The organism is Kitasatospora sp. cg17-2, assembly GCF_054031055.1.
The window spans coordinates 7,251,562-7,309,232 of the sequence record NZ_CM132923.1; the positions used below are offsets into that span (position 1 = coordinate 7,251,562).

40 protein-coding genes and 1 pseudogene are annotated in these 57,671 nt (G+C 74.5%); 25 read left to right on the forward strand and 16 right to left on the reverse strand.

Annotation, left to right across the window (positions count from 1 at the left end):
• Positions 1-61 precede the first annotated feature (61 nt).
• The 6 genes and pseudogenes from ACW14Y_RS30485 (at position 62) to ACW14Y_RS30510 (ending at position 10,301) form a co-directional block, all read left to right on the forward strand.
• Positions 62-1,642 carry an APC family permease gene (locus ACW14Y_RS30485; protein ID WP_456984076.1) on the forward strand — a complete coding sequence of 527 codons (1,581 nt, stop codon included), beginning with the start codon at positions 62-64 and terminating at the stop codon, positions 1,640-1,642.
• A gap of 322 nt (positions 1,643-1,964) precedes the next feature.
• Positions 1,965-3,116: pseudogene (locus ACW14Y_RS30490) on the forward strand (family 2 encapsulin nanocompartment cargo protein terpene cyclase); the annotation flags it as partial.
• Between the two features lie 15 nt (positions 3,117-3,131).
• A complete protein-coding gene (locus ACW14Y_RS30495; protein WP_380301655.1) occupies positions 3,132-4,013 on the forward strand; it encodes a geranyl diphosphate 2-C-methyltransferase in 882 nt (293 codons plus the stop codon).
• 369 nt (positions 4,014-4,382) lie between these two features.
• Positions 4,383-5,297 carry a hypothetical protein gene (locus tag ACW14Y_RS30500; protein ID WP_380301657.1) on the forward strand — a complete coding sequence of 305 codons (915 nt, stop codon included), beginning with the start codon at positions 4,383-4,385 and terminating at the stop codon, positions 5,295-5,297.
• 85 nt (positions 5,298-5,382) lie between these two features.
• Positions 5,383-7,311: an HSP90 family protein gene (locus ACW14Y_RS30505; RefSeq protein WP_266313707.1), complete on the forward strand. Its 1,929-nt coding sequence runs from the start codon at positions 5,383-5,385 to the stop codon at positions 7,309-7,311.
• Positions 7,311-10,301 carry a hypothetical protein gene (locus ACW14Y_RS30510; protein WP_456984078.1) on the forward strand — a complete coding sequence of 997 codons (2,991 nt, stop codon included), beginning with the start codon at positions 7,311-7,313 and terminating at the stop codon, positions 10,299-10,301. The genes ACW14Y_RS30505 and ACW14Y_RS30510 overlap by 1 nt, the downstream gene beginning before the upstream one ends.
• Positions 10,302-10,356: 55 nt before the next feature.
• Here the strand turns inward: ACW14Y_RS30510 and ACW14Y_RS30515 are convergent, their stop codons facing one another.
• Both ACW14Y_RS30515 and ACW14Y_RS30520 read right to left on the reverse strand, forming a co-directional pair.
• Positions 10,357-11,574: a carbohydrate-binding protein gene (locus ACW14Y_RS30515; protein ID WP_456988294.1), complete on the reverse strand. Its 1,218-nt coding sequence runs from the start codon at positions 11,572-11,574 to the stop codon at positions 10,357-10,359.
• Positions 11,575-11,927: 353 nt separating this feature from the next.
• Positions 11,928-12,821 carry a LysR family transcriptional regulator gene (locus ACW14Y_RS30520; RefSeq protein ID WP_456984080.1) on the reverse strand — a complete coding sequence of 298 codons (894 nt, stop codon included), beginning with the start codon at positions 12,819-12,821 and terminating at the stop codon, positions 11,928-11,930.
• A 128-nt stretch (positions 12,822-12,949) separates the two neighbouring features.
• Here ACW14Y_RS30520 and ACW14Y_RS30525 point away from each other — a divergent pair, with 128 nt between their 5' ends.
• The 3 genes from ACW14Y_RS30525 to ACW14Y_RS30535 are packed head-to-tail and all read left to right on the forward strand — an operon-like array spanning position 12,950 to position 16,071.
• The gene (locus tag ACW14Y_RS30525) at positions 12,950-13,957 is read left to right on the forward strand and encodes a DMT family transporter (protein ID WP_456984082.1); all 1,008 of its coding nucleotides are present in this window, start codon (positions 12,950-12,952) and stop codon (positions 13,955-13,957) included.
• Positions 13,958-13,966: 9 nt separating this feature from the next.
• Complete coding sequence (locus tag ACW14Y_RS30530) at positions 13,967-15,418, forward strand: sensor histidine kinase (protein ID WP_456984084.1); 1,452 nt, start codon at positions 13,967-13,969, stop codon at positions 15,416-15,418.
• Positions 15,406-16,071, forward strand: a complete 666-nt coding sequence (locus ACW14Y_RS30535) for a response regulator (protein WP_380301669.1) — start codon at positions 15,406-15,408, stop codon at positions 16,069-16,071. Before ACW14Y_RS30530 ends, ACW14Y_RS30535 begins: the two co-directional genes overlap by 13 nt.
• A gap of 26 nt (positions 16,072-16,097) precedes the next feature.
• Here ACW14Y_RS30535 and ACW14Y_RS30540 read toward each other — a convergent pair whose 3' ends face one another.
• The 3 genes from ACW14Y_RS30540 to ACW14Y_RS30550 all read right to left on the reverse strand — a co-directional run bounded on the left by ACW14Y_RS30540 (position 16,098) and on the right by ACW14Y_RS30550 (position 19,904).
• Positions 16,098-17,120, reverse strand: a complete 1,023-nt coding sequence (locus ACW14Y_RS30540) for an ArsR/SmtB family transcription factor (protein WP_456984085.1) — start codon at positions 17,118-17,120, stop codon at positions 16,098-16,100.
• A 241-nt stretch (positions 17,121-17,361) separates the two neighbouring features.
• Positions 17,362-18,597, reverse strand: coding sequence for a glycosyltransferase family 4 protein (locus tag ACW14Y_RS30545; protein ID WP_456984086.1), 1,236 nt, complete (start codon positions 18,595-18,597; stop codon positions 17,362-17,364).
• On the reverse strand, positions 18,594-19,904 hold the full coding sequence (locus ACW14Y_RS30550; protein WP_456984088.1) for a glycosyltransferase 87 family protein: 1,311 nt from the start codon (positions 19,902-19,904) through the stop codon (positions 18,594-18,596). The genes ACW14Y_RS30545 and ACW14Y_RS30550 overlap by 4 nt, the downstream gene beginning before the upstream one ends.
• A 517-nt stretch (positions 19,905-20,421) precedes the next feature.
• Here ACW14Y_RS30550 and ACW14Y_RS30555 point away from each other — a divergent pair.
• From ACW14Y_RS30555 to ACW14Y_RS30590, 8 genes are all read left to right on the forward strand, one after another.
• Positions 20,422-21,471 (forward strand): GNAT family N-acetyltransferase, encoded by a 1,050-nt coding sequence (locus ACW14Y_RS30555; protein WP_456984090.1) that lies wholly within the window; start codon positions 20,422-20,424, stop codon positions 21,469-21,471.
• Positions 21,472-21,551: 80 nt separating this feature from the next.
• Positions 21,552-22,343 (forward strand): aminotransferase class IV, encoded by a 792-nt coding sequence (locus ACW14Y_RS30560; protein ID WP_456984091.1) that lies wholly within the window; start codon positions 21,552-21,554, stop codon positions 22,341-22,343.
• Between the two features lie 212 nt (positions 22,344-22,555).
• Complete coding sequence (locus tag ACW14Y_RS30565; RefSeq protein ID WP_380301681.1) at positions 22,556-23,371, forward strand: ABC transporter ATP-binding protein; 816 nt, start codon at positions 22,556-22,558, stop codon at positions 23,369-23,371.
• On the forward strand, positions 23,368-25,932 hold the full coding sequence (locus tag ACW14Y_RS30570; RefSeq protein ID WP_456984092.1) for an FtsX-like permease family protein: 2,565 nt from the start codon (positions 23,368-23,370) through the stop codon (positions 25,930-25,932). Before ACW14Y_RS30565 ends, ACW14Y_RS30570 begins: the two co-directional genes overlap by 4 nt.
• Before the next feature lie 668 nt (positions 25,933-26,600).
• A complete protein-coding gene (locus ACW14Y_RS30575) occupies positions 26,601-27,155 on the forward strand; it encodes a hypothetical protein (protein WP_456984093.1) in 555 nt (184 codons plus the stop codon).
• Complete coding sequence (locus tag ACW14Y_RS30580; protein WP_456984095.1) at positions 27,152-28,774, forward strand: multicopper oxidase family protein; 1,623 nt, start codon at positions 27,152-27,154, stop codon at positions 28,772-28,774. The genes ACW14Y_RS30575 and ACW14Y_RS30580 overlap by 4 nt, the downstream gene beginning before the upstream one ends.
• Before the next feature lie 284 nt (positions 28,775-29,058).
• Positions 29,059-30,420 (forward strand): DUF2252 domain-containing protein, encoded by a 1,362-nt coding sequence (locus ACW14Y_RS30585; protein WP_380301689.1) that lies wholly within the window; start codon positions 29,059-29,061, stop codon positions 30,418-30,420.
• A gap of 277 nt (positions 30,421-30,697) precedes the next feature.
• On the forward strand, positions 30,698-31,477 hold the full coding sequence (locus tag ACW14Y_RS30590; RefSeq protein WP_380301691.1) for a helix-turn-helix domain-containing protein: 780 nt from the start codon (positions 30,698-30,700) through the stop codon (positions 31,475-31,477).
• Here ACW14Y_RS30590 and ACW14Y_RS30595 read toward each other — a convergent pair.
• Positions 31,456-31,932: a hypothetical protein gene (locus ACW14Y_RS30595; RefSeq protein ID WP_456984096.1), complete on the reverse strand. Its 477-nt coding sequence runs from the start codon at positions 31,930-31,932 to the stop codon at positions 31,456-31,458. The two genes, ACW14Y_RS30590 and ACW14Y_RS30595, sit on opposite strands and share 22 nt — an antisense overlap.
• Before the next feature lie 417 nt (positions 31,933-32,349).
• Between ACW14Y_RS30595 and ACW14Y_RS30600 the strand changes: the two genes are divergently transcribed.
• Positions 32,350-33,996 carry a hypothetical protein gene (locus tag ACW14Y_RS30600; RefSeq protein WP_456984098.1) on the forward strand — a complete coding sequence of 549 codons (1,647 nt, stop codon included), beginning with the start codon at positions 32,350-32,352 and terminating at the stop codon, positions 33,994-33,996.
• Positions 33,997-34,214: 218 nt separating this feature from the next.
• Entirely contained in the window at positions 34,215-34,550 is a 336-nt protein-coding gene (locus ACW14Y_RS30605; RefSeq protein ID WP_380301697.1) for a hypothetical protein, read from the forward strand.
• Positions 34,551-34,581: 31 nt separating this feature from the next.
• Here the strand turns inward: ACW14Y_RS30605 and ACW14Y_RS30610 are convergent, their stop codons facing one another.
• From ACW14Y_RS30610 to ACW14Y_RS30640, 7 genes are all read right to left on the reverse strand, one after another.
• On the reverse strand, positions 34,582-35,358 hold the full coding sequence (locus tag ACW14Y_RS30610) for a MerR family transcriptional regulator (RefSeq protein WP_456984100.1): 777 nt from the start codon (positions 35,356-35,358) through the stop codon (positions 34,582-34,584).
• The gene (locus ACW14Y_RS30615) at positions 35,355-36,452 is read right to left on the reverse strand and encodes a serine hydrolase domain-containing protein (RefSeq protein WP_380301701.1); all 1,098 of its coding nucleotides are present in this window, start codon (positions 36,450-36,452) and stop codon (positions 35,355-35,357) included. Before ACW14Y_RS30615 ends, ACW14Y_RS30610 begins: the two co-directional genes overlap by 4 nt.
• 146 nt (positions 36,453-36,598) lie before the next feature.
• Complete coding sequence (locus ACW14Y_RS30620; RefSeq protein WP_456984102.1) at positions 36,599-37,957, reverse strand: Clp protease N-terminal domain-containing protein; 1,359 nt, start codon at positions 37,955-37,957, stop codon at positions 36,599-36,601.
• Complete coding sequence (locus tag ACW14Y_RS30625) at positions 37,947-39,269, reverse strand: caspase, EACC1-associated type (protein WP_456984103.1); 1,323 nt, start codon at positions 39,267-39,269, stop codon at positions 37,947-37,949. The genes ACW14Y_RS30620 and ACW14Y_RS30625 overlap by 11 nt, the downstream gene beginning before the upstream one ends.
• Position 39,270: 1 nt before the next feature.
• Positions 39,271-39,711, reverse strand: a complete 441-nt coding sequence (locus ACW14Y_RS30630; protein ID WP_456984105.1) for an effector-associated constant component EACC1 — start codon at positions 39,709-39,711, stop codon at positions 39,271-39,273.
• Between the two features lie 89 nt (positions 39,712-39,800).
• A complete protein-coding gene (locus ACW14Y_RS30635; protein WP_456984107.1) occupies positions 39,801-40,730 on the reverse strand; it encodes a diacylglycerol kinase in 930 nt (309 codons plus the stop codon).
• The gene (locus tag ACW14Y_RS30640) at positions 40,727-42,295 is read right to left on the reverse strand and encodes an FAD-binding oxidoreductase (RefSeq protein ID WP_456988296.1); all 1,569 of its coding nucleotides are present in this window, start codon (positions 42,293-42,295) and stop codon (positions 40,727-40,729) included. Before ACW14Y_RS30640 ends, ACW14Y_RS30635 begins: the two co-directional genes overlap by 4 nt.
• A gap of 86 nt (positions 42,296-42,381) precedes the next feature.
• Between ACW14Y_RS30640 and ACW14Y_RS30645 the strand changes: the two genes are divergently transcribed.
• Together ACW14Y_RS30645 and ACW14Y_RS30650 are read left to right on the forward strand one after the other, a co-directional pair.
• The gene (locus ACW14Y_RS30645; protein ID WP_456984109.1) at positions 42,382-43,050 is read left to right on the forward strand and encodes a TetR/AcrR family transcriptional regulator; all 669 of its coding nucleotides are present in this window, start codon (positions 42,382-42,384) and stop codon (positions 43,048-43,050) included.
• Positions 43,051-43,128: 78 nt separating this feature from the next.
• Positions 43,129-44,703 (forward strand): glycerol-3-phosphate dehydrogenase/oxidase, encoded by a 1,575-nt coding sequence (locus ACW14Y_RS30650; protein ID WP_402721953.1) that lies wholly within the window; start codon positions 43,129-43,131, stop codon positions 44,701-44,703.
• Between the two features lie 6 nt (positions 44,704-44,709).
• Here ACW14Y_RS30650 and ACW14Y_RS30655 read toward each other — a convergent pair whose 3' ends face one another.
• The gene (locus ACW14Y_RS30655; RefSeq protein WP_456984110.1) at positions 44,710-45,003 is read right to left on the reverse strand and encodes a hypothetical protein; all 294 of its coding nucleotides are present in this window, start codon (positions 45,001-45,003) and stop codon (positions 44,710-44,712) included.
• A gap of 373 nt (positions 45,004-45,376) precedes the next feature.
• Here ACW14Y_RS30655 and ACW14Y_RS30660 point away from each other — a divergent pair, with 373 nt between their 5' ends.
• Together ACW14Y_RS30660 and ACW14Y_RS30665 are read left to right on the forward strand one after the other, a co-directional pair.
• Entirely contained in the window at positions 45,377-53,167 is a 7,791-nt protein-coding gene (locus ACW14Y_RS30660; RefSeq protein WP_456984112.1) for a ricin-type beta-trefoil lectin domain protein, read from the forward strand.
• On the forward strand, positions 53,164-53,691 hold the full coding sequence (locus tag ACW14Y_RS30665) for a hypothetical protein (RefSeq protein WP_456984114.1): 528 nt from the start codon (positions 53,164-53,166) through the stop codon (positions 53,689-53,691). The genes ACW14Y_RS30660 and ACW14Y_RS30665 overlap by 4 nt, the downstream gene beginning before the upstream one ends.
• Positions 53,692-53,782: 91 nt before the next feature.
• On the opposite strand, the gene ACW14Y_RS30670 is transcribed toward ACW14Y_RS30665, so the two are convergent.
• Entirely contained in the window at positions 53,783-54,523 is a 741-nt protein-coding gene (locus ACW14Y_RS30670; RefSeq protein ID WP_380309721.1) for an SDR family oxidoreductase, read from the reverse strand.
• Positions 54,524-54,594: 71 nt separating this feature from the next.
• Between ACW14Y_RS30670 and ACW14Y_RS30675 the strand changes: the two genes are divergently transcribed.
• Together ACW14Y_RS30675 and ACW14Y_RS30680 are read left to right on the forward strand one after the other, a co-directional pair.
• Positions 54,595-55,578 carry a LysR substrate-binding domain-containing protein gene (locus ACW14Y_RS30675; protein WP_456984116.1) on the forward strand — a complete coding sequence of 328 codons (984 nt, stop codon included), beginning with the start codon at positions 54,595-54,597 and terminating at the stop codon, positions 55,576-55,578.
• A 54-nt stretch (positions 55,579-55,632) separates the two neighbouring features.
• Positions 55,633-56,208: a TerD family protein gene (locus ACW14Y_RS30680; RefSeq protein WP_030391715.1), complete on the forward strand. Its 576-nt coding sequence runs from the start codon at positions 55,633-55,635 to the stop codon at positions 56,206-56,208.
• A gap of 146 nt (positions 56,209-56,354) precedes the next feature.
• Here ACW14Y_RS30680 and ACW14Y_RS30685 read toward each other — a convergent pair whose 3' ends face one another.
• The gene (locus ACW14Y_RS30685; RefSeq protein WP_456984117.1) at positions 56,355-57,620 is read right to left on the reverse strand and encodes an FAD binding domain-containing protein; all 1,266 of its coding nucleotides are present in this window, start codon (positions 57,618-57,620) and stop codon (positions 56,355-56,357) included.
• Between the last annotated feature and the right edge of the window lie 51 nt (positions 57,621-57,671).

The following is a 57,671-nucleotide window of genomic DNA, read 5'->3' on the forward strand; positions in this document are numbered from 1 at the left end:
CGTACGCTGATCTCATCGACCCCGTCAGTACCTCTGCGTGCAGGATCAGGGGGTGGGAAACGTGCCGGAACCCCACGGCGGACACACTCCGCCGCCGCCCGCCGCACCCACTGTTGTCAGCTCCCGTGCCGGTGAGAAGGGCCTGAAGACCGGCGCCCTCGGCCTGGTCTCCTCGGTGGCCATCGGCCTGGCGAGCACCGCCCCGGCGTACAGCCTGGCCGCGACGCTCGGCATCATCGTGGTCGGGGTCGGCCTGCAGGCGCCGATCATCACCATCCTGGCCTTCATTCCGATGCTGCTGATCGCGTACGCCTACAAGGAGCTCAACGCCTCCGACCCGGACTGCGGCACCACGTTCACCTGGGGCGCGCGGGCCTTCGGGCCGCGCACGGGGTGGATGGGCGGCTGGGGCATCGTGATCGCGGACATCATCGTGATGGCGAACCTCGCCCAGATCGCCGGCGTCTACGGCTTCCAGCTGTTCGGCTTCGACGGCCTGGCCGAGAGCACCGTCTGGACCACGGTCGCCGGGGTGGTCTGGATCATCGTGATGACGGCGATCTGCTACATCGGCATCGAGATCTCGGCCGCCCTGCAGCGCTGGCTGCTGTGCATCGAGGTCGTGATGCTGGTGCTGCTCTCCGTCACGGCCCTGGTCAAGGTCTACGGGGACCACCCCCCGGACACGGCGGTCCACATCAGCGGATCGTGGTTCAACCCGTTCGAGGTGACCTCCACGACGGCCTTCACCGCGGGCATCCTGGCCGCCGTCTTCATCTACTGGGGCTGGGACACCGCCGTGTCCGTGAACGAGGAGACCGAGGACGCGGCGCGCACCCCGGGGCGGGCCGCCGTCATCTCCACCGTCCTGCTGCTGCTCATCTACGCCCTGGTCTCCACCTCGGCGCAGGCCTTCGCCGGCATCGGGACGGAGGGCATCGGGTTGGGCAACGAGGACAACGCCGGGGACGTGCTGTCCTCGCTCGGCGGCGCGGTGTTCGGCAGTGCGGGCCTCGGCTGGTTCCTGACCAAACTCCTGATCTTCATGGTGCTGACCTCCTCCGCGGCCTCGACCCAGACCACCATCCTGCCGACGGCCCGGACCACCTTCTCGATGGCCGCGCACCGGGCCGTCCCCCGCCAGTTCGCCCGGGTGCACCCGCGCCACCGCACCCCGACCTGGTCCACGGTCGCCATGGGCCTGGCGTCGATCGCGTTCTACGTGCTGCTCACCGCGATCAGCGGGAACGTGCTCGCCGACTCGATCGCCTCGGTCGGCCTGGCCATCGCCTTCTACTACGGCCTGACCGGCTTCGCCTGTGTCTGGTACTACCGCAGGGTGCTCACCCGGAGTGTGCGGGACTTCGTCTTCAAGGGCCTGATGCCGCTGCTCGGCGGACTGCTGCTGCTGTACTTCTTCTGCTACGGGGCCTTCGACGTCTACGCCGACCCGGACTACGGTTCGACCTCGATCGACCTGCCGCTGTTCGGGGAGACCGGCGGGGTGACCGTGATCGGCATCGGGGCGCTGCTGCTCGGCGTGGTGCTGATGCTGGTCCAGTGGGCGGTCGACGGCTCCTGGTTCCGGCACCCGGACGTCCCGGTGGAGGCGGCGGACCCGGCCGACGCCCCGCGGGGCTGAGGCCCCGACCGGCCCCGCTCCGGGGGGCTCTCCGGGGGTCTCTCCGGAGACCTCGACGGAGGGGCCGGTCCGAACCGATCATCTGATGCGCGGTTTCAAACGCAACACATGCACACGTTCACCCTTTCGAGTGCACAGGATCATGCGAAGCGGCTCAGATCGTTCCGCCGCGCCTACGGTTGGGCAGCAAGCGAGACGGGGTCCGCCGCATGTGGAGATCCCTTTCTTCGGACGAGGCGACGGCCCGTCATGACGTGTCCCCCTTCACAGAGGAAGGTTCTCCCATGCCCGTGGCCACGAGCAGCGAGACACCGCAGACGTCGCACCACCCGCACCCCGGCCGCAGGGCGGCGGTGCGGTCATGAGCGGCACGGCGCTGGAGCAGATCCTCCGCGGACCGAGCGGGCTGGGCACCGCCGGACTCAGTCTGACGCCTCGTCAGGAACCTTCCGCCGGGCCGGAGTCGGCGACCCCGGCGGCCTCGGGCAAGCCGGGTGTCGGCGACCCGATCCCCGGGCTGTACTTCCACCCGATCGCCGAGCCGGACCCGGTGCGGGTCGAGGAGGTGAACCGGCGGATCAAGCTGTGGGCCGAGGAGGTGGAGCTCTATCCGCCGGACTGGGAGGAGGAGTTCGACGGCTTCTCGGTGAGCCGCTACATGGTCGCCTGCCATCCCGACGCGCCCAGCGTCGACCACGTCATGATCGCCACCCGGCTGATGGTCGCCGAGAACGCCGTCGACGACTGCTACTGCGAGGACCACGGCGGTTCGCCGATCGGCCTCGGCAGCCGGCTGCTGCTCGCCCACACCGCCCTCGACCCGGTGCACACCACCGCCGAGTACCAGGGCGCCTGGCGGGAGTCGCTGGCGTCGGACGCGCCCCGGCGCGCCTACCGATCGGCGATGGAGCACTTCGACCGGGCCGCCACCGCCTCGCAGTCGGACCGGTTCCGGCACGACATGGCGCGGCTGCACCTCGGGTACCTCGCGGAGGGCTCCTGGGCCCAGGAGGAGTACGTCCCGGAGGTGTGGGAGTACCTGGCGATGCGTCAGTTCAACAACTTCCGCCCCTGCCCGACCATCACGGACACCGTCGGCGGCTACGAGCTGCCCGCCGACCTGCACGCCCGGCCCGCCGTGCAGCGGGTCATCGCGCTCGCCTCGAACGCCACCACCATCGTCAACGACCTGTACTCGTACACCAAGGAGCTGCGCTCGCCGGGCGTCCACCTGAACCTGCCCGTGGTGATCTCCGAGCGGGAGGGCGTCGGCCACCGCGAGGGCTACCTCAAGGCCGTCGAGGTGCACAACGAGCTCATGCACGCCTTCGAGGCGGAGGCGGCCGCACTCGCCGCCACCTGCCCCGTCCCGGTTGTGGTGCGCTTCCTGCGCGGCGTCGCCGCGTGGGTCGACGGCAACCACAACTGGCATCAGACCAACACGTTCCGTTACAGCCTGCCCGACTTCTGGTAACCAAGGAGCTGAACCGTGTCCGTCACCGACACCACCCCCGTGAACCGCACCGCCGTCCCTGGTCCGGCCACCCCGTACCAGGGCGACATCGCCCGTTACTGGGACCACGAGGCCCGGCCGGTGAACCTGCGCCTCGGCGACGTCGACGGCCTCTACCACCACCACTACGGCATCGGCGAGGTCGACCACGCCGCGCTGGGCGCGCCGGACGACAGCGAGCGCGAGAAGAAGCTCGTCGCCGAGCTGCACCGGCTGGAGTCCGCGCAGACCGACGTCCTGCTGGACAACCTCGGTGACATCCGCCCCGAGCACACCCTGGTCGACGCGGGCTGCGGCCGCGGCGGCTCCATGGTGATGGCCCACCAGCGCTTCGGCTGCAAGGTCGAGGGCGTCACGCTGTCCGCCAAGCAGGCCGAGTTCGGCAACCGGCGGGCCAAGGAGCTCGGCATCGACGGCTCGGTGCGCGCCCAGGTCCGCAACATGCTGGACATGCCGTTCGAGGCCGGCAGCGTCCGGGCGTCCTGGAACAACGAGTCCAGCATGTACGTCGACCTGGAGGACCTGCTCGGCGAGCACTCCCGGATCCTGTCGGTCGGCGGCCGCTACGTCACCATCACCGGCTGCTGGAACCCGACCTACGGCCAGCCCTCGAAGTGGGTCTCCCAGATCAACGCCCACTTCGAGTGCAACATCCACTCCCGCCGCGAGTACTTCAAGGCGATGGCCGACAACCGCCTGGTGCCGAACGCGGTCATCGACCTCACCGCGGCCACCCTGCCGTACTGGGAGCTGCGCGCCACCGTGCCGTCGCTGGTGACCGGCATCGAGGAGGCGTTCATCAACTCCTACAAGGACGGCTCCTTCCAGTACCTGCTGATCGCCGCCGACCGGGTCTGACCCCGCGTCGCCGCACGGCGAGGACCCGGCCCGGCCGCACGGCGGCGGGCCGGGTCCCGTGCGTCCGGGGGGCGTCCGGGGGGCGTTCGGGGCCGCCCGGGGAAGTCCCGGAGGGCGTGCGGGGAACGTTCGGGGGCGTCCGGGAACAGGGCTGGTCGACGGGACGTCGGAGGCGCGTGATATGCAGTGCATCCGAGTGGCCACTGCGAGGCCATACGAACGAAACCGCTGACCGTCCCGGTCGACGAGGTCTCAGGGGGCCGCACCATGTCCTTTTTCCGACGCCGATCAGCCGATGACGCCCCGGCGGGTCCGGCCGGCCGTCGGAGCCGCGGCCTCGGGCGGAAGGCGCCGCGCGGCCTCACCCCGGTGCTCGACCTCTCGCACGGCGACGAGGAGCTGCGCCGGCTGCGCGCCCTCGCCGACGCGGGCGACTGGAACGCGGTCGGCTCCGTCCTCACCGAGATCGAGGACGCCGCCGAGCTGACCTGGCTGCTCCACCGGCTCTCCTCCGTCGAGGGTACCGAGCGCTGGCTGGCCACCGCCGTCGCCGAACGCCCCGAGGACACCCTGCTGCTGCTGTTCTCCGGCGCCCGGCACATCGCCTGGGGCTGGGAGGCCCGCACCGGACAGCGCGCCCAGCAGGTCACCGAGGAGCAGTGGCGGCTCTTCCGCGAGCGGCTCGGCACCGCCGAGGAACAGCTGCTGGAGGTGGCCGAGCGCGAACCGTCCTGGCTCGCCCCCTGGTTCTTCCTGCAGATCGGCGCCCGCGGCGCCTCGCTCGGCCCGGGCATCGCCACCGCCCGCTTCGACGCCGCGCTGCGCCGCGACCCCGAGCACCTCGCCTCCCACCAGCAGCGGCTGCAGCAGCTCTGCGCCAAGTGGGGCGGCTCGCACGAGGAGATGCACGCCTTCGCCCGCCGGTCGATGCTCGACGCCCCCGAGGGCAGCCCGCTCGGCGAGATCGTCGCCCTCGCGCACCTGGAGCACTGGCTCGACCTGCCCGACGGCGAGGACCACGCCTACCTGACCGGCCCGACCGTCCGCGCCGCGCTGCGCGAGGCGGCGCAACGCTCCGTGCTGCACCCCGCCTACCGGCGCCGGCGCGACTGGCGGGCCACCCACAACGTGTTCGCGATGGTCCTGTCGCTCGCCGACGAGCGCGAGCTCGCCCGCGCGGTGTTCGCCACCCTCGACGACGTGGTCACCGACTGGCCCTGGTACTACCTGGGCGGCGACGAGGCCGAGAACTTCCGCACCCACCGCGACCGCTGCGCACCCTAGGGGCCCGGGCCTCCCGGTCCCGCGACGCCCGGCCCCGCGACCCCCGCTGGGGCCGCCGCCGGGAGCCGTCGCGCCGCCCCTCCCCATGCCCGAACCGCCCTTGCGATCGAAAGAGCCACCGGTGTCCCCATCCGAGAACCCGACGAGCGCGCACACCTTCCAGGTCGACCTGCGCGGCCTGGTCGACCTGCTCTCCCACCACCTCTACTCCAGCCCCCGCGTCTACCTGCGCGAACTCCTGCAGAACGCGGTCGACGCCATCTCCGCCCGGCAGGCCCTCGACCCGTCGGCGCCCGCCGCGATCACCGTCCGCACCGACCACGGGCTGACCGTCACGGACACCGGCATCGGCCTGACCGAGCAGGACGTCCACACCTTCCTCGCCACCATCGGCCGCAGCTCCAAGCGCGACGCCGACGGCCGCCTCGACGGTGACGGACTCGCCCGCGCCCGGGGCGACTTCATCGGCCAGTTCGGCATCGGCCTGCTGGCCTGCTTCGTCGTCGCCGACGAGATCACCGTCGTCACCCGCTCCGCCGCCACCCCCGACGCCCCCGTCATCGAGTGGCGCGGCGGCTCGGACGGCCGCTACACCATCCGCACCCTGCCGGCCGAGGCCAAGCCCGAGCCGGGCACCACCGTCCGGCTCGCCCCGCGCGCCGACGCCGCCGAGTGGACCCGCACCGACCGGGTGATCTCGCTGGCCCGGGACTTCGGCAGCCTGCTGCGCCACGAGGTCACCGTGGTCGACGGCCGGGGCGAGACCACCCGGGTCAACCACACCCCGCCGTGGGCCGAGCGGCACGGCTCCCCGCTGGCCCGTCGCGAGGCGCTGGCCGCGTACTGCCGCTCGACCTTCGACTTCACCCCGCTCGACACCATCGAGCTGGACCTTCCGCTGGTCGGTCTGCGCGGTGTCGCCTACGTCCTGCCCGACGCCGTCCCGCCGTCCCGCCGGGCCGGTCACCGGGTCCACCTCAAGGGCATGCTGCTCTCCGACCACGCCGACGAACTCCTGCCCGACTGGGCGTTCTTCGTCCGCTGCGTGGTCGACACCGACGGCCTGCGGCCCACCGCCTCCCGCGAGGGCCTGTACGCCGACGAGATGCTCGCCGCCGTCCGCGACGCGCTCGGCACCCGGATCCGCGACTGGCTCACCGGCCTGTCCGCCAGCGACCCGGCGCTGCTGCACCGCTTCATCTCGGTGCACCACCTGGCCGTCAAGGAACTCGCCCGCTACGACGACGAGTTGCTGCGGATGCTGCTGCCCTGGCTGCCGTTCGAGACCACCGACGGCAATGTCACCCTGGACGAGTTCGCCCGCACCCACCCGGTCGTGCTGGTCACCCGCACCGTCGAGGAGTTCCGCCAGGTCGCCCCGATCGCCGGCGCCGCCGGGCTCGGCGTCGTCAACGGCGGCTACACCTACGACCGCGACCTCGTGCACCGGCTGCCCGAGATCCGGCCCGGCACCTCTGTCGCCGACCTCGACCCCAGCACCGTCACCGCGCACCTGGACACCGTCGACCCGGCCGCCGAACTCGCCGCCTCGGCCTTCCTCGCGGTGGCCCGCGAGGTGGTCGGCCGGTTCGACTGCGACGTCGCCCTGCGCAGCTTCCACCCGACCAGCGCGCCCGCCCTGCTGCTCGACAACCGGGAGGCCAGGCACGAGCGCGGCCGCGCCCAACTCGCCGAGGAGGCCGACGGGTTGTGGGCCGACATCCTCGGCTCGCTGCGCGCCGAGGTGCCCCGGGCGCAGCTGGTCCTCAACCACCTCAACCCGCTGGTGCGCCGGGCCGCCTCGATCGTGGACCGCGAACTCGCCGTCACCGCCGTCGAGACGCTCTACGGGCAGGCCGTGCTGCTCACCCGCCGGCCGCTCACCTCCAGCGAGAGTGCCCTGCTCAACCGCTCGTTCATCAGCCTGCTGGACCACGCGATGCTCGGCCACGAGGCCGCCGGCCGGTCCGGCGGCGGCGCGCAGGGTCCGCAGGACCCGCAGAAGGAGGCGTGATGCTGGACACCATCGACGCGGTGATGGCCGCGCTGCGCGACAACGACGCCCGCCCCTACGGCCGGCCCCGGACCGTCACCGCCGAGGAACTCGTCGACGCCGCCGACCGGTTCGACGACACCGGGCTGCGCGCCATGGCCCTCCTGGAACTCATGGAGGCCTACGAGTACGACGGCGAGCGGAGCAAGGCCCCGGTGGTCTTCGCCCGCGTGCTCAAGCTCTGGGACGCCGACCGGGGCAGCTTCGGCGAGTGGGCGACCCAGCAGGTGTTCTGGCGCTTCAAGTGGGTCGCCACCTCGCTGCTCGGCACCCCCGACGTGCCGCTCGCCTCGGTCCGCCGCTGGCACGGCGAGATGCGCGACCGCTACCGTGCCGCCGGGCACGGCCTCCAGCCCTACTACGCCCAGCGCTTCCACCTCGCCGCCCACATCGGCGAGGACGTCCAGGACGCCTACGAGCTGTGGGCCGCCCGGCCGCGCACCGAGCTGAGCGACTGCCACGCCTGCGAGGTCCGCGCCGCGGCCTCCCACCTGGTGCGCCAGGGCGACGACGCGGCCGCGCTGGACGCCTGGCGGCCGGTGCTCAGCGGTGAGAGCACCTGTGCCGAGGAGCCCCATGTCAGCCACGCCCAGGCGCTGCTCCCGCTGCTGCGCCAGGGCCGGCTGGACGAGGCCCGCTCCAGCCACCTGGTCGGCTACCGCTTCGCCCGCGGCAAGAGCGGGCTGGTCCGCTCGGTCGGCCAGCACATCGAGTTCTGCGCGCTGTCCGGCAACGAGCCGCGCGGGCTGGAGATCCTGGCCGAGAACCGCGACCTGTTCGGCGTCACCGGCGACCCGGCCGGCCGGCTGGACTTCCTCACCGGCGTCGAGGTGCTGATCGCCGGCCTGGCCCGGGCCGGCCACGGCGCGCTCACCGTCAGCGGCCCGCCCGGCCGGAGCTGGACCGTCGACACCCTGCTCGCCCATCTGCGCACCGAGGCCGACGCCCTGGCCGCCCGCTTCGACGCCCGCAACGGCACCCCGGCGGTGGGCTCCCGCCGCCGCGACCGGCTCGCCCGCCGGCCGCTGCTCGCCGAGCCGCTGGCGCTCGGCGTGCGGGCCCCGGCCGCGCCGGAACTGGCCGCCGTCCCGGTCGTGCCGGCGGTGCCGGTCCGGGAGGTCGAGCCGGAGCCGGAGGACTTCGCCGCGCTGGTGCTCCGCGCCCGCGAGCTGCAACTGCTCGGGCACCCCGACGCGGACCGGCTCTGGCGGCGGATCGGCGAGCGGTTCACCGCGGGGGGCGAGGACGAGGTCACGGGTGCGGCCGACCCGGACCGGTTGGGTACGGTCGGGCAGCTGCGCGCCGAACTCGCCGAGCGGCGGGCGCACGCGGCGCTCGACCGGGAGGACTGGGAGGAGGGCGCCGCCGAACTGCGGGGCGCCGGTGACCTCTTCGAGCGGGAGGGGCTGGCCGGGCGGGCCCTCGCGGCCCGGACCCGGGCGCTGGTCGCCGTCCTCGTCGGGAACGACTCGGGGGACGACTCCGAGGGTGGTTCGGACGGCGACGCGGCCGGGCCGGCCCGGGCCGTCGACTGGGCGGCCCTGGACGCCGCGCTGGCCCTCGCCGACGAGCTGGCCGCCGCCCCCGGCGGCCCCGCGCTCGCCGACGACGACTACCTGGTCGTGCTCCAGTGCCGCGCCTACGCCGCGCACCACGAACTCGTCCTGGCGCTGCCCGAGCCGCCCGAGGAGCCGCCCGCCGAGCAGGCCGGGCGCTTCGCGCTCGCCGTCACCGCCTACCGCGAGGCGGCCGCCGCCCGGGGCTCCGTGCGCCGGCTGACGGTGGCCCGCCAGTACGCCGCCGACGTCGCCGCCCGGCAGGGCCGGATCGCCGAGGCGGCCGAGGAACTGCGCACCGTCATAGCCGAGTTGGAGCAGGCCGGGCAGCCCTGGCACACGCCCCGCGCGTACGGGCTGCTGGGGCAGGCGCTGCTGCAGAACGGCGAGCAGGCCGAGGCCGTGGAGGTGCTGCACCGGGCCCTGGCCGCCGCCGCCCGCTGGGCCGACGAGTCCTACCCGTTCGCCGCCACCTATCTGATGGCCGGGCACGCCAGCGCCCACCTCGGGGACACCGGTGCCGCGATCCGGGCGCTCTCCGAGGCCGCCGGACGCTTCGACCGCAAGGGCCCGGCGGGTGCCGGGGACGCGGCCAGGACCAGGCTGCAGCTCGCCGACCTGCTGAGCACCGCGGACCGGCCCGCCGACGCGGTGGCCGTCCTGGAGTCGGTGCTGGCCGACGCGGCCGCCGCCGGCCCGGAGGACCGGCTGTTCGCCCAGGCCAGGCTGGACCTCGCGCGCGGCCTGTTCACGCTGGACGAGTACCGGGACTCCGCCGAGGAGTACCTGCGGCTGGCGACCGCCCTGGAGGGCTGGACCGAGGACCTGCACCTGCGCACCATGGTCGCCGCGGAGGCGGCCGTCGCGCTCGCCCTCGCCGACCGCTGGGAGGCGGCGCACGCCGCCAGGTCCCGGGCGCTCGCCGCGCAGGAGCAGTGGCCGCAGACCGGTCCGGTCTCCGCGATGCTGCGGCAGTTCGCCCGGCTGGTCGTGCAGCAGGAGGGCGCGGAGGGGCTGGAGCAGGCACTGGCCCGGCTGGCCGAGGCGGACGCCGTGCGCGAGCGGGCCGAGCGGGCGGAGCCCGACACCGACGCCTGGTACCTGCGGGCCTCCGTCCACTACGAGCGGGCCCGCGCCTACGCGGTGGCGGACCGCTACGAGGAGGCGCTGACCGAGGCGGACCTCGCGATCACCGCCTACGAGGCGGGCGGCGAGCGGGCCGAGACCCCGCGCGCCGAGGCCGTCCGGCTGGCCGCGCTGATCGAGGGCACCGACCTCGGCCGGACGTCGGCGGCCCGGGCGCGGCTCGCCGCCGCCGTCGAGCGCTGCCGCGAGTACGGGCTGGAGGAGGCCGCGGAGATCCTGGCGGACCTGCGCGAGCGGCTCGCGGACTGACGCGTCGCCGGGGACGGTGGGGCGGGCCGGTGCGGTCCGCCCCACCGTCACGGGCTCAGCAGGGGCCGTCGTCCCCCCAGACGCCCCACTGGCCGCTCGCGGTCGGCACCTCGTTCAGCGTCCACCACTTGGCGTGGTACTTGTGGCCCTGGTAGGAGACCTTGGCGCCGCCGGTGTACACGGTGGCGCTGTCCCAGGGCTGGTCGAGGCAGCTGCCGGGGCTGGTGGGCGGGGTGGTCGGCGGCGTGCTGGGCGGGGTCGTGGGCGGCGTGGTCGGTGGGGTGGTGGGCGGGGTCGCCCCGGCGAAGCGGACCGTGAACTTGGTGAAGTCCCAGTCGTTCTGCGCCACGCTGGAGCAGGAGCCGGACAGCCCCGGGTCGACCGGCCCCGGGCACTGCCGGTCCCGGTTGACCGACCAGTAGGTGTAGCGGGCCAGCTTGTGCGCGAGCGCGAAGTCCAGCACCGCCTGGAAGTCCGCCTGCCGGAAGTACTCGGCGGCGTCGGTGCGGCCGTTCATCAGCGAGACGCCCTCGTGCGCGTAGGCGTCCGCCTCCGACCAGCCGAAGGTGGTGCGCAGCAGCTGGTTGAACTTCACCAGCGCGTCGGTCTGCGCGGCCGCGCCGCTGAAGCCGCCGTCGAACGGCATGATCGAGTAGTTGTCCGGGGTGAAGCCCTGGGCCTTGGCCTCGTTCAGCATCTGCTGGCCGAACCAGCCGGTGCCTGCCGCCGTGGTGCCGGCCGTGGTGATCGAGATGTACAGCCCCGGGTTGTTGCGCTGCAGGATGCGGGCCGCGCCGATCTCGTTGTGGATCGCGGCCGTGTTCTCGTACTCCGGTTCCTCCAGGTCGAAGTCGATCGCCTTCAACTGGTACTTGTCGACGACCTTCTGGTACCCGGCGGCGGTCGCCTCCGGTGTCCCGCAGGTCTGGCCGAGCTTGGTGCCGCCGTAGCCGCCGATCGAGACGGAGACGTCGCCGCCCTTGGCCCGCACGGTCCGGATCACGGCGGGCATGGTGGTGTCGGTGTCGATCGGGGACGTCCCGCCCCAGGACGGGACGCAGCCGCCCTTGTCCAGGATGAACGCGAGCTGGAAGGCCTTCTGGCCGGTGGCGTCCATCACCGTGGAGACGTCCGGCGGGCTGTTGTCCTCGGGCATCAGATAGGGCGCGGAGGCGTACCAGTTGCTGCCGATGCCGCCCGCGGTGACGGCGTCCGCGGTCCCGGTGCCGGCGGTGGCGACCAGGCCGCCGGTGGCCAGCGCGCCGGCCACCAGGCCGAGCACCCCGGCGGCGGCGAGGAGGCCGCGGGGGGAGCGCAGGCGGGGCCTCCGGTCGGACGGGTGCGGGAGCTGGGGCGGGTTCGGCTTTCGGTCCGGCTGTGGGGGAAGTGCACGTTCCATCGGGATCTGCCTCTCCAGGAAACGGCGGACTGCGGCCCACCCGCGCCAACAGTGGGGGCGGCGCGCCGGGCCGACGGCGCCCCGCGTCGGGGTCGGGCCGCCGCGAGGCCCTCACTGGTATAGACCTGTCCTGAGGGGGCGTCAACCGCCCCGGCCGCTGCTCCGCGTGCGACCGGGTCGCGCCGACGGAAGGGCGGCAGGTGGCCGCCGTCGGGGCGGTGGGCCGGTCAGGACGCGGCGACGGGCTTCCCGGGGCCGGGGTGCACCGCCGCCAGCAGGCCCGTCACCGCCGGGGACCACGGCCGCCCGGCCGGGCCGGTGAGGGTCAGGGTGCGGTGCGTGGCCGGCCGGATCGGCACCAGGACGCAGTCCGGCGGCAGCATCGGCTGCGCCAGCGCCGGCATCACCGAGACGCCCACCCCCGCGTGCACCATGCCGATCAGCGTGTTGAGGTCACGGATCCGGTGCCGGGGCGAGAAGCGGACGCCGGCCCGGCGGTAGGCGTCCCGGACGTGCCGTTCGCAGCCGCCCTCCGAGAGCAGGAAGTCGTCGTCCTCCAGGTCCGCCACGTCGACGCCCGCCTCGCCCGCGAGCGGGTGGTCGCGGCGCAGCAGCGCGTGCATCGAGTCGGCGCCGAGCGGCACCGCCCCCGGCAGCGGCCGGTCGACGTCCACCAGGACCGCCGCGTCCACCGTGCCGGTCTCCAGCCAGACGGCCAGCTCGTGGTCCTCGCCCTCGAAGACCCGCACCGTCAGCCGGGGGTGCTCGGCCCGCCAGTCGCGCAGCAGGGCCGGCAGCAGCCCCTGGCAGACGGTGGTCGGCGCGGCCAGCCGGACGGTGCCGGTCAGCCCGCCGCCGTGGTGCTCGGCGATCGACCGGACCGCCGTGGCGGAGGCGACCGCCGTCCGGGCGTGCGGCAGGATCCGCTCGCCCAGCGGGGTCGGCCGGGCGGGGGTGCCCCGGTGCAGCACGGGCGCGCCCAGCACCCGTTCCAGGGCGGCCACGGCGTGCGAGACCGCCGACTGGCTCACGCCGAGCTCGGCCGCCGCCGACCCGAAGCCGCCCGCGTCCGCCACCGCGACCAGCGCCCTGAGCTGGGCGAGGTTCACCTCCTGGGCCATGAGACTTCCTCATCCACGCCGCGCCGTCACTTGTTGGACTCATGATCGGCCCACCGGCGACCCTCTGTCCATCGAGTACGAGCGGGGGTCGGGCCGGGCCGGTCCGGACCTGCGGCAGGGAAAGGCGGGTGGTCGGAGTGCGAGGGCGCTGGTGGCCGGGGTTCGTGGTGCTGTCGGCGATCTGGGGTGCGAGCTTCGCCCTGATCAAGGTGGCGGTGGAGGCGGGGGTGCCCCCGGTCTGGGTGGCGGCCTGGCGCTGCCTGCTCGGCGCGGGCGCGCTGTGGGTGATCCTCGCCGTCCGCCGCGAGGCCGTCCCGCGCGACCCCGCCGTCTGGGGCCACAGCGCCGTCGCCGCCGTGCTGCTGAACGCGGTGCCGTTCGTCCTCTTCTCCTACGGGGAGACCCGGGTCAGCTCGGTGCTGGCCGGGGTGCTGAACGCGGCCACCCCGCTGTTCACCATGCTCTTCGCGCTCGCCGTGGTCCCGGGGGAGGCCCGGCCCGGTCCGCGCCGGCTCGCCGGACTCGTCCTCGGCTTCGTCGGGGTGCTGACCGTGCTGGGCGTGTGGCACGGCTTCGGCGACGCCTCCACCGGGGGGCCGGCCGGGGGAGCGGCCGGGGCGGCGGGACCGTCCGGCGGTGGAGCGGGCGCGGTGGCCGGCGGACTGGCCTGCCTGGCCGCGACCTGCTGCTACGGCGCCGGCTTCGCCTACCTGCGCCGCCACCTCGCGAGCCGTCCGCAGTCGGCGACCGCCCTGTCCGCCGTCCAGATCACCTGCGGCGGTGCCCAGCTCGCCGTGGCCGCCCCGCTGGCGGCGGGCGTCCCGCACTGGCCCGGGGTGGGCGCCGCGGCCGCCCTGCTGGTGCTCGGCGCGCTCGGCACCGGCGTCGGCTACATCCTCAACCTCGACCTGGTCCGCACCGCCGGGACGGCCGTGGCCGCCGCCGTCACCTACGCGACCCCGCTCTGGGCGACGGCGATCGGCGCGCTGCTGCTCGCCGAACCGGTCGGCTGGAACACCCTGGTCGGCGGCCTCGCGGTGATCGCCGCGGTCGCGCTCACCCGGCCGCCGGCCGTCGGGGGAGGGGGAGGACCGGCCGTCCGGTGGGGCCGAAGGGCGCGTCAGCCGGTCGGTTAGGGTGGGGTGATGGGCACGGGGCGGGCGACGGCCGAGGACACCGGGGCGGGCGCGACCGGGGCGGTCGGCGCCGCTTCCTCGTTCCTCTCCGCCACCACCGCCGCCGTTGAGGCCGCCGAGGCCGCGCAGGCGGCCGGGGCCGCCGACCGGTCGGCCGAGGTGGCCGTACTGGCCGCCCTGCGGGCCCGGCCGCTGCGCTTCCCGCTCACCCGCGACTCCCTGCGCTGCTGGGCCTACCTGGCCGGCGGCGCCGTCCTGGGGCTGGTGACGGTGGTGCTGCTGCTCGCCCTGACCGCGCTCGGGCTCGGACTCTCGGTGGTCGGCGTCGGCCTTCCGCTGCTCCTCGCCGTCGCCCTCTCCGGCCTGCCGGCCGGGGCCCTGGAACGCCGCCTGCTCAGGCTCGTCGAACCGGCGCCGGTGCCCGACCCGCACCGGGCACTCCCCGGGGCCGGGCGCCCGGCCCGGCTGCGCACCCGGCTGCGCGAGCGCGCGACCTGGCGCGAACTCGCCCACACCCTGCTCGTCGCCCCGCCGCTCACCGCCGCCGGCCTCGGTCTGACCGCCCTGCTGCTGTTCTCCGCGATGCTGGTCGTCAGTCCGGTGGTGGTCCAGGTGCTCGCCCCCGAGACCGTGATGCTGATCCCCGGCCACGCCGTGCCCGGACCGCTGCACGCGCTCCCGTTCACCGCCGTCGGCCTGGCCGGGCTCTACCTCGGCGGCCACGCCGGGGCGCTGCTCACCACCGCCCACGTCCGGCTGGCCCGGCTGCTGCTCGGGCCCCGGGAGGAGGACCCCGGTGGCCGGGTCCTCGAACTGACTCGGTCCCGGGCCCGGTTGGCCGACGCCTTCGAGGCCGAGCGCCGCCGCATCGAACGCGATCTGCACGACGGCGCCCAGCAGCAGCTGGTCGCCCTCACCATGACGCTCGGCCTGGCCGCGCACGAGCTGCGCGAAAGCGCGGGCGCGGGCGCGGGGGACGGGGACGCGGGCGCCGGGGCGCTCGCCCTGGTCGACCGGGCCCGGGGCGAGGCCCGGCAGGCGCTGGAGCAACTGCGCGGCCTGGTCCGGGGGATCCACCCGCAGGTGCTCACCGACCACGGCCTGGCCGCCGCCGTCGCCGAGGTCGCGCTGCGCCACCCGGTCCCCGTCGAGGTCGACCTCGACCTGCCGGGCCGGCTGCCGGGCCCCGTCGAGAGCACCGCCTACTTCACCGTCACCGAGGCCCTCACCAACGCCGCCAAGCACAGCGGCGCCACCACCGTCACCGTCCACGGACGGGTCACGGACGGCCGGCTGGTGCTCCAGGTGACCGACGACGGCCGCGGCGGGGCCGACCCGGCCGCCGGGACCGGACTGCAGGGGCTGGCCGACCGGGTGGCGATCCTGAGAGGACGACTGATGGTGACGAGTCCGACCGGCGGGCCGACCGGGCTCCGGCTGGAGGTGCCGTGCTCCGGATAGTCCTCGCCGAGGACGCCGTGCTGCTCCGGGCCGGCCTGGTCGAACTGCTCACCCGGGGCGGCCACCTGGTGACCGCCGCCGTCGGCGACGCGGACGCCCTGGCCGCCGCCGTGGACGCCGACCGGCCCGACATCGTCGTCACCGACGTCCGGATGCCGCCCGGCTTCCGGGACGAGGGGCTGCGCGCCGCGCTCGACCTCCGCTCCCGCCACGCCGACCTGCCCGTCCTGGTGCTCTCCCAGTACGTGGCCACCCCCTACGCGACCCGGCTGCTCGGGGCGGCGGGCGCGCAGCGGGCCGGGCTCGGCTACCTGCTCAAGGACCGGGTCGGCGAGGTGTCCGAGTTCCTGGACGCGCTGCGCCGGGTGGCGGCGGGCGAGACGGTGATCGACCCGGACGTGGTGCGGGTGCTGCTCCGGCAGCAGTCCGCGGACCGTCCGATCGCCCGGCTGACCCCGCGTGAGCGCGAGGTGCTGGGACTGATGGCGGAGGGCCTCAACAACCAGACCGTCGGCGCCCGGCTGAACATCACCGAGGCCTCCGTGGTCAAGCACTGCGGCAACATCTTCATGAAGCTCGACCTCGACCCGGTGGAGGGCAACCGCCGTGTCCTCGCCGTCCTGGCCCACCTCGCGGACCTGCACGGCGAGTAGCGCCGCCGCCCGTGACCGGCCGGGGCTCAGGCCTCGGACGGTGGCGGCGGGTTGTCGCGGAGCAGGTCGTGGCCGACGTCGGTCAGGGTGTGGCGGACCTGCCTGCCCTCGCGGCGGGTGGCGATCAGACCGGCCGTGCGCAGGGCGGCGGCATGGGCGGAGGCGGAGGGCGGGGTGACGCCGAGCCGCTGGGCGAGCTCGGTGGTGGAGCAGTCGCCGCCGGCGACGGCGCGCAGGACGCGGGCCCGGGCGGCGCCGAGCACGGCGGCGAGGCCGTCGGCGGCCGGTGTCCGGGCCGAGGGCCCGGCGGCGTTGGTGGCGATCGGGGCGGCGGCCGGGGCGGCGATCGGGTGCAGCAGCAGGCTCTGACGGTCGGGCCCGGCCAGCAGGCTGATGCTCCGTTGGACGAAGTAGTTGGGCCGGAGCTCCAGGCCCCGGCCGCCGAGCTCGAAGGAGCCCTCCAGGTCGCCGAGGGTGCACTCCAGCACCCCTTCGTCCCGCCAGACGGCCTTGGGGTGGAGCGAGTCGAGCATCTCGCCGATCCCCGAGCGGGCGGCGGTGCGGGCCCGGACGGCGATGTCGGCCTCCAGGGCGCGGCGGATGTCGGGCCAGTCCGGGGCGAGGCAGGCCCGGAACAGCGCCCAGGCACCGTCGCTGACCTCGCGCAGGCCCCGGCTGCCGTCCTCGCGCAACCGGGCCAGGGCGGCCGGGACCTCCGGGCCGCTGCCGAACATCGCGACCCCCTCCTCCACGGCCTGCTGCGGGACGGAGAGCAGCGCGTCGAGCTCGTCCGTCAGCTGCCGGCGGACGGCGTCGAGGTCCGCCACCATGAAGTCGGGGACGCCGACCGGGCTCGCGTTGACCACCTCCAGGAAGCGCACGGCCCGGTGCGGCACGTGGCGGCGGACGTCCCGCCACCAGCGCTCGCTGCGCGACCCGCTGCCCTGGTGCACGCCCAACCGGGCCGAGCCGGCCATCAGATGGTCGAACGGGGATATGACGAAGCGGGTCCTCGCGAGGTCCGCGACCCCGAACCGCAGTGCGATCACGAACCTACCCCCGACCCCCGCAGCCTTTCTGACCTGCCGCGTTGTTGACTATTAGGCCCAGAGGCTAATGCATGGCCGTCCGGCGGTTCCCGTTGGCATGCTCTCTCTCGTCGGCGCGGCGGAGGCCCGCTCCGGCCCCCACCACGAGGGGAGTGGGGGCCGGAGCACGTTCCTCGACCGGGCGTTCGTGGATCCGGACGCCCGGTGCCGCCCGGCGGATCGTGCGCTGTCCGACAGGGCCTCATGTGGCGTCTGCCGTGCGCGGGTCGAGCGGGTCGAGCGGGTCGGGCCGGCCGGGGCGGTCGTGCGCGTCGGGCCGGCCGGGGCGGTCGTGCGCGTCGGGGTGGCCGGGGTGGTTCTGCGGTGGGGTGAGGAGCGCGACCAGGCGTTCGGCGGTGGTGTCCCAGGACCACTGGTCGCGGACCCACCGGCGGCCGGCGGCGCCCATCCGGTCGCGCTCGGCGGCGGGGGCGCGGAGGATGCCGGTGATCGCCGCCGCGACGGCGGCCGGGTCGCGGCCGTCCACCACGGTGCCGTTGACGCCGTCCAGGACGGCGTCCGGCGCGCCGCCCGAGCGGCCCACGACCACCGGCAGTCCGGCGGCCGCCGCTTCCAGGAAGACGATGCCCAGGCCCTCGGCCTCCAGCCCGGCCCGGCGGGTGCGGCACGGCATCGCGAACACGTCGGCCGAGGCGTAGTCGGCGGGCGTCTGCGCGTGCTCGCGGCCGCCGGCGAAGACGACCGAGCCCGGTTCGGTGTGCCGCCGGGCGAGTTCGCGCAGCCGGCGTTCGGCCGGGCCCCGGCCGACCAGGACCAGGACCGCGTCGGGCACGCTGCGCCGGACCAGCGGGAGCGCCCGGACGAGGGTGTCCTGCCCCTTGCGCGGGACGAGCCGCGCCACGCAGAGGATCACGGGTGCGCGCGGGTCGGCGGCCTCCTCGCGCGTCCCGGGGCGGAACAGTTCGGTGTCGACGCCCGGGACCAGCCGTTCCAGCCGGGGTGCCGGGCCGAGCGCGGGGGCGATCCGCTCACGGGTGTGGGCGCCGAGGAAGGTGACGACGTCGACGCTGTCGCCGATCCGCCGCAGCAGTCGCCGGGCGACGGGGGTGCGGGCCCACCAGATCTCGTGGCCGTGGGTGGTGGCGACGGTCCGCCGTATGCCGGGTGCCTGCCGCCGCAGCTCCGGGGTCATCGCGGCGAGCGGGGCGGCGGCACCGAACCAGACCCGGTCGCACCCGTACGCCCGGGCGAGCTCGGCGGCCCGCCGGGTCACCCGGGGGGTGGGCAGCAGCATCCGGGACCGGTCGCGGACCACCGGGAACGGCAGCGCGGCGTCGTGCCGCTCGGCACCCGGTTCGGCCGAGGTGTAGACGACGACCTCCCCGGCGGGCAGCCGGGTGGCCATGGCGTGGACGAAGGTCTCGATGCCGCCCTGACGGGGCGGGAAGTCATTGGTGACGACGAGGGTGCCGGTCATGGGGCGGGAACCACCTGGGGTGCGTGCGGACGGGGCGTTCGCGGACGGGGTGCGTGCGGACGGGGTGCGTGTGCGCGAGGGAGGAGCGGGAGCCGGCGGGGCCGGGAGAGGAGCGGGAGGTGGGGGAGGTGGGCGAGCCGGGGGAGGAGCAACAGGAGGGCGGGCAGCGCGAGGTAGCCGAACCGGCCCGCGGGGGCGAGCAGGAACGCCAGGGCGAGGCCCAGGGCGAGCCGGTCGGCGGCGGCGCGGGTGTCCCGTGGCGGGCGGCTCACGAGGGACCGGGCGACGGCGGCCCCGGCGAGCAGCAGCAGCGCGACGGCCGCGTACCAGCCGACCGGGCCGAGGTCGGCGAGCAGCCGTCCGGGCAGCGGGCTGCCGGCCGGGGTGGGCAGGTCGCCGCGCCCGGTGGGGAAGGCGAACACCTGCTGCAGCAGCGGTCCCGGGGAGCGCAGCGCGGAGGGCAGCACCAGGGCGGCCGTGCCGGCGACGGCGGTGACGGCGGCCCGCAGCGCGGCGCGCCGTCCGGTGGTGGCGGCGAGCAGGGCGACCACCACCGCGACCGCCGGCCAGGCCGTCCACTTGAGCGCGCAGGCCAGGGCGAGCGCCCACCCGGCGGCGACCGGCCGGGCCCGGCCGGCCAGGGCCAGGGCGAGGACGCAGAGGCCGGTCAGCGGCAGGTCGACCCCGCTGACGCACAGCGGCAGCGCGACCACCGGCGAGGCGACGAGCGCCGCCACCGGGAGCGCGGCGGGGAGCCCGCCCGTGACCGATGCCGTGACCGTTGCCCTGAGCGCCGCCGAGGCGCTGTGACGTCCGGGTCGCCCGGGTCGCCCGGGCCGTCCGGGTCGGCGCCGGGTCGGCGGGGCGGCGGCGGCCAGGCAGCCGAGGAACGCGGCGGCGCACCAGAGCCTGGCGTCCCCGGCCACCCTGGCCGGCCAGCCGTCCGTACCGAACAGGGCGCGGGGCAGCCCGAACAGTGCCATCCCGGGGAGGTAGGGCGTGTACTCCGCGACCGTGCGCGGCTCGGCCAGGTACGGCGTCCCGTGCCGGAGCAGCAGCTCGCCCGAGCGCTCGATGACGGCGACCTCGCTCTGCCCCTGCCCGCCGACCAGCAGCACGAGCAGCGGCACGAGGACGGCGCCGAGCAGCGCGACCGCCACCGAGCCCGCCCGCGCCCACCGTCGGGGCAGCACGAGCACGGCGACCGCCGCCGCCAGGTACCCCGCCGCCGCGCACAGCCCCCAACTCCGGTGCGGACCCAGGCCGGACACGAGCGGGAACGCCCCCGCCCACCCGGCGGCGAGCACCCACCCGCCGCACCACAGCGCCCGCCGCCCGCCGGGAGGACGGGGGACGCGGTGGACCCGACGCGAGCCGGCGGCGGTTCGGGAACCGGGGCGGTAACCGGTCCGGGAGCCGGTCCGGGAGCCAGGGCGAGGATCCGGGCGGGGACCGGTGTCGGTGTCGGTGTCGGGGTGACGGGTGGAGCGACGGGCAGGGTGAACGGTGGGGCGAACGACGGGGCCGGGAACGGGAGGACGCGGGGTACGGACGCGGTGAATCAGCACCACTTCATTGCAGCGGCGCAGGTCAGCGAGGTCATGGCGGTCAGGTCGAGTCCTTAGGTCGGGTTTCCCCTACCACCGGGCGGGCGCGCCGGGCGGCCCCCGGGCTCCGGGGCGGGTGCGGGCGGAACGGACGACGGGCACGGCGTGGGGCTCCTTCGCGACAGCGGACTTTCCGAACAAGGGAATTCGTATCCGACCTGACGTTCGGTGTCCACCGAATTACGCACCGTGCCGATCGCTCGCTATCGTGGGCGGTGTGGTGAACTCCTGGGACATGGCGGTCGAGCGGGTGCAGGAACGATTGGCCGCGGCGCCCGCCCTGCGGGCGGTGGCCGACGAGGAGGGGCGCGAGTTCGCGCTCTGGGATCTCGCGGCCTGTGCCGAGGGGGAGTTGGGCGAGTCGGTCGACCCGGCGGCGATCGGCCCGGCCGAGGAGGCCCGGCTGCGCGCCCGGCTCGGCGAGTCCGGCCGCGAATGGCCGGGCGGCGAGCTCTACCGGCGCCGCTACTGGCTGCTGGGCGATGGCCGCCCGGGCGCCCCCACCGGTCGCGTCGTCCCGGTCGGAACCGTCGCGGTCGACAACTGGACCAAGGGCGCGGGCCAGTTGGCCGTCTCCTCGCTCCATCTGCGCCCCGACGCGCGCGGCCGGGGCCTGGCCGCCGCGGCCCTCGACCGGATCTACCGCGCCGCCACCGCCGAAGGCCTGTCCGGTTACCGGCTGGAGGCGGACTGGGCCTGGCCCCGGGCCGTCCGCTACTACCTGCGCCGGGGCCTCTGGGTGCGGTCCTGGAGACACGCCATCGGTCTCACCCGGATGCCCCAACTCCCGCCCTACCAGGTCCGGGAGGAGCAGGACCGGCTGGTGCTGCTGGTCGCCGACCGGCCGTCGGGCGCCCCCTCCGGGGAGGTCTGGACGCCGCTGCTCGCCGCCGGCCGCGAAGGCCGCTGGCTGCGGTTGGACGAGACCGCCGCCTACCGGCAGGCGGACGGCTGGGTGCACGACTACGCCCGCTCGACCCTCGCGCTGCACCTGGCGCTCGCCGGCCGTCCGCTGGTCCGGGGCCCGCAGTGGTGGGCGGAGGCCTGGCGCTGGTCCGACGGCGGGGAGCCGGAGGGACTGGCCCAGCGGATCGAGCAGTTCGAGCGGTTCGGGCGACGGCGCGGCGCGGAGGACCGGGCGTCGGCCCCGCCCGGTGCAGCTCTGCCCGGTGCAGCTCTGCCGGGTGCGGCCCTCCCGGACGGCGCCCTGCCCGCTCCCGCTCCCGCCCCCGCTCCCGCCCACCGCCCCGGCGCAGTGGCACCGTAGGACCACCGCCCGGGACCGGGGCCGCCTCCTGGGCCGGGCCCCCGCCCCGAACCGGCCCCACCCCTGGAAGACTCGACACCATGGCAGAGATCGAGATCGACGGCGGCCCCGCCGACCCCGCCCGGCTGGCGGCCCTGGGCCTGATCAACTACGGCCACTTCACCACCCTGCGCGCCGAGTCCGGCCGCGCCCGAGGCCTCGCACTCCACCTGGACCGCCTGGTCCGCGACTGCCGCACGGTCTTCGGCACCGAGCTGGACCCCGCGGAGGTCCGGGCCCGGATCCGCCGGGTGCTCCCCGCCGACGGCGCGCCGGTGATCGTCCGGGTGACCGTGTTCGACCCGGCGCTCGGCCTGGAGCGCCCGGCCGCCCCCGCCACGCCCCACCTGCTGGTCACCACCCGCCCCGCGCCGACGGCCGTGCCCGGCCCGCTGCGGGTCCGCACCACCGCGTACCGGCGCGAGCTGCCGGAGGTGAAGCACGTGGGCCTGTTCGCCCTGGTCCACCAGCGCCGGAACGCCCAACTCGACGGCTACGACGACGCCCTGCTGCTGGACCGCGCCGGCCGCCTCGTCGAGGGCACCACCTGGAACCTCGCCCTGTACGACGGCCGCACGCTGGTCCGACCGGAGACCGACGCCGCGCTGCCCGGTGTCACCACCGCCCTGCTCGCCCGCGCCCACCCGGGACCGCAGCGGCACGAGGTCCTCTCCCCGGACGACCTGGGGCGCTTCGTCGCCGCCGTCGCCGTCAACGCGGGCGTGGGCGTCCGCCCGATCGCGGCGATCGACGGCACCTCCTTCGACCCCGCCCACCCGGTCGTCGCGGAGCTGCGCGCCGCCTACGAGAGCGTGCCGGGGGACGAGATCTGACCCGCCGCCAGGGCCCGGGCGGCGGCGCGCCGGCCCGGCCCCGGCCGTTCCGGCGGCCCGGGACCCGGCTCCACCCCCGGGCCCTCCGGGGGACAACCCGGGGGGATAACCCCACCCCACGTCCGCCAGCGGACTCCATGGTCCGCCGCACCCCGCCTTCCTAGCCTGGAACACGTCGACCACCGGCGACGATCCACGAAGGAAGGCCCACCATGTCACCCCGCCGTTCCCGCCCCCGGCCCGAGCCGACCGGCCACCCCGCCGCGTCGTTCGGAACCGCCCCGCACGCCGCGATCGAGCTGCGCGGCGTCCGGCGCAGCTACGGCCGGGGCGCCGAGGCCGTGCACGCGCTGCGCGGCATCGACCTGGCGCTCGGCCGGGGCACGTTCACCGCCGTGATGGGACCCTCCGGCTCCGGGAAGAGCACCTTCCTGCAGTGCGCGGCCGGCCTGGACCGCCCGACCGCCGGCGAGGTCCACCTGGGCGGCGAGGAGATCACCCGGCTGAGCGAGGACCGGCTGACCAAGCTGCGCCGCGGCCGGATCGGGTTCGTCTTCCAGTCCTTCAACCTGCTGCCCTCGCTGACCGTGCTGCAGAACGTGCTGCTCCCGCTGCGTCTCGCCGGTGAGCGCCAGGACCGCTCCCGGGCCCGCGAGCTGCTCGCCCGGGTCGGCCTCGGGGAGCACGCCGGGCGCCGGCCGGGGCAGCTGTCCGGCGGCCAGCAGCAGCGGGTGGCGATCGCCCGGGCGCTGATCACCGACCCGGACGTGGTGTTCGCGGACGAGCCGACCGGCGCGCTGGACACCCGCACCGCGCACGAGGTGCTCGGCCTGCTGCGGAACGCCGTCGACACCATGGGCGCCACCGTCGTCATGGTGACCCACGACCCGGTGGCGGCCTCCTTCGCCGACCGGGTGGTGTTCCTGGCCGACGGCGCCCTCGCCGACGAGCTGTACCGGCCGGACCCGAAGACCGTCGCCGACCGGATGGTGTCGCTGACCGCCCGCCCGCTGGAGGCGGCGGCATGAGCAACGGACTCGCCCGCGCCTCGGTGCGCTTCCGCCCCGCCTCCTTCGTCGGGACCTTCGTCGCGCTGTTCTTCGCCGCCGCCGTGATCACGGCCTGCGGCACCCTGCTGCAGACCGGCATCACGGCCTCGGTGCCGGCCGCCCGGTACGCGGACACCCCGGTCGTGGTCGCCGCCGACCCGACCGTCGGCATCACCTTCCGGGAGGGCGAGGACACCGACACCGAGGAACAGCCCGTCCCCGACCGGGCGCGGGTGGACGCGGCGCTGACGGCCCGGATCGCCGCGCAGCCCGGCGTGGCGGCCGCCCGCCCGGACAGCGCGTTCCCGGTGCAGGGCGGGCCGGGCGGCCCGCTCACCGGCCGGGGCTTCGCCGCGCTCGGCATCGCCGGCCCGCAGGACCGCCTGGTCGAGGGTCGGGCCCCCGGCGCCGGCGAGCTCGTGCTGGACGCCGACACCGCGCGCGCCGCGCACCTGGCCCCCGGCGGCACCGTGGCGCTCACCGCGCCCGGCGGCGGCGGGAACTACCGGGTCTCCGGCCTCGCCGCCCCGCAGTCGGCCGGGCCCACGGCCTGGTTCGCCGACCAGCAGGCCGACCGGCTCTCCGGCCACCCCGGCCGGGTGGACGCGATCGCCGTCCAGCCCCGCGAGGGAGTGACCGCCAAGGCCCTCGCCACCCAGGTCGGGACGGCCGTGGGCGACGCCGCCGAGGTGCGGACCGGCCGGGACCGGGGCGCCGTCGAGCAGCCGGCGCTCGCCGGGGCCCGCGAGGCGCTGGCCGGGATCGGCGGCTCCTTCGGCGGCATCGCCACCATGACCGCCGTGTTCGTGGTGGTCTCCACCGTCGCGCTCGCCACCGGCCAGCGCGCCCGCGAGTTCGCGCTGCTGCGCGCCGTCGGCGCCACGCCCCGGCAGATCCGCCGCACCATCGCCACCGAGGCGATGCTGGTCGCGCCGCTCGCCGCCGCGAGCGGCATCTTGCCCGGCGTCGGTCTGGCCCGCTGGTGGTTCGGCGGGATGGTGGAGCGCGGGGCCGTCCCCGAGGCCGTCGAACTGTCCGTCGGACCGCTGCCGCTGGTCGCCGCGGTGGCGCTGTGCACGCTCGCGGCGCTCGCGGCCGGCTTCTTCGCGGCCCGCCGCCCGGCCCGGATGCGGGCCAGTCAGGCGCTGGGCGCGGCCGCCGTCGAACCGTCCCGGCCGGGGTGGATCCGCACCGGCCTGGGCCTGCTCTTCACCGTCGGCGGCATCGTGCTCGCCGGGGTCGCCACCGGGCTGAACGGCACCGACGCCGCCAACACCGCGCTGGGCGTGGTGATGTGCTTCCTGACGGCGGTCGCCCTGCTCGGCCCCTGGGTGGCCCGGGTCGCGGCCGGACTGCTCGGGGCACCGCTGCGGGCCGGTGGCGCGCCCGGCTCGCTGGCGGCCGACAACACCCGCGCCAACGCCCGTCGGCTGGCCTCGGCGATCACGCCGATCGCCATGGTCACCGCCTTCTGCGGCACCCTGCTGTTCATGCAGAGCACCGTCCGGCACGAGAGCGGCGAGCAGGTGCGGGCCGGTCTCACCGCCGACCACGTGCTCGGCTCCACCGGCCCCGGACTGCCGGCCGCCGTGCCGGGGGCCGCCGGCGCCGCCGGGACCCCCGGGGTGGTCGAGCGGGCGGCCGGGCTGCCCGGTGTGGAGGCGGCCGTCGGCGTGCTGCGCACCGGCGTCGTCTACCGCGACGGCCACAACCTGGACTCGGCCGCCGCACTGGGCATCACCGGCGACCCGTCCCGGCTGCCGCGGGTGCTCGACCTCGACGTCCGCACCGGCTCACTCGCCGACCTGGGCCGGTCCCCGGACACCGTGGCGCTGGACGCGACCCTGGCCTCCGCCCTGGGCGCCGAGGTGGGCGAGCGGGTGCCGCTCTGGCTCGGCGACGGGACGGAGAGCAAGCCGCTGGTGGTCGCCACCTACGGGCGCGGGCTGGGCTTCGGCCAGGTGCTGCTGCCGAGGGCGGCGGTCGCGGAACACGTCACCGCGGCCTTCGACCAGCAGGTGCTGGTCGCGGACGCGCCCGGCGCCGACCGGGCGGCGGTCGCCCGGGGGCTGGCGGGGCTCGGCGTCCCGGGAATGACCGTCAGCGACCGGGCGGGCTTCGCGGCGCAGGCGGACAAGGACCAGGAGATGGGCGCCTGGGCGAACGCGGTGATGGCCGGGGTGCTCGGCGGGTTCGCCGCGGTCACGGCCGCCAACACGCTGGTGATGACGGTGCTGGACCGGCGGCGCGAGGTGGCGCTGCTCCGGCTGGCCGGGACCACCCGGGGGCAGGTGCGCCACATGATGCGCTGGGAGGCGCTGCTGGTGGCCGCGACCGGTCTCGGCGTCGGCGCGGTGATCGCCTGGGTCACCCTGGTGCCGGTCACCCGGGGCCTCACCGGCGCCACCCCGTACGTGCCGCCGGGGACGGCGCTGCCGCTGGCCGCCGGGGCGGTGGCGCTCTGCCTGGCCGCGACGGCCCTGCCGGCGAGGGCGCTGCTGCGGGCCAGTCCGATCGCGATGAGCGGCGGCAAGCAGTAACGGTTCGGGGGAGGAAGGGCGCGGAGGGGGAGGGGAGCGGCGCGGGGAGGGGCGGCCTTCGGGTCCGGCCCCGGTCCACCGAGGGCGACGGGGGTGTCGTCGGTGGACCGGGGCCCTTCGCGTGCCCGGGGCCGCGCGGGCGGGGACGTCCGTGGGGACGTCCGCGAGTACGCGGGACGTACGCGAGTGCGCGGCGACGTCCGCGCGCGTTGGCGTGCACCGGGCCCGCGTGCGTGTGCCCGCGCGGGCGGCCCCGCCCGCGCGTGGGCAGGCAGGGGCGCGACAGGGGCTCGCGGCGGATGTCCGCGCGGGGGCGTCCCACCGGCCGTTCGGGTGACAAAGCCGCGCCGAAACGCCGCGCGAGAGTGGTCGTCGGTCGTAAAGCCCTTGAGCCACACCGATAGTGATGTGTGATCAGTTACGCTCACGGCCGCGTCCGTCCAGGTGGCGCGCGCCCGTAGTGCCCACGTCACACCCACCCACCCCCGCGCCGAGCACGTCCGGCATGCCGTCGTCCGGCCTGCCCGCTCCGCCGCGGTGCCCGGCAGAGAGAAGGCCGACCGTTGAGCAGTCCCCCCGTGGCCCGCACGCCCCGCCTGCCCCGCCTTCCTCGGCTCGCCCCGGCGAGCCCGTCGGCCCCGGCCCGGGCCGTCCCCCGAGGGGTCCGTGTGCCGCGGCTGCTGCTGCGGGTCACCGCGACCGCGTCGGCCGTGCTGGGGCTGGCCCAGACGGTACTGGCCGGCAGCTTCCTGAACGGCCACTACGAGGCGCTGCGGGCGCACGAGCTGGCCGCGATGGCCCTGGGCGGTCTGCTGATCGCCCAGCTGCCGGTGGCCGCGTTGGTCCGCCGGGGCGGGGGAGCGGGCGGCGCGCGCGGGCCGTGGTGGCCGCTCGGCGCCACCGTGCTGCTGCTGGCCGCGCTGGGGGCGCAGATGGGGACCGGCTACGAACGGGCGGTCGGTGTGCACGTCACCCTGGGCGTGCTGCTGGTCAGCGGGCTGCTGTTCGGCCTGGTCGGCGCCTGGCGGCCGGTCGCGGCGCCCTGGGTGACGTCGGTCGCCGAACCGGTCGCCGGACCGGCGACCGCTCCGAGTACGGGGTCGGACGCCGGTTCCGGGCCCGGGTCCGACTCCGGTAGCGGCTCCGGTACCGGCGACGGCGGCTCCGGCCGGCTGCCCCGGCCCACCGGCGCGGGGGCCGACGCGGTGGAGGTGGCGCCGTGAACCGCCGCCGGTTCCTCGGCGCCGGCGCGGCCGTGCTCGGCGCGGGTGCCGTCGGCGCCCTCGCCGGCCCCGCGACCGCCCGGCTGCTGGCCGAGGCCCGACCGGGCCGACTGCTGAGCAGCGAGGTCCCGCTGCCGGCGGCGTTCCAGGTCCCGCTTCCCGTCCCGGCGGTTCTCGCCCCCGTCAGCTCCGACGCCACCGCGGACCACTACGAGATCACCCAGCAGGTCGCCCGGCTGGAGATCCTGCCCGGTCTGCGCACCGAGGCCTGGACGTACGGCGGGACCTTCCCCGGCCCGACCCTGGTGGCCCGCTCCGGCCGGGAGATGGTGGTGCGGCACCGCAACGAGCTGGCGGTGCCCACGGTGGTCCACCTCCACGGCGGTCACACCCCGGCCGACAGCGACGGCTACCCGGTGGACCTGCTGCTCCCGGTCGGCTCCTCCGCCGACCGTTCCACCTGGGCCGCCCACGCCGACCACGCGGACCACGCGATGGCGGGCATGGCGGGCATGGTGGGTATGGCCGGAATGGCGGGCGCCGCGGACCGCTCCCGGACCGTCACCGGTGAGCGCACCTACGCCTACCCGTGCCGCCAGCGCGCCGCCACCCTCTGGTACCACGACCACCGGATGGGCTTCACCGGCCCCGCCGTCTGGCGCGGCCTGGCCGGATTCCACCTGGTCCGCGACGAGGAGGAGGACGCCCTGCCGCTGCCGCGCGGCGAGCGCGAACTCCCGCTGATGCTCGCCGACCGGTCCTTCGCCGCCGACGGCTCCTTCGCCTACCCCGCCGCCGACGCGACCCTCGCCGTCCCCGGCGTCACCGAGGACTACATGAACGGGGTGCTCGGCGACGTCGTCCTGGTCAACGGCGCCCCCTGGCCGCGCGCCGCGGTCGACCGGGCCCGCTACCGGCTGCGCGTGCTCAACGCCTCCAACGCGCGCCTCTACCGGCTCGAACTCGACCCCCAGCCGTCCGGCGGCGGCGCCCTGGTCCAGATCGGCGGCGACGGCGGCCTGCTGGAGCAGCCGATCGCGCACGACGCGGTCGAGATCGCGCCCGCCGAGCGCTTCGACCTGGTGGTCGACTTCTCCCGCTACCCGGCCGGCACCCAGGTCCGGCTGATGAACCGGTTCGGCAGTGGGCGGACGGAGGAGGTCATGCTCTTCGACGTCTCCTCGCGGCCCGTGCGCGACGACTCGACGGTCCCCGAACGGCTCTGCACCCTGGAGCGGCTCGACCCGGCCGCGGCCGTCACCACCCGGACCTTCGGCTTCCGGCGCAGCCGCAACGCGGGCTGGACGATCAACAACCAGCCCTACGAGCCGGGCCGCTCGCTCGCCCGGCCGGCGCTCGGCTCCACCGAGATCTGGCGGTTCTTCTCGGACGTCCACCACCCCGTCCATGTGCACCTGAACTCCTTCCAGGTGCTGTCCCGCAACGGCAAGGACCCGGGGCCCTACGACGCGGGCTGGAAGGACACCGTGGACCTGCGGCCGGCCGAGGCGGTGCAGGTGCTGGTGCGGTTCACCGACTACGCGGGGACGTACATGCTGCACTGCCACAACCTGGAGCACGAGGACATGGCGATGATGGCGGACTTCGTCGTGGAGTGACCGGCGTTCCCCCGCCCGTTCCCCCGCCCGTTCCCTTACCCGTTCGGCGGAGCGCGGGCGGGGCGACCGGATGGCCCGCCCCGCCCGCCCGTCCGCCCCGCTCCGCCTCCGGCGCGGGCCGTCCGGTGGTCCGGTCCCGACATGCCGCGCCGCCGGGCGTGATCTAGCGTCGCGGGGAGGCCCGCAGGACGACGGGGCCCGCAGCAGGACGGACCCGCACCACGGGACCCGCAGGACGGACCCGCACCGCGGACCCGCAGGACGGACGCACGGAGGAGTCGCGCATGACCAGTCCGACCGAACGCCGGCGGCGCGGCCGGGCCGCCCGCGACCGCGTACCGCGTTCCGCCCACGGCCCCTGGATCCCGGCCGCCGACCGGCCCGACCCGCTGGCCGTCCTGGCCCGGCAGGCCGAGGACCGGCTCGCCGACCTCGGGCCGATCCGCTACGGGCGGATGGCCGAATCGCCGTTCGCCTTCCTGCGCGGCTCCGCCGCCGTCATGGCCGCCGACCTGGCGGCCGTCCCCGACACCGGTATCACCGTCCAACTCTGCGGTGACGCCCACCTGTTGAACTTCGGCGTGTACGCCTCGCCGGAGCGGGCGCTGCTCTTCGACGTCAACGACTTCGACGAGACCTACCCCGGACCGTTCGAGTGGGACGTCAAGCGCCTCGCCGCCAGCGTGGCCGTCGCCGCCCGCGACAACGGCCACAGCGAGGAACAGGTCCGCCGGGCCGCGCTCACCGCCGGGCAGGGCTACGCCACCGCCGTGCGCCGTCTCGCCGGGATGGGCGAACTCGACGTCTGGTACGCCCGGATCGACACCGAGGACATCCTGCCGCTGGTCGGCAAGGCCAGCCGCCGCAAGCGCGTCGAGGCCAACCTGGACAAGGCCCGCCGCCGCACCAGCCTCCAGGTCTTCGGCAAGCTCACCGAGAAGGGCGAGGACGGGCGGCGCCGGATCGTCGACGACCCGCCGCTGATCGAGCGGCTGCCGGAGGACGAGCTGCGCCTGGTCGGCAAGATCTACGGCGACTACCGGGCCACCCTCGCCGAGGACCGCCGCGTCCTGCTCGACCGGTTCCAACTGGTGGACGTCGCGCGCAAGGTGGTCGGCGTCGGCAGCGTCGGCACCCGCTGCTTCATCCTGCTGCTGTCCGGGCGGGACGAGAGCGATCCGTTGTTCCTGCAGATCAAGGAGGCCGGGCGGTCCGTGCTGGAGGAACACCTGCCCGTCTCCCGACCGTCCGCCGAGGCGCCGGTGGTCCACGGCGGCCGTCGGGTCGTCACCGGTCAGCACCTCATGCAGGCGGCCAGCGACATCTTCCTCGGCTGGACCACCGGCCCGGCCGGGCGGCACTTCTACGGCCGCCAGCTGCGCGACATGAAGGGCTCGGCGGACATCGCCCGGATGACGCCCGCCGATCTGAGGCAGTACGCCGACCTCTGCGGCCGCACCCTCGCCCGCGCGCACGCCCGCTCCGGCGACCGGTTCGCCGTGGCCGGCTACCTGGGCCGCTCGGACGCCTTCGCCGAGGCCATCGCCGACTTCTCGGTCCGGTACGCCGACCGGACCGCCGCCGACCACGCCGAGCTGCTGGCGGCGATCGACGACGGCACGGTGACGGCGCAGCGGGGCGTCTGAGGGGCTGGGCGTCCGGCCAATAGGGCATCGATGTTATTGGTTGGTCGACCAATAAGGTGCCCGAAGGGTTGGTCGCCTGGCCAATAGTGCGCCCGAGGAGCTGGATGCCCGAGGAGCTGGATGCCCGAGGGGTTGGGTGCGCGACCAATATGGCGCCGGGGCAATTGGTCGCCCGGCCAATAGTGTGTCGGGCCGGATCGGTCCCGTCCGAGAGTTCACCGGGCCATTCCCTCCGGGGAATGGCCCGGTGGCCCCGTTCCGGCTACAACTGGCTGTCGTGGACTTTCCCAGCACGCTCCGCGAGCGCCGCACCGGCCGCCGCCTCAGCCAACTCGAACTCGCCGGCCGGGCGGGCACCACCCAGCGCCACCTCAGCTTCATGGAGTCGGGCCGGTCGGCGCCCGGGCGCGGCATGGTCGTCCGGCTCGCGGAGTCGCTCGACCTGTCGCTGCGCGAGCGCAACGAACTCCTGCTGTCGGCCGGTTACGCCCCCGTGTACGCGGAGTGCCCGCTCGACGGGCCCGAACTGGCGCCCGTCCGGTCCGCGCTCGGCCACATCCTGGAGGGCCATCTCCCCTATCCCGCCGTGGTGGTGGACGGCCGGGGCGGCATCGTCGCGGCCAACGCCGCGCTCGGACTGCTGACCGAGGGAGCAGCCGCGGAGCTGCTCGGCCGGGGTGCGAACGCCTACCGGCTCGCGCTGCACCCGGCCGGGCTCGCCCCGAGGATCCTCAACTTCGCGGCGTGGTCCCGGCATGTGCTGGCGGCGACCTCCCACCTGACCGAACTCCACGACGAACTCGCCGACTACGTACCGCCCTTGGAGGACGCACCGGCGGCCCGGGACCACCTGGGCTTCGCCGTCCCGCTGCATCTGCGCAGCCCGTACGGCGAGTTGCACCTGATGACCACGGTGACCACCTTCGCCACCGCCGTCGACGTCACGCTCGCCGAACTGCGCCTGGAGGCCTTCCTGCCGGTCGACGAGCCGACGGCCGCCGCCCTGCGCGCCTACGCGGAGCAGGAGCCGGGGGATCAGAGCCCGGGGAACTGGTAGTCGGTCGCGATCCGGTCGTCCTCGTCCAGTACCAGCACCTCCACCCCGCCGCCGAGCACCTCGTCCTCGCCCGGGCGCACCATCACCCAGCTGAGCTTGACGGCGTCGCCGACCCGGATCGCCTCGCCCTGCTGGCGGAAGACGTAGTCGCCGTTGGCCACGAACTCCTCGTGCGCCCGGGCCACCCGGCGCTCCAGGGCGTCGTGGCCGCGCGCCTCCAGTACGGTGTCCGCGAAGCCGAGTTCGGCCGCACGCTCGCGCATGTCCTCGGGCGGCTGGAGCAGGTGGACGCCGCCCGCCGCCCACAGCTCCTCGATCGCGCGGCGCCGCCGCTCCGGGGCGGGCTCGTTCCAGAGCGCGACATAGCGGTCGGCGATCCGCTGCGCGGTGCCGGTCCCGGTGCCGACGCCAGTGCTGGTGCTGGTGCCGGTGCTGCTGCTGGTCTTCGTGCTCATGGTGACTTCCTCGTTCCCCTCGTGGTCGTCCTTCGCGCCACCCATCCTGGGCGGTGGAGGGAGGCCCGACAATTCCCGGCGGGGAATGCCGACGGCCCGCCCGGGGGCCCGTCCGTCGGCGGGGGATAGCCCCCGCCGAGTGGTGGATTGCGAACCGCCGGGCCCCCGCCGAACGGGGGTGACCGCACCCGGGACGTGCACCAACCACCCTTGCCGGCGGGGCCTCTGAGGCGCAATCGGGGCGCTGTTCACTTGTCGGACATGTCTTCGACAACCTGATTTCTCGTCAGTAACATGACGATCCGCGCGGCCGTGCGGGCCGCGCTCCCCCTTGCCGCCACCCACCCTCGTTCCCGGGCGGGCGCGCACCGTCCGTGCGCCGCCGCCCGTGCGGAACACCCCGCTGAAAGAGCCCCGGTGAAGAGTCCTCTCGTCCCGGCCGTCCGGCCTGCCCTCGCCTCCCTGCTCCTGCTCGGCGTCGCCGCCTGCGGGCCCGCCTCCGGCGACGGACGGGCCGCTTCGGTCGCCGTCGACGTGCCGCCCGCCGTTCCCGTCGCCGCCACCGGCGCGGCGAACCCGGCGGGCCCGGCGTCCGGCGGATCCCCGACCGCGCACGCCTCGACCGCCGCCCGACCGGCCGGAAAGGCCGCCGCCCCGGCCCCCGGCGGATCCTCCGTCGCCGCGGCCCCGGCCTCCTCGGCCCCGGCGGCTCCCGCCGTCCCGCCGCCGACGGGCGCCGCCCCGCTGCCGCTGCCGGTCGCGGCCGCACAGCCCGGCGCGCAGACCGTGGCCGTCGGCACCCCGTCCGCCGACGGCTCCGCCGCCACCCCGGTGGCGGCCACCGACCTCCGGCTCACCGCCTACGACCCGGCCGCCGGCACCGCCGTCCTGTCCGCGCCCGCCGCCTCCTCGGCCCCGGCCTCCGCTCCCGCAGCCTCCGCTCCCGCCGCCACTTCTCCCGCTGCCTCCTCTCCCGCAGCCTCCTCGCCCTCTGCCGTCCCGGCCCTGACCCAGGCCGTCCAGCCCGGGCGTCTGCTCGCCAGTCCGCCCACCGACGCCGCCCCGCAGGGCGCGCTGCTCGCCGTCACCGCCGTCCACCCCGGCGCCGGCAACACCCTCGCTCTCGCCACCCGCCCGGCCACCCTGCCCGAACTGCTCGGCGCCGCCGAGGCCGACGGCACGGTCCCCGTCGACCCCAAGGCGATCAAGGTCACCCCGCTGGTCAAGGACGTCACGGCCACCGTCGGCCGGGAGAACGGCACCACCAAGGCCGAGGCCTCCGGCACCCTCGAGGTCGACGCCAAGGCCCCGATCCCGCTGCCGGGCGGCGCCACCGCCGAGGCCACCGGTGAACTCGCCCTCCACCCGACCGTCCGCTTCGCCTACCACGGCGCCGGCGTCGGCACCCCGCGCACCGCCTCCATCGGCTTCGACCTCGGCGCCCGCGCCCACTGGAAGGTCACCGGCGACTTCGCCCGCGCCACCGCCGCGCCGGTCCGCGTCCCCTTCGCCAAGCTCCAGGCCAGCCCGGTGCTGACCGTCGCCGGGCTGCCGGTCGTCGTCAACCTCGCCCTCACCTGCTACCTGGAGGTCGGCGCCGACGGCCAGGTCCACGTCGAGGCCGAGCAGGAGGCCACCGGCACCTGGGCCGTCCGTGCCGACTGGACCGGCGGCGGCCGCGGCTGGACCTCCGCCGCCGACGCCCCCGACACCAAGGTGTCCCCGGTCCACGTCCGCCTCGACGGCAAGGCCTCCGTCCGCGCCGCCCTCGGCACCGAGGTCAGCGTCGGCCTCTACGACGCGGTCGGCGTCGAAGCCACCGTCGCCCCCTACCTCCAGGCCAAGGCCGACGGCTCCCTCGCCGTGGACGTCCCCGGCGGCACGCCCCGCGTCCAGGGCAGTTGGGGCCTCGTCGGCGGCATCGACCTCAACGGCGCACTGCTCGCCCACCTCAAGATCTTCGGCACCCCCCTGATCGAGGGCCGCCTCCCCCTCCCGCCCTTCCACCGCGAATGGCCCCTCCTCACCGGCACCCTGCCCACCCCGCCGGCCCCGAAGGGCTGACCCGCCCACTTCCGACCGAACGCCCCTCTGCCGCCAGCTCCGTGCGGCAGAGGGGCGTTCCGCGTGCGGAGATCCAGGGGCCTGCCGCGCAGGAAGTCGGCGGGTCCGACCTCCTGCGCTTGGCGGGCTCGATTCGCCGCCGTGGCAGGGCCGTGCGGTCGAGATCCGGACGGCCACCGCCGGCGGCGTTGTCAGTGGCCCGTGCCAGGATCCGGTTCATGCTGGAGATCACGGTGCGGACGGAAGACGACCGGGACCACCCGCGGCCGGACGCCGAGGCGTTGGCCGGGCTGGTGCGGCGGATCGGGGGCAGGCGGGACCGCTTCCTGGTGGTCGAGCGGATACCCGACGAGCCGGACGTCTATGTGCAGGTGTGGCACGAGAGCGGGGAGGAGTACTCCTTCGAGTACCGGGACGGCGGCGCCGACCGGCACTTCCAGGTGAAGCTGGACGACCCCGAACCGGTGATCGCCGCCATGGCCGCCTGGGCCCGCCGCGAGCCGGGCTGGGGCGAGGGCTTCGCCTGGGAGGCACTGGAGTTGGCCCCGAAGTGACGCGCCGTCCCTGGGCGGCGGCACGAGTCCGTCACCGACAGGGCACGGAAACGCCCGCGGAGCGGAGCCTCGCCTCGGTGAGCGCGGTCAGCCGGGCCGCGACCGGTGCCCGGTCCTCGCGGTGGTTGTTGATCAGCTCGTACTGGGCCGAGGCCTTGGCCCAGGCCCGCAGGCTGGCGCGATCCCCCAGCAGTGCGGGATTGGCGAGGTAGCGGTCCGCCATGGCGGCAGCGAGTTCCTCGATTCTCGGGTCGTCCGACTCCCAGCTCTCGGCCTCCCACCCGCGCCTGGCCAGGTCGACGTACTCGGGGTCGTCCAGCCCGTGTTCGAGCTGGGTCAGGAAGCCGTCGAAGCCCTCCGGCACCAGTGCCCGGGTCAGCACCAGGGCCTCGCGTTGCGCGGCCACGTAGTCGGGGTCGAAGCCGAGGCCGGGCATCCGCGCCAGGACCGCGCAGGCACGGTCCGGCAGCAGGGCCCGGTCGCCGTCGGCGAGCCGGTGCAGCGTGTCGCGTCGGGTCACCAGCTCGTCGATGCGTTCGGTGAGCTGTCGTCCGACGTCGGCGAGCGCGGCGCCGAACCGCACGGCGTCGGCGTCGAGCATGGGCCCGATCTCGGCCAGCGGCACGCCCGCGGCGGCCAGTGCCCGCACCTGTACCAGCTTCAGCAGGGCGCCGGAGCCGTACCGCCGGTAGCCGGAGCTGTCGCGTGCCGGCTCCGCGACCAGGCCGAGCTTGTGGTAGTGCCGCACGGTCTTCACCGTGACGCCGACGAACGCCGCCGCCTGCCCGATCGTGACTCCGTTGCTCATCGGCCCAGCTTGCCGCAGAGGACCTCGTCGACGAAACGCTGTTGGGCGGTCAGGAACGCCGGCGCTATCGAGAGGTCGGCATCGTCCACCCAGGTCAGTCCGGCGGTCAGGGTCCTGCTGCCGTCCGGGGTCCCGTACATGAGCGCCGCCGAGCCCATGGTGGCGCCGTTGTGGTGGAAGACGGTGCCACCTGCCGTCTCCTGTGCGAACACCCCCAGGCCGTACCCGGCGGTTGCCTCCGGTGTGCGCATCTCGGCCAGCAGCTCGGGCGGCAGGAGCCTGCCGCCCATCAGCGCGGAGAAGTACGTGTGCAGGTCCCGGGTGGTCGAGATCATGTCGCCGCCGGCTCCGACCCAGGACGGGTTCTGGCGGGTGACGTCGACCGTCCGTTCCTCCCCGGCGTCCTGGTAGCGGTAGTAGCCGTGGTTGTGCGGTTCGGGGATCTCCGGTGAAGTGCCCGGCGCCAGGGTGCCGGTCATCCCCAGCGGCCCGAGGACCAGCCGCCGCAGCTCCTCGGCGAACGACCGGCCGGTGACCCGCTCGATCACCAGCCGGGCCAGTACGTAGTTGGTGTTCGCGTAGCTCCAACCCGTGCCCGGCGCGAACCGCGCCGGCTTGGACAGCGACAGCCGCACCAGCTCTTCGGGCAGGTAGGTCCTGAACCGGTTCTCCACCCACTCCTTGCCCTGCCAGGGGACCCCGAGCACGATCGTCCCGTCCTCGTACAGTTCGCCGGTGTGGTTGAAGATCCCGCTGGTGTGCTGGAGCAGCATCCGCACGGTGATCCGCCGGTCGAGGCCGAACTCGGGCAGGTGGTCGGCGGCCGGGGTGTCCAGGCCGATCCTGCCCTCGGCGACCAGCAGGAGCACCGAGGTGGCGACGAAGCTCTTGGTGCTGCTGCCGATGCGGAAGTGCCCGTCCGTCAGCGTCCCGGCGCTCCCGCCCAGCTCGCTCGAACCGGCGCCGCCGACCCACTCGCCCCGCTCGTCGTTCACCCGGAGCTGGATCCCCACGAAACCGGCGTCGGCCAACTCCTCGATCGCTCGCCGCAGCTCCGGACGGTCCTGCGCCTGGTCGGAAAGGTCGGTGGACATGGGTGCTCCTTCGCATCGGTCGGTCCGGGTCGGCCGGGCCGTTGCGACGAGCCTCCACCCTGACCCAAGGTCAACCTCAACCGTGATCCGCGCCACAGCGGCTGGCGGGTCCGGGAACCGAGGGTCGAGCCGCGGACAGCGAAGGATCAGCTCATGGACCACACGGTCGGGTCGTGGGGGACCGGAGGGGAGAGTACCGGTGGGCGGGGGGCGATCGGGAGGGTCGCGGAGGCGCCGGCCGTCCGGGTCACCACCTCCGCGGTGACGCTGGGCGTCGTGCCGGGGGGCACCGGTCCGGAGCGGACCTGTGCGCTGGCCTCGTCCAGCAGGTCGATCGCGGCGCCCGGCAGGGCGTGCCCGGGGAGGTAGCCGTGCGCGAGTCGGGCGGCCGCGGCGAGGGCCTCGTCGGTGATCTCGACCTCGTGGTGGTCGACCAGCCGTTGCCGGGCGTCGCGCAGGATCTGCAGGACGTCCTCCGGTGTCGGTTCGGCCACCGGGACCGGCTGGATCCGCCGGTCCGGGCCCGAGTCCCGTTCCCACCGCTGGTGGTCGGCGGAGCCGGTGGCCGCGACGATCGAGACGCCGGGCACGTCGAACACGGGCCGGAAGAAGGCCAGCGCCTCGGCCTGCCCCTCCCGGGTGCGGACGACGGAGAGGGCGTTGTCGAGGAAGAGGACGAGGCCCGAGGACCGGAGGATGTCCTGCACCAGCTCGGCCATCACCTCGGTGAAGCGGCCGTGGTGCCGGGGGTCGGTGAACAGCGCGGTGACGTCGAGCCGGAGGACGGTCCGGCCGAGGAATCGCGTGGGAACGTCCCCGCGGGCAATCGCCTGCGCCAGCCCGGCCGCGATGCTGGTTTTCCCCACCCCGGGATCGCCGACCAGCAGCGCGACATTGCGGGCCCGTCGGCTGAGTGTCTGGAGGACGCGGTCGATGTCGGGGCGGCGGCCGACGACGTCGCCGAGCCGACCGTCCCCGGCTGCCAGGGTGAGGTTCCGGCTCAGCTCGAACAGTGAGTCCGGCACAACGGGTCCCAGGGGCAGCACGGGCAGGGCGGAGTGCGGATCGGCCGACCGCGCCGATGCGGTGAGCACCTTGCCACGCACTTGGTGGCTGTTGACCCCGAAGGACTGCAGCACCTCCATTGCCTGGCCGGTGCTCGAGTGAACGAGCGCCAGCAGCAGGTGCTGGGGGCCGATGCGGACGCTGCCGAGCTTCGCGGCCTCTTCGGCCGAACGGTCAAGGGCCGCTCTGGCCCTCGCGCTGAACTGGAGGGGAGCGTCGAGGAGGACGGGCACGTCGCTGAGCCGTCCCACTCGTGCCCGGGCGAGTTCGAGCGACACCCCGAGGGCCGAGAGGGCCTGCTGGGCGGGGCTGTCCTCGTCGTGCAGGAGGGCCAGGAGCAGGTGCCCGGAGTCGATGTAGGTGTAGCCCTGTGCCCCGGCCTCTTCCTTTGCCAGGATGACCACCCGTTGCGCACCGGCGTTGAAGTTCTCAAACACCATGCCGCTCACCCCGCTCCAGCACCGCCAGCTCCTTCCGCGCCCGTACCGTGTGCGGGTGCTGCGTGCCCAGCACCCGGTCCCGCTCCGCGACGAGTTGCCGCAGCAGCGCCGTCGCCTCCTCCTCGGCGCCCGTCAGCGCGAGGTTGCGGGCCAGCATGTGCCGCGTCCGCAGGGTGTCCTCGTGCTCGCTGCCGAGGAGGCGGCTGCGGTCGGCGAGGAGGACCCGGAGGACGGCGATGGCCTCCACCCGGTGGCCGGCCTCGCCGAGGTTGACGGCGAGGAACTGGCGGGTGTGCAGGGTTTCCGGGTGGTCCCTGCCGAGCAGGCGGGCGTGGACGGCGGGGAGGGGGCGCAGCAGGCGGGCGGCTTCGGCCGGGTCGCCGGCGCCGCCGACGCAGTGGGCGTGGGCGCGGCGGCAGCGCAGGGTGTCCTCGTGCTCGGCGCCGAGGAGACGGGTCTGCTCGTCCAGGACGTCCCGCAGGGACGCGGCGGCGCCGGCCCAGTCGCCCTCCAGGGCCTGCTGTTCGGCCGCCGCCTGCTGCTCGCGCAGCGCGGGGGCGACGGTGTCGGCGTAGATCCGGTTGTGGCCGAGGGCGATCAGGTTGGCGTTGTCGGTGGTGCTGTTGAGGGGGACGGGCAGCCCCTCGGCGACCATCAGGCTGACGAGGCGCTGGTAGATGTCGTCGATGGTGAGGTACTCGGGGCCGCCGGCGACGCCCTCGCGCAGCAGTCGGATGAGCCGTCCGGAGAAGGCGGTGTGGTCCTCGCCGGGCGGGGAGAGGGAGACCTGGTCGCGCTGGGCGGAGGTCAGCACGTAGGTGCCGGAGACTTCCAGCTGGTTGATGGTGCCGGGGCCGCCGCCGGCCATGGTGCCGGTGACGGCGCGGCCGGAGAAGCAGCAGTCCAGCACGATGATCTTGGTGGTGGCGCGGCTGTTGAGCACCGCGCCGCGCAGTTTGTCGTACTCGATCGAGGTGAAGTCCGGGTCCGCGTACTCGCTCTCCGGCAGCGCGAGGTAGAGGTCGTGCCGTCGGCCGCCGACCAGTCCGTGGCCGGTGAAGTAGACCAGCAGCAGGTCCTCGGCGGCCCGTGCGGCGTCGCGCAGCTTCCGGCCGACCCGGCCGAGGTCGGCGTCGTCGAGCAGGACGGTGCAGTGCTCCTCCGGGACGACCCCGTGGTCCGGGTCGGTGAACAGGGCCGCCAGGTCGGTCACGGTGCGCGCGACCGCCGGGAGGTCCGGCAGGTCCGGGTCCGTGTACGTGCTCGCGCCGACCAGCACGATCCGGGACCGCAGGGGGTCCGGGAGGCGCACCTCAGCCCTGCTCGGGACCGGACGGAGCCGGTCCCTCCAACGCCGGTCCCTCCAACGCCGGGCGGTCGACCGCCCGGCCGTCGACCGCCGGGCCGTCCGCCACCGGCCCCTCCAGCGCGGCGCGCAGGATCGCCTCCAGGTCCCCCGCGCGCACCCGCTTGGCGTCGATCTCCACCGTCCCGCCGCCGATCCGACGGATCTTCAGCCGGACGTCGCTGCGCCGGGGCTGGGCGAACCAGACGCGCAGGGAGGAGGCGAGCACCGAGAGCGCGCCGCCGGCGCCGAGGGCGACGGTGACGGCGTCCAGTACCGAGCCCATCTCCCCGGGTCCGGGCGGACGCCCGGTCAGGGTGACCCCGGTCAGGCCTGGTTCGCCCCGGAGCCAGTCGGTCAGCGATTCGGCCTCCGCGACGGTCTCCCCACCGGTCACGGAAATGTGCACGTCCACAGGTGCCCCCCACAAGGCTGGTTCTGGACGGAGTCGAGAGCGGTCAGTCTACTGATCCGCGGGAGCCTCGCGGGAGTTCCCGATCATTGCTCGGGACCGTGGTCCGGGACGAGCAGCCGCAGCGCTCCCGGCACGACGGTGACCTCGACCGGCAGCGGTGCCATGAACTCGCCGTCCGCGTAGGCGGTGATGCCGGGGGAGTCGAGCCGCAGCGAGGCGGTGCGGTGCGTGGTGACCTCGGGCCGGGCGGTGTGGGTGCCCTTGAGCAGGGTGGGGAAGAAGCGGGCGATCCGCCGCCTGGGCATGGCGTCGACGAGGGTGACGTCGAGCAGGCCGTCGGCGGGGTCGGCGTCGGGGCAGATGAGCATCCCGCCGCCGTAGCTGCTGGTGTTGCCGACCGCGGCGAGGGTGAGGTCGCGCTCGATCTGCGTCCCGTCGGCGAGGGTGACGCGGAAGGGCAGCGGGCGGAGGTTGGCGAACTCCACGGCGATCGCGAGGTTGTAGCGCATCCGGCCGTGCGGCCAGCGCAGTCGGTTGGTGCGGTCGCTGACCAGGGAGTCGAAGCCGCTGGCGAGGACGGAGCCGAACCAGCGGGTGGTGCCGTCGGCGGCGGTGACCCGGCCGAGGTCGACGGTGCGGGTGCGGCCGGTGGCGACGGTGTCGGCGGCGGCCTCGGGGGTGTCCCGGGGCAGGCCGTGGGCGCGGGCGTGGTCGTTGCCGGTGCCGGCGGGTACCACGCCGAGCGGGGTGGCGGTGCCGGCCACGGCCTGGAGGGCGAGGTTGATCATGCCGTCGCCGCCGACGACGACCAGGGCGTCGCAGGACGGCGAGGCGACCGCCTCCCGGGCGAGCGCGAGCGATTCGGCGGCGGAGCCGCCCGCCCGCGGGTCCACGGTGATGCCGTGGGCGCGCAGGCGGGCGGTGGCGCGGTGGGCGGCCGGTTCGGCGTGGCCGGCCGAGGCCGCCGGGTTGGTGAGGAGAACGACGCGGGCGATGGTTCTCCGGTCGCTCACGGGATCAGCTTGCCCGGGTTGAGGATGCCGGCGGGGTCGATCTCGGCCTTGACGGCGCGCAGGATGCGCACGCCGAGGTCGCCGATCTCGTCGGACATCCAGGGGCGGTGGTCGGTGCCGACGGCGTGGTGGTGGGTGATGGTGCCGCCGGACCGGACGATGGCGTCGCAGGCGGCCCGCTTGGCGGTGCCCCACTGCCGCAGCGGCTCCTCGCCGAGGGCGGCGACCACGGTGAAGTAGAGCGAGGCGCCGGTCGGGTAGACGTGCGAGATGTGGCAGAGCACGAGCGACCCCGGCAGGGCCTCGGTCAGCGCGGTGGTGACGGCGAACCGCAGGGCGTGCAGGTCGCGCCAGCCGGCGGCGGTCTCCAGGGTCTCGCACAGCGCGCCCGCGTCGAGCAGCGAGTCGCGCAGGTACGGGGCGTTGAACCGGCCGTGCTCCCAGGCCCGGGCGGGGGCCTCGCCGAGCGAGGTGCCGCCGGCGGCGAGCAGGACGGCGCGAGTGAGCTGGTGGCGGGCGGCGACCTGCTCGGCGGTGCCCTCGAAGACGGTGACCGCGAGGCAGCCGCTGATGGCGGCCTCGCCGCCGATCTTCTCGGTCATGGCCAGGTTGATCATCGTCTCGGCCTCGTCGGAGAGCCGGATGACGGTCGGGCCGGTGCCCTGCTGCTCGACGGCGCGCAGCGCGGCGGCGCCGGTGGTGAAGTCGGGGAACGACCAGGCCTCGTACGCCTTGACGGCGGGCACGGGGTGGACGCGCACCCGGACGGCGGTGATCACGCCGAGGGCGCCCTCGGAGCCGAGGAACAGCTCGCGCAGGTCGGGGCCGGCGGCGGAGGCCGGGGCGCGGCCGAGGTCGAGCACACCGGTCGGGGTGACCACCCGCAGGCCGCGCACCATGTCGTCGAACCGTCCGTGGCCGGCCGAGTTCTGGCCGGAGGAGCGGGTGGCCGCGAAGCCGCCGATGGTGGCGAAGCGGAAGCTCTGCGGGTAGTGGCCGAGCTCGAAGCCGCGCTCGGCGAGCAGGGCCTCGGCGGCCGGGCCGGTGAGGCCGGCGCCGAGGAGGGCCTCGCCGGAGGTCTCGTCGAGGTCCAGGAGCTGGTCGAGCCGGCGCAGGTCGAGGGAGAGGACGGCGGCGAACTCCCCGCGCTCCGGGTCGAGTCCGCCGACGACGCTGGTGCCGCCGCCGAACGGCACGACGGCGATCCGGCGCTCGGTGCAGACGGCGAGCAGCGCGGTGATCTCGTCCTCGCTGCCGGGCAGCACGACGGCGTCGGGCGCGTCCTGCGGGTCGCGCGAGCGGCGGCGCAGCAGGTCAGGGGTGGACTTGCCGCCGGCCCGGGGGAGGCGGTCGGCGTCGGCGGTGCTCAGGTGGCCCTCGCCGACGACGGCGGCGAGGGCCGCGAGGTCGTCGGGGGTGAGGGCGGACGGCCGCAGGACGACCTCCGAGGCGTCCGGCCCGGGGGCGGCGTCGCCGGTGACGCCGAGGGCGGCGGCGAGCAGGCCCTTGATGTCGGCGGACAGCTCCTTGGCGAGGGCCGGGTCGCCCCAGGCGTCCCACTTCATCGGGGGGAGCGGCAGGGTGGCCGTACCGGTGGGGGTCGCCGGTGCCGCTTGCTTCTCGGGGGTCATGCGTTACAGTTTTACACATCATGTCAAGTAGTAACGAGCCTCACGAGCGAGGCACCGGGAGCGCTGCCGCGCCTGCCGCCGCACCCGCCGCCGCACCCGCCGCCGAGCGCGCCGCCGAGCGCGGGACCGAGCGCGGCACCGACGACGCGATCCTCGACGCCGCCGCCGAGCTGATCGTCCAACTGGGTGTGGGTCGAGCCCAGTTGGCCGAGATCGCACGCCGCGCCGGCGTGAGCCGGCCGACCGTCTACCGGCGCTGGCCGGACGTCCGCGCCGTGATCGGCGCACTGCTCACCCGGGAGATCGCGGCCACCCGGGACGCCGTCCGGCTCACCGGCACCGACCGGGGCGCGTTCGTCGACGGCGTGGTCGAGGTGGCCGTCCGGCTGCGCGACCACCCGGTGCTGGGCGCGCTGCTGCGCTCCGGCGACTCCGACACGCTCTTCGAGTACGTGGTCGACCGCCTGGGCGCCAGCCAGCGCGGACTGCTGGAGGCGCTGCGGTCGGGGATCGAGCAGGGGCAGCGGCACGGCTCGATCCGGGCCGGGGAACCGCTCGAACTGGCCGCGATGGTGCTGCTGATCGCCCAGTCCACCGTGCAGTCGCACCGCATGGTCGCCCCGGTGCTGCCCGAGGAGGCCTGGCGGCGGGAGCTCGCCCGGGCCCTCGACGGCTACCTCGCGCCGTAGTACCGGCGACCAGTCACCGGCCACCAGAGCCCAGTACCCGCGCACCGCCCGCAGACCGACCGCCTCCGGAGGCCGCAGATGACCACCACCGCCGGGCCCTTCGCCGGGACCGCCCGACTCACCTCCCGCCGCCGCGAGTTGGAGCTCTCCTCGCTGGCCGACCGCCCGTCGGTCGATCTGCTGGTGATCGGCGGCGGCGTCACCGGCGCGGGCGTCGCCCTGGACGCGGCCGCGCGCGGACTGTGCGTGGCCCTGGTCGAGTCCCGCGACCTCGCCTTCGGGACCAGCCGGTGGAGCTCCAAGCTCGTCCACGGCGGTCTGCGCTACCTCGCCTCCGGCCGGATCGGCGTGGCCCGGGAGAGCGCCGTCGAGCGCGGTGTGCTGATGACCCGCACCGCCCCGCACCTGGTCCGGCCGCTGCCCCAACTCGTGCCGCTGCTGGACGGGTTGTTCCGCCCCGGCCAGGCCGCGCTGGTCCGGGCCGGCTTCCACGCGGGCGACGCGCTGCGGCTGAGCGCCGGCACCCCGGGCGGTCTGCTGCCCCGGGTCCGCCGGGTGGGCGCCGACCGCGCCCGGGTCCTGGTGCCGGGCCTGCGCGGCGCCGGCCTGTCCGGCGCGCTGGTCGCCCACGACGGCCAACTCGTCGACGACGCCCGCCTGGTGGTGGCACTGGCCCGCACCGCCGCGCAGTACGGGGCGACCGTGCTCACCCGGGTGCGCGCCGAGGAGGTCACCGGGACGGGTGCCCGGCTCGTCGACACCCTCACCGGGGCCTCGTTCTCCCTGAACGCCCGCGCCGTCGTCAACGCCACCGGCGTCTGGGCGGGCGAGGTGGACCCGTCCATCCGGCTGCGGCCCAGCCGCGGCACCCACCTGGTGGTGGACGCGGCCGCGCTCGGCCGCCCGCTCGCCGCGCTGACCGTCCCGGTGCCCGGCTCCACCAGCCGCTTCGTCTTCGCGCTGCCGCAGCAGCTCGGCCGGGTGGCGATCGGCCTCACCGACGAGGACGCGCCCGGCCCGGTCCCCGACGAGCCGCAGCCCTCCGAGGCCGAGGTCGACTTCCTCCTCGACACCGTGAACGGCGCCCTGGAAACGGCGCTGACCAGGGCCGATGTGCGCGGCGCCTACGCGGGGCTGCGTCCGCTGATCGACACCGGCGACGGTGCCACCGCCGACATCTCCCGGCAGCACGCCGTCCTGGAGTCGCCGAACGGCGTGATCACCGTGGTCGGCGGCAAGCTCACCACCTACCGCCGGATGGCCGAGGACGCCGTGGACACCGCCGTCCGGCTGCGCGAGCTGTCCGCCCGCGCCTGCTGGACCGCCCGGCTGCCGCTGGTCGGCGCCCCCGGCCACCGGGACAGCCGTCCGGTGCCGGAGGGAGAGGTGGCGGCCTCGCTGCTCGCCCGGCACGGCGGGGCGGCCGGCGAGGTGCTGGCGGTCGGCGAGGAACTCCTCGGCGCCGGGTACGGGGCGCCGGTCGCCGACGGGATCGACGTCAGCCGCGCCGAGATCGCGTACGCGCTCACCCACGAGGGCGCGCTGGACGTCGAGGACGTGCTGCACCGGCGCACCCGGATCGGCCTCGTCGCGGCGGATACCGAGCGCGCTCGGGCGGCCGTCGAGGGCATCACGGCGAAGGTGTCGGTCTGACGCGTTCTAGTGCCCGGTCCGCTCCGCCATCGGCTGCACGTCCGCACCGAACTCCAGCGTGCAGCTGAGCGGCCGCTCCGGCGCGCCCGTCCGCTCCAGCCGGACGGCGAGCGGCCGCGGCGGCTCCTCCGGCAGCTGCGCGGCGAGCGTGAGCGGGTACACCCCGTGCCCGCGGACCCGGTGGAAGGCCACCTCCTTGCCGTCCACCAGCACCTCGGTCTCGGTGATCCATCCGGACCGGACGTTCACCGTGACGGAATGGCCGGTCCGGTCGAGGTGGAAGCTGTGCCGCTGGCGCATGGGAGACCTCCGGTGCTGCCCTCCGGGACACGGTCAGTGTACGTCGCGAGTCGGGTGAATTCCCCTCGCGGTGGGGCGATCGGCGTGAATGTCATGATCATCTCCTTCGTGCAGGAATCATGAGGAAACAACGCTGCGTAGGCGATCTGTTACGTGATTGTCATCCTGGGTTGCGGCGGGGGGTTCGCTCGGGGTGAGAGGTTTTCCCAGGTCCCGAACAGGACCGTCTGATGACCTGTCACCATGCGAGAGAGTCCAGATGACACCACGAGTCTCGGCCTCGCCCGGTTCCACCGGCGGGGCCTTTTCCTTGCGTTGGATACGCCGAATATCAACGGCTCTGACACTTGGTCTGCTCGTGCAGACCGGTGTCATGACCGACGCCCTGGCGTCGCCCCGGGCGGACAAGAAGCCCGCTCCGCAGGCGCCGGCCACCCCGGCCGCGCCGTCCGCCGAGGCCCCTGACGAGGCGTCGGCCCTGCTGGCGGCCCGCCTCCAGGGCAAGCGGATCGAGGTCACCAAGGCCCGCACCGAGTTCACCACCCTGTGGGCGAACCCGGAGGGGACGCTGACCTCGGAGCGGTCGACCGGTCCGGTCCGGATGAAGGTCGGCGAGGCGTGGGTCCCGGTCGACACCACCCTCGTCCAGACGCCGGACGGCAAGGTCGCACCGAAGGCGCACCCGGAGGGGCTGGTCTTCGAGGGCGGCGACGCCGGGGTGACGGTGGGCGACAGCCTCCCCGCCGCCGGTGCGCCGGCGCCCGCCGAGCACGCCTCCCGCGGCGTCGCGCGCACCGCGGCCCAGGCCGAGGGCGCGCCGGGGGCTCAGCCCGGGCAGGAGCCCGCGCCGGCCCCCAAGCCCGCCGAGCGCCCGCTGGTCAAGATCGGCTCCGAGGGCCATGAGGTCGAGTTCGGCTGGCTGGGCCGACTGCCCAAGCCCAAGCTGTCCGGCAACAAGGCCACGTACGTCGACGCCCGTCCCGGTGTGGACCTCCTCCTGGAGGCGACCCGGACCGGCTTCGAGCAGTACCTGATCGTCAAGGACCGCAGCGCGGTCTCCCAGGCCGGCACGCTCACGCTGCCGATCGACACCACCGGCTACCAGGTGGCCAGGCAGCCCGACGGCGCGATCCACCTGCTGGGCGCCGACGGCAGTGCGGCCGTCAGGATCCCGGCGCCGGTCATGTGGGACGCCTCGGTGGAGGAGCGTTCGGGCGAACACCTCAACCGCGCACCCGTCCTCATGGAGCTGCGCGGCAGCGGGGGGGACGCCGAGTTGGTGTTCACCCCGGACGCGGCCTTCCTGGCCGACGCGAAGACGCAGTTCCCCGTGACGATCGACCCGGCGGTCAACGTCGAGGCGAACTTCGACACGTACGTGCACACCGGTGAGAACAACGACAACTCCTCCTCCACGGAGTTGAAGCTGGGAACGTACAACGGCGGTGCCACCAAGGCCCGTTCGTTCATCCATTTCCCCGGTGGCGACTTCAACGGCAAGCAGATCCTGGACGCCAAGCTGTACCTGGCGAACTTCCACTCCTCCTCGTGCATCCCGAAGCAGTGGGGGGTCTGGTCCGCCCAGTACGCGGACACGGGCAACCGCTGGGGCAACCAGCCCAACATGATGGACCGCTACGCGGTCTCCGACGAGACCCGTGACGTGCCGAACGACGGTGACAGCCACGACTGCCTCGGCGAGGGCGGCACCTACTGGGTGAAGGCCAACGTCACCAAGCTGGTGCAGGACTGGTCCGGCATGGGCGCGGGCACGTACGCGTTGGGCCTCAAGGCGGTGGACGAGAACGACTCCTACACCTGGAAGCGGTTCGAGTCCTCCGAGGGCGAGCACTCCCCGTTCCTGTCGATCACCTACAACACCGTGCCGGTCACCCCGGCGACGGTCGAGATCCAGCCGTCGCAGCCGGGCAACCCGAAGTACACCTCGGACGCCAACCCGCTCTTCCTGACGCAGGCCGCGGACGTCGACGGTGACGCGGTGAAGGTCTACTTCGACCTGTGGCGCGGCGGCACCTTCATCGGCTCCATCCCGAAGGACACCCCGAACGGCGCGGTCGCGTCCGTCCGGGCGTCCGACTTCGGGCTGCCGAAGCTCGACGAGGGTGTGCAGTACTCGATCTCCTCGATGCTGGACGACGGCAAGTCCCGTTCCAACTGGGTGACCACGCAGTTCGTGGTGGACACGACCAAGCCGGGCGCGCCGTTCGTGACCTCCGCCGACTACCCGTCGGACGGGCTGTGGCACGGTGCGGCGAACCAGGCCGGGTCGTTCACCTTCTCGGCCCCGGCCGGGACGGACGACGTGACCGCGTACGTCTACACGCTGGACGGCGGCACGGCCGTCACCGTGAACTCGGGCGCGACGCTGACCACCAGCATCACCCCGACCACCGAGGGCCGGCGCGTGCTCAGCGTGCAGGCCAAGGACCGCGCGGGCAACCTGTCCCCGCCGGCGACCTACACCTTCCAGGTCGGCCAGGCCGGCCTGAGCTCGCCGATCAACGGCAGCCAGTCCGCCAAGCGGGTCAAGCTGGCGGTCGACGCGCAGGCGCAGTTCAAGCGTGTGGTGTACGAGTACCGTCGCGGCCCGGGTGCCACGGAGTACGCCGTCCCGCGCGTCAACCTCACCAAGGCGGACAACTCGCCGGTCACCGAGGACCGGCCGCGGCTGGCGGACCTCGGCACGCACGCCAACTGGAACGTGCTGGACACCCTCGGCAACGTCGGCGGTGTGGTCCAGGTCCGGGCCAAGCTGTTCCCCGAGGACGGCTCCGGCAACGGCTACACCACCGTCTGGAACACCATCACGGTGGACCGCAACGCCGACGGCGCCGCGAGCGCGGAGATCGGCCCGGGCTCGGTCAACCTGCTGACCGGCGACTTCTCCACCGACGTCAACGACGCCACCGAGCTCGGTATGTCGGTGGCCCGCACCGCCTCCTCGCGCGGCACCGATCGCGGCTGGCAGCCGCAGGGCGAGCGCCTCACGCTGAACCAGCGTCAGATCAGCACCGACACGGCCGGGTTCTCGTCCGGGCTGGCGACGCTGTCGCGTTCCACCGTGCGCGGGCACGACAGTTCGACCGACTCGCTGCTGATCACGCCGACCGGCCAGGCCGGGCAGATCGACTCCTACGCGGGTGTCGGTCCGGACAACACCATGGCGCTCGGCATGAAGCCGGGCCGCACCTACCGCCTCACCGGCTGGATCTACGTGCCGGGCTCCACCGGTCTGAACCCGGACTTCGGTGACCGCGGCCTGCGGCTCGCCGGCTTCGTGAAGACCGGCGCCGGTTACGCCAAGACCACCTCGCCCAAGGCGGGCTTCACCGACGGCTGGCAACAGCTGAGCGTGGACCTCGCGGTCCCGGCGGACGCCACCGAGGCGTTCTTCCGCCTCTACAACGGCTTCACCGGCGCGGACAAGCAGGTGTTCTTCGACGACATCTCGCTGAAGGAGATCGTCGCCCCGTTCGGTCCGCAGTGGGCCGGCGGCCCCGACGCGGGTGCCGGTTCGGACTACCGCTCGCTGTCGTTCCCCCAGTCCGACCTGGTCGAGATCAAGGGCAACGACGACACCTCGCTGACCTTCGCCAAGGGCACCGACGGCACCTTCTTCCCGGAGCCGGGCGCCGAGTCGCTCACCCTGAAGGCCGTCCCGGCCGTCGGCGGCGCTCTCGTGCTCAGCACCACCGGGCAGTGCCTGGAGGTTCCGAACGGCTCGGCCGGCAACGGCGCCGTGTTCCGGGGCGCGCCCTGCACCGGTGCGGCGAACCAGCAGTGGACCCGCGGTGACGACGGGACACTGCGTGTGCTCGGCTACTGCCTGGACAACTCGTGGGGCGTGACCGACAACGGCACCCCGCTGACCCTGTGGGGCTGCAACGCCGGCATCAACCAGCAGTGGGACGTCCGCACCGACGGCATGGTGATCAACCGCCAGTCCGGCAAGTGCCTGGACGCCGACAAGGGCGCCTCGATCTGGGTCTGCTGGGCCGGGCCCAACCAGATCTGGGACGTCCAGACCGCCGGCACCACCTACGAGCTGTCCGACCTGGACGGTTCCAAGACGGTGTTCGCCCGTCAGGCCGGATCTTCCATCTACCAGGTGGTCTCGGACATCGGTCCGGAGGCGTCCTCGGCCACTCGGTACCAGTACGACACCACCGACGGCCGCTCGCTGGTGAAGCGGGTCATCCCGCCGGTCGAGCCGGGCGTCGACGACGCCAACCACTGCTCGGTCGACCCGCTGCCGCGCGGCTGCGAGGTCATGGAGTACGACTACGCCAAGGTGACGACCGCCACGGCGGCTGCGGCCGGTGACTACCTGGACCGGGTCCGGGCGGTGAAGGTGTGGTCGTGGAACCCGGTGACCTCCAAGCAGGAGGCCGTCGAGGTCGCGCACTACGCGTACGACGACAAGGGCCGTATCGCCCAGGTCTGGGACCCGCGTGCGGCGCAGCCGTTGAAGATCGGATACGCCTACGACGCGGACGGCCGGGTCGCTCGGATCACCCCCGCCGGTGAGCTGCCGTGGAACTTCGACTACGGCAGGGCCGCGGCCGACCAGGACCCGGGGCGCCTGCTGAAGGTCCGCCGCGGGACGCTGGCACCGGGCACCAAGAACCAGGTCAACGGTGAGATCGCGACCGCTGTCGTCTACGACGTGCCGCTGACGCGCGGTGCGGGCGGTCCGTACGACCTGGCCGGTACCGATGTGGCCAAGTGGGCGCAGCTGGACGCGCCCACCGACGCCACCGCCGTCTTCGGTCCCGAGGACGACCCGGGTACCAGTACCGCCACGGCGGTGAAGCCCGGTCAGGACGGCTACCGGCCGGCCACCGTCCACTACCTCAACGCCTCCGGCAACGAGGTCAACACCGCGACGCCGTCGGTGACGCCGGGCGGTGACATCGACACCAAGGAGTACGACCGCTACGGCCACGTCGTGCGCTCCCTGGAGGCCACCAACCGCGCGATCGCGCTGGGCAACCACCCGGACGCCGCCCGGTTCGCGGCCGAGCTGAACCTGACCGGCGACTCCGCGTCCCGGGCCCGCCAGCTCGACTCGCGCACCACGTACTCCCAGGACGGTCTGGACGTCGCCGAGACGCTCGGCCCGGCCTACCGCGCCCTGCTCACCGAGCAGGTCACCGGCCAGAGCACCCCGGTCACGGTCACGTCCGAGGCGGAGAAGCTGCCGCAGCTCGGCGGTTCCGCGCCGACCCAGATCGACACCAACTGCTGCGGCCTCACCTGGTCCGGCGGTGCCCACCTGAGCATCCGGCCCACCGCGGCCGGCGCGTTCGACGCCGTGCGCGTCAGCGTGCCGGAGGAGGGCGACTACGTGCTCTCCGGCCAGCTCACCAAGTTCAGCGACCACGGCATCGTGCAGTTCGCGATCGACGGGCAGAACGTCGGCCAGCCGATCGACACCTACTCCGCCGATCCGGTCGTCGTCCCGTACGCGACCGGCCAGGCGGTCCGCCTCGCCCGCGGCGACCACGAGCTCAAGTTCACCGTCGTCGACGCCAACCCGGCCAGCACCGGCGCCCGGTACCACACCGGGATCGACACCGTCACGCTGACCAAGACCACCCTCAACCCGACCCTCGCGGCCGGGACCCCGGTCGTCGCGCGCGACCACAACACCAGCACCTACGACGAAGGGAAGCCCGACGGCCAGGCCTACCACCTGGTCACCACCAGCACCGACGGCGCCCGCATCGACGGCTACGCCGACGACGCCGAGGTGCGGGTCACGAAGAACGGCTACGACGCGCCGATCGGCGGTACCGCCGGCTGGACGCTGCGGAAGCCGACCTCGGTGACCACCGACGCGCTCGGCGCCAAGCCGACCGCGACGGTCAAGTACAACGCCCAGGGCCGCGCGCTGGAGTCCCGCAAGCCGGGGTCCAACGGCGCCGACGCCGGGACGGTGAAGGCGGTCTTCTACACCGCGGGTGCCAACCCGGACGACGCCGCGTGCGGCAATCACCCGGAGTGGGCGGGCCTGGGGTGCGTCACGATGCCGGGCGGCGGTGTCACCGGCGCGGACGCGGCGCGGATGCCGACCACCCTGCCGGTCAAGCGGGTCACCCGTTACTCGCCGTTCGGCGAGCCCGAGGAGACCACCGAGACCAACGCGGGCAAGTCCCGCAAGACCGTCACCACCTACGACGGCACCGACCGGATCCTGTCGACCGAGATCACCTCGGACGAGGGCAAGCCGCTGCCGAAGGTCACCACCGAGTACGACCCCGCCACCGGTGACAGTGTGAAGACCACGGCCGGCGGCAAGTCGCTGACCCGGGTGATCGACCAGCTGGGCCGGCTGATCTCGTACACGGACGCCGACGGTGGCACCACCACCTCGGAGTTCGACCGGTTCGGCAAGCCGGTGAAGGTCACCGACCCGACCGGCTTCAGCACCTACACCTACGACCGCGCGAAGGAGCCGCGCGGGCTGGTCACCTCGGTCAACGACAGTGTGGCCGGTGAGTTCACCGCGAAGTACGGTCCGGACGGCCAGCTGGTCGAGCAGACCTACCCCGGCGGCATCGTCCGCAAGGACACCGTCAACGCCGTCGGCGAGGCAACTGGCCGTACCTACACCCGCACCAGCGACAACAAGGTGGTCTGGGCCCAGACCGCCGACGTCTCCACTCAGGGCCAGGTGGTCAAGGACACCAGCTCCACGGCCACCCGCACCTACCAGTACGACCGGCTCGGCCGGCTGGTGAAGGCCGAGCAGTCCACGGTCGCCACCGGCTGCGTCACCCGGCAGTACGCCTTCGACTCCCACTCCAACCGGCTGTCCAAGCAGACGTCCCCCAAGGGTGCGTCGGGCGAGTGCAGCACGGCGGGGGCCGCGGCGGAGAACCACACCTACGACAGTGCCGACCGTCTCACGGACGCGGGCTTCGTCTACGACGCCTTCGGGCGCACGGTGAAGACCGCGACCGGCGCGACCAACACCTACTGGGCGAACGACCGGGTCGCCGCCCAGGAGAAGGGGGACACCAAGCAGGAGTGGGCCGTCGACGCCGCCCACCGCCTGACCGCGTTCACCACCAGCAAGAAGCAGGCGGACGGCTCCTGGGCCGGCGCCACGTCGAAGCTGAACCACTACGGTGACGACTCCGACGAGGTCCGCTGGACGATCGAGGACACCACCCAGGGCACCCTGACCCGCAACGTCTCGGGCCCGGACGCCGACCTGGTGGCCACCACCAGCAGGACCGGTGACGTCCAGCTCCAGCTGACCAACCTGTTCGGCTCGGTGGTCATCACCACCGACACCGCGCTGACCAGGCCGGTGGTGCTGGACTTCGACGAGTTCGGCATCCCGCAGGACGGCCAGGCCACCGCCCGCTACGGCTGGCTGGGCGGCAAGCAGCGCTCCGCCGAGGCCCAGGACGGCGACATCCTCATGGGTGCCCGCCTCTACAGCCCCGCCCTCGGCCGCTTCCTGCAGATCGACCCGGTGCCCGGCGGCAACGCCAGCACCTACGACTACTGCACCGGCGACCCGGTCAACTGCACCGACCTCGACGGCAACTGGGGCATGCCCAAGTGGCTGAAGAAGACGGTCGAGGTCGTCGCCAAGGTCGCCGAGGTCGTCGCCACCGTGGTTCCCGGCCCGATCGGGTCGGTCGCGGCCGCGGTGTCAGCGGTCTCGTACGCCGCCAGTGGCAACTGGGGGAAGGCCGCGGAAATGGCGGTGACCGTGGTCGCCGCCGCGGTCGGCGCTGCGGTCGTCGTCAAGGCGGCCTCGGTGGCGGTGAAGGCGGTCAAGGCCTCCAAGAGCATCCAGGCGGCCAAGGTGGCCGTCAAGGAGGCGCGGGCCCGCTACAAGGCACCGATCAACTTCCAGCAGCAGCAGGGCCACATCAAGGGTTCGTCGCACTACAACAACCGACTCAAGGAGAACAAGAACACCTCGCACTGGCTCTCCAAGCGGATGGCCGACCCGTTGACCAGGTTCGTGCACGCGTTCGGTCGCAGGACCGGCGGCGGCGCGGGCGAGCGGAAGATGAAGATGCCGTTCCCGGTCGGTCGTGGCATGCACGGTGAGCTCCAGCGCATCGTGCGCGTCACGGTCAAGAAGGGTAAAATCCACGGTTCGCCGTACCACAAGTGACGGACCGGGAGATCGAGAGCCGGATGGAAATGAGTCATGCGTTGACCGGCTGGGCCGAGTGGGCATCGAGGGCGTACGGCGACGGTCCACGACCGAACTTCGCGTTCGTGAACGAGTGCTACGACCGGAATCCCTACGCGGAGCAGATCCGGCGGATGTCGGAGATCGCCGGAGTCGAGGAGTGCACCAATCTCGACGACGACGTCTGCTTCCGGCTGGAGGTCGACGGCGGCCGCCGGCGCAAGTGGATCGTGCTGCTGTCGATGGTGGGCCCGTTCGCCATGGTGATTCAGGTCGACAAGGTCGGGTCGTTCTTCTCCGACCTGGTCTCGACCCCGCTGGTGGCATCGACCGACCAGGTGGCCGCGGCCCTTCTCGAAATCCTGCGGGACGGGGGATTCCACGTCCTGTCGGCCGAGGAATCGACAACGAACGCGCCCTTCATGATTCCGCCGGACGAGGAGCCGGAGGACGGGCCGCTCTACCGGATTCTCTTCAGCGACGCTACCGAGTTGCCCTGGTAGCCACCTGAGGGATGTTCGGCCGGATTCTTCGGCCGAGGGGCTCTCCCGGGCTGATGCCCGGGAGAGCCCCTCTGTCGTTCCCGGTGCCGGTTCAGGCCAGGCGGCCGCCGCCGTCGACGTGGAGGACGGTGCCGGTGACGAAGGGGCTGGTCATGGCGAACCGGACGGCGCCGACCAGGTCGTCGACGGTGCCGGTGCGGCGGGCCGGGTTGCGGTCGGCGACGGAGCGCAGGAAGGCGGTCTTGTCGGGGCCCAGGCCGTCCCAGGCGCCGGTGTCGACGATGCCGGGGGAGACGGCGTTGACCCGGATCGGGGCGATCTCGACCGCGAGGGCCTGGACGAGGAAGGCGAGCGCGCCGTTGGTGGTGGCCATCACGGTGCGGGCGGGGGCCGGGCGCCAGGCGGCGACGCCGGAGAAGAAGGTGAAGGAGGCGCCGTCGGGGGTGTCGGTGGCGGCCTGCGGGGCGAGGTGCTTGGCGAGCAGCAGCGGGCCGTAGACCTTGGCGGCGAACGCCCGGTGGATGTCGGCGAGTTCGAGTTCGGCGAGCGGGCCGTTGGCGGGCATGGCGGCGGTGGAGACCAGGTGGTCGAAGCGGCCGGTGGCGGCCGCGAGGGCGGCGACGGACGCCTCGTCGGCGAGGTCGACGGGGACGGTGCGGGCGGGGCCGGGGAGTTCGCCGGCGGTCCACTCCAGCTTGCGCGGGTCGGGGCCGGCGAGGACGAGTTCGGCTCCGGCGGCGGAGGCGGCGTGGGCGAGGGCGCGGCCGGTGCGGGAGCCGGCGCCGATCACGACGACGCGGCGGGAGGCGAGGGGGAGAGTGCTGTCGGTCATGGGACAAGGCTGTTCCGACCAGGGGTGATGCGTCCAAGGCTTGTTTTCGAAGGGATCCATAAACTGGCTGCATGACCACGCTCCGACAGTTCGAGTACCTGGTGACCGTCGTCGACACCGGGTCCTTCACCCGTGCCGCCGAGCTGCTGCACGTCACCCAGCCGGCGCTGTCGCACCAGGTGCGGGCGCTGGAGCGGGCCCTCGGCGGGCCGCTGCTGGAGCGGCTGCCGCGGGCGGTGCGGCCGACGCCGATGGGGCGGGCGGTGCTGCCGCACGCGCGGGCGGCGCTGGCGGACGCCGAGCGGCTGCGGGCGGCGGCCCTCGGTGCGGCCGGACTCGCTTGCGGGGAACTGGAGTTGGCGACGGTGTACTCGGTCAGCCTGGGTCTGCTGCCGCCGGTGCTGCGGGCCTGGCGGGCGGCGCATCCGGAGGTGCGGATCCGGCTGCGGGAGTTCGCGCACACCGAGGACCTCCGGGCGGCGATGACGGCGGGCCAGGCGGATGTGGCGGTGGGGCCGCTGCCGGTGGGCTGGGAGGGGCCGATCCGGGAGCTGGGGGAGGAGGAGTTCGTGCTGGTGCTCCCGTCCGAAGGAGAGGACGGGCGGGAGGGGCCGGACGACGCCCCGGTGCCGCTGGCGGCCCTGGCCGGGCGGGACTGGGTGCACTACGCCCCCGGCAACGGCCTGGCGGACGTGCTGGACGCGGCCTGCGCGGCGGCCGGGTTCCGGCCGGGGGTGGCGGTGCGCACCGAGCAGACGGCGGCGGCGCCGCTGCTCGCGGCCGCCGGGCTGGGCCCGGCGCTGGTGCCTGCGAACATCGTGCCGCCCGGCTTCGACGGCGTGGTCCGCCGCCCCGAACCGCCGGTGCGGCGGCCGCTGGTGGCGTACACCAGGACCAGGCCGGACGCGCTGACGACGGCGTTCGTCGAGCTACTGTCGCGTCGGGTCCGGCTGCTGCCCGACGTCGGGGCCGGTGGAGCGGCCGGCGGCGCGGAGGGCGGGACGGCCGGCGGTCCGGCCGGATCGGCGGATGTGGCGACGGACGGATTCTCGTGATCTCTACAGTGCTGTAGATTCGTTTGGCAGGGAGAGCAACCGAGGAGGGCAATCGTGGGAGTTTCGCTGGCCAAGGGCGGCAACGTCTCGCTGACCAAGGAGGCGCCGGGCCTGACGGCCGTCATCGTCGGACTCGGCTGGGACGTCCGTACCACCACCGGCGCCGACTACGACCTGGACGCGAGCGCGCTGCTCTGCAACGCGCACGGCAAGGTGGTCTCGGACCAGCACTTCGTCTTCTTCAACAACCTGCGCAGCCCGGACGGTTCGGTCGAGCACAGCGGCGACAACCTGACCGGCGGCGGCGACGGCGACGACGAGCAGATCAAGGTCGACCTGGCCGGTGTCCCGGTCGACGTGGCCAAGGTGGTCTTCCCGGTGTCGATCTACGACGCCGACGCCCGGTTCCAGAGCTTCGGCCAGGTGCGCAACGCCTTCATCCGGATCGTCAACCAGGCCAACGGCCAGGAGCTGGCCCGGTACGACCTCACCGAGGACGCCTCCACCGAGACGGCCATGGTCTTCGGCGAGCTGTACCGCAACGGCGCCGAGTGGAAGTTCCGCGCGATCGGCCAGGGCTACGCCTCCGGCCTGCGCGGCATCGCGACCGACTACGGCGTCAACGTCTGATCAACGTCCGACACCGTCCGACAGCGGATGCCCGGGGCGCCGGGAGCACCTGAACGGGCCATGTGATCGGGCCATGTGATCGGGCCACGTGAACGGGCCACCGGGCGGTCGACTGAGCGGGTCGCCGCCCGGTGGTCGGCCCCCGGTCAGCGCCCCTCCGCCACAGGCGGATTCGGCTTCCGCTCCAGCGCCAGCCCGCCGAACCCGCCCGAGGCGCCCAGCTGGTCGCTCCACCACGCGGCCATCGCCGGCCCGTCCACGGCCGACCAGTCCGGAGCCCCGGTGACCTGCGCCCGCCCGAGCCGGCGGCTGAGCTCCACCAGCGCCCGCCCCGCCGCACCGCGCTCGCGGTCGTAGCCGGGCAGCAGATCGGCCCACCCCTCCGCCGCCCGCCAGGCGTCCTCGAAGGCGCAGGCGTCCTGCAGCGCCTTCGCCGCGCCGCTGGTCGTGTGCGGGCGGACGAGCGTCGCGGCGTCCCCGGCCAGCAGCAGGCGGCCGGCGGTGCGGCGCGGGGTCTCCAGGTCGTGGATCGGCTGGAGCAGGATCCGCTCGACGGGCGTCAGGTCGACCACACCGGCCCAGTACGGCGGCAGGACGCGCTCGGCGAGTGCGGACAGGTCGTCGCGGCGCGCGGCGTCCAGCGAGCCGACCGCGAAGCCGAGCGGGTCGGTGCCGCCGGCGGTCCGCAGCCAGTCGGGCGCGGGGGCGTAGAAGACCCAGTTCACCAGGGTGGTGCCGGGGGTCAGCCCCGGGATCCGGTAGAGCACGACCTGTCCGCCGGGGTAGCAGGCGGTGATCACCTCCGCCTCGGGCCACCGGGCCGCGCCGCCCGGGAGGCGGTCGAGCAGCCGGGCGTCGAAGCTGCCGCGCCACGCGACGTACCCGGCGTACTCGGCCCGGGCCTCCGGGCAGACGGCGGCGCGCACCACCGAACGGTGGCCGTCGGCGCCCACCACCAGGTCGTAGGGCTCGCGCCCGCCGGCCGCGGTCTCCACCCAGGCCGGTCCGGAGAGGTCGGTGCCGCCGGCCGCCGTGACGGCCGTCCCGGGCCGGAACTCCACCTGCTCGGGGGTGCGTTCGCGCAGCCCCCGCCACAGCACACCCCAGTGGAACGAGTGCATCGCCATCGGCTGCACCCACAGCACCCGCCCGCGCGGGGCGCCCGCCGGGTCCTTGGCCACCCAGTGCCGGGTGGTGAGCGGATGGTGGCGGATGCCGTCGTCCAGGTGGCCGGCCAGGACCAGTTCGTCGTAGCGGTCCAGCAGGACGCACAGGCCCACTCCGCGGTCCTCCAGATGACCCGGGCTGCGCTCCAGCACGGTGACCCGCTCGGCCCCGCCCCGGGCCGCCGCCCGCGCGAACGCACAACCCGCGATGCTGCCGCCGACCACGGCCACCGATCCACCCCGCACGACCGCTCCCCCTCCTCGCCGGGGCGCCAGCGGCCCCGTCCGTCGTCCCGT

Excerpts from the sequence above, each read along its gene's own strand:
- ACW14Y_RS30505 (WP_266313707.1), top strand. The coding sequence starts at position 5,383 with ATGCCCGAACCGCCCTTGCGATCGAAAGAGCCACCGGTGTCCCCATCC.
- ACW14Y_RS30510 (WP_456984078.1), top strand. The coding sequence starts at position 7,311 with ATGCTGGACACCATCGACGCGGTGATGGCCGCGCTGCGCGACAACGAC.
- ACW14Y_RS30520 (WP_456984080.1), bottom strand. The coding sequence starts at position 12,821 with ATGGCCCAGGAGGTGAACCTCGCCCAGCTCAGGGCGCTGGTCGCGGTG.
- ACW14Y_RS30530 (WP_456984084.1), top strand. The coding sequence starts at position 13,967 with ATGGGCACGGGGCGGGCGACGGCCGAGGACACCGGGGCGGGCGCGACC.
- ACW14Y_RS30545 (WP_456984086.1), bottom strand. The coding sequence starts at position 18,597 with ATGACCGGCACCCTCGTCGTCACCAATGACTTCCCGCCCCGTCAGGGC.
- ACW14Y_RS30560 (WP_456984091.1), top strand. The coding sequence starts at position 21,552 with ATGGCAGAGATCGAGATCGACGGCGGCCCCGCCGACCCCGCCCGGCTG.
- ACW14Y_RS30565 (WP_380301681.1), top strand. The coding sequence starts at position 22,556 with ATGTCACCCCGCCGTTCCCGCCCCCGGCCCGAGCCGACCGGCCACCCC.
- ACW14Y_RS30570 (WP_456984092.1), top strand. The coding sequence starts at position 23,368 with ATGAGCAACGGACTCGCCCGCGCCTCGGTGCGCTTCCGCCCCGCCTCC.
- ACW14Y_RS30585 (WP_380301689.1), top strand. The coding sequence starts at position 29,059 with ATGACCAGTCCGACCGAACGCCGGCGGCGCGGCCGGGCCGCCCGCGAC.
- ACW14Y_RS30595 (WP_456984096.1), bottom strand. The coding sequence starts at position 31,932 with ATGAGCACGAAGACCAGCAGCAGCACCGGCACCAGCACCAGCACTGGC.
- ACW14Y_RS30605 (WP_380301697.1), top strand. The coding sequence starts at position 34,215 with ATGCTGGAGATCACGGTGCGGACGGAAGACGACCGGGACCACCCGCGG.
- ACW14Y_RS30610 (WP_456984100.1), bottom strand. The coding sequence starts at position 35,358 with ATGAGCAACGGAGTCACGATCGGGCAGGCGGCGGCGTTCGTCGGCGTC.
- ACW14Y_RS30615 (WP_380301701.1), bottom strand. The coding sequence starts at position 36,452 with ATGTCCACCGACCTTTCCGACCAGGCGCAGGACCGTCCGGAGCTGCGG.
- ACW14Y_RS30620 (WP_456984102.1), bottom strand. The coding sequence starts at position 37,957 with ATGGTGTTTGAGAACTTCAACGCCGGTGCGCAACGGGTGGTCATCCTG.
- ACW14Y_RS30640 (WP_456988296.1), bottom strand. The coding sequence starts at position 42,295 with ATGAAGTGGGACGCCTGGGGCGACCCGGCCCTCGCCAAGGAGCTGTCC.
- ACW14Y_RS30645 (WP_456984109.1), top strand. The coding sequence starts at position 42,382 with ATGTCAAGTAGTAACGAGCCTCACGAGCGAGGCACCGGGAGCGCTGCC.
- ACW14Y_RS30650 (WP_402721953.1), top strand. The coding sequence starts at position 43,129 with ATGACCACCACCGCCGGGCCCTTCGCCGGGACCGCCCGACTCACCTCC.
- ACW14Y_RS30655 (WP_456984110.1), bottom strand. The coding sequence starts at position 45,003 with ATGCGCCAGCGGCACAGCTTCCACCTCGACCGGACCGGCCATTCCGTC.
- ACW14Y_RS30660 (WP_456984112.1), top strand. The coding sequence starts at position 45,377 with ATGACCGACGCCCTGGCGTCGCCCCGGGCGGACAAGAAGCCCGCTCCG.
- ACW14Y_RS30670 (WP_380309721.1), bottom strand. The coding sequence starts at position 54,523 with ATGACCGACAGCACTCTCCCCCTCGCCTCCCGCCGCGTCGTCGTGATC.
- ACW14Y_RS30675 (WP_456984116.1), top strand. The coding sequence starts at position 54,595 with ATGACCACGCTCCGACAGTTCGAGTACCTGGTGACCGTCGTCGACACC.